At 62.4% G+C, this 57671-nt stretch carries 52 protein-coding genes and 1 pseudogene (1 of these 53 running past the window's edge); 20 read left to right on the forward strand and 33 right to left on the reverse strand.

Features of this window, described 5'->3' with window-relative positions:
* From QCE64_RS20245 to QCE64_RS20325, 17 genes and pseudogenes are all read right to left on the reverse strand, one after another.
* Positions 1-186: pseudogene (locus tag QCE64_RS20245) on the reverse strand (acetyl-CoA C-acetyltransferase); the annotation flags it as partial.
* A 928-nt stretch (positions 187-1114) separates the two neighbouring features.
* Positions 1115-3469 carry a cytochrome P450/oxidoreductase gene (locus QCE64_RS20250; RefSeq protein WP_310005864.1) on the reverse strand — a complete coding sequence of 785 codons (2355 nt, stop codon included), beginning with the start codon at positions 3467-3469 and terminating at the stop codon, positions 1115-1117.
* Positions 3470-3514: 45 nt separating this feature from the next.
* A complete protein-coding gene (locus tag QCE64_RS20255; protein WP_310005867.1) occupies positions 3515-6274 on the reverse strand; it encodes an autotransporter outer membrane beta-barrel domain-containing protein in 2760 nt (919 codons plus the stop codon).
* 165 nt (positions 6275-6439) lie between these two features.
* Positions 6440-7603: a dienelactone hydrolase family protein gene (locus QCE64_RS20260; RefSeq protein WP_310005869.1), complete on the reverse strand. Its 1164-nt coding sequence runs from the start codon at positions 7601-7603 to the stop codon at positions 6440-6442.
* A gap of 30 nt (positions 7604-7633) precedes the next feature.
* Positions 7634-8977, reverse strand: coding sequence for an Nramp family divalent metal transporter (locus tag QCE64_RS20265; RefSeq protein WP_309922944.1), 1344 nt, complete (start codon positions 8975-8977; stop codon positions 7634-7636).
* Between the two features lie 223 nt (positions 8978-9200).
* Positions 9201-9809, reverse strand: a complete 609-nt coding sequence (locus QCE64_RS20270; RefSeq protein ID WP_309932859.1) for a GNAT family N-acetyltransferase — start codon at positions 9807-9809, stop codon at positions 9201-9203.
* A 32-nt stretch (positions 9810-9841) separates the two neighbouring features.
* The gene (locus tag QCE64_RS20275) at positions 9842-10147 is read right to left on the reverse strand and encodes a hypothetical protein (protein WP_310005871.1); all 306 of its coding nucleotides are present in this window, start codon (positions 10145-10147) and stop codon (positions 9842-9844) included.
* Complete coding sequence (locus QCE64_RS20280) at positions 10144-11175, reverse strand: MFS transporter (protein WP_310005872.1); 1032 nt, start codon at positions 11173-11175, stop codon at positions 10144-10146. The genes QCE64_RS20275 and QCE64_RS20280 overlap by 4 nt, the downstream gene beginning before the upstream one ends.
* 11 nt (positions 11176-11186) lie before the next feature.
* Positions 11187-11864, reverse strand: a complete 678-nt coding sequence (locus QCE64_RS20285; RefSeq protein WP_309932863.1) for a TfuA-like protein — start codon at positions 11862-11864, stop codon at positions 11187-11189.
* The gene (locus QCE64_RS20290) at positions 11845-12993 is read right to left on the reverse strand and encodes a YcaO-like family protein (protein WP_310005873.1); all 1149 of its coding nucleotides are present in this window, start codon (positions 12991-12993) and stop codon (positions 11845-11847) included. The genes QCE64_RS20285 and QCE64_RS20290 overlap by 20 nt, the downstream gene beginning before the upstream one ends.
* Positions 12990-16040, reverse strand: a complete 3051-nt coding sequence (locus tag QCE64_RS20295) for a carbamoyltransferase C-terminal domain-containing protein (RefSeq protein WP_310005874.1) — start codon at positions 16038-16040, stop codon at positions 12990-12992. Before QCE64_RS20295 ends, QCE64_RS20290 begins: the two co-directional genes overlap by 4 nt.
* Positions 16037-16882, reverse strand: a complete 846-nt coding sequence (locus tag QCE64_RS20300) for a DUF692 family multinuclear iron-containing protein (RefSeq protein ID WP_310005876.1) — start codon at positions 16880-16882, stop codon at positions 16037-16039. Before QCE64_RS20300 ends, QCE64_RS20295 begins: the two co-directional genes overlap by 4 nt.
* On the reverse strand, positions 16879-17466 hold the full coding sequence (locus QCE64_RS20305; RefSeq protein WP_310005879.1) for a hypothetical protein: 588 nt from the start codon (positions 17464-17466) through the stop codon (positions 16879-16881). Before QCE64_RS20305 ends, QCE64_RS20300 begins: the two co-directional genes overlap by 4 nt.
* A gap of 2 nt (positions 17467-17468) precedes the next feature.
* Positions 17469-17735: a MoaD/ThiS family protein gene (locus tag QCE64_RS20310; protein ID WP_309932873.1), complete on the reverse strand. Its 267-nt coding sequence runs from the start codon at positions 17733-17735 to the stop codon at positions 17469-17471.
* Positions 17735-18364 carry a DUF6445 family protein gene (locus QCE64_RS20315; protein ID WP_310005881.1) on the reverse strand — a complete coding sequence of 210 codons (630 nt, stop codon included), beginning with the start codon at positions 18362-18364 and terminating at the stop codon, positions 17735-17737. The genes QCE64_RS20310 and QCE64_RS20315 overlap by 1 nt, the downstream gene beginning before the upstream one ends.
* Positions 18361-19521, reverse strand: coding sequence for a ThiF family adenylyltransferase (locus QCE64_RS20320; RefSeq protein WP_310005883.1), 1161 nt, complete (start codon positions 19519-19521; stop codon positions 18361-18363). Before QCE64_RS20320 ends, QCE64_RS20315 begins: the two co-directional genes overlap by 4 nt.
* Positions 19522-19662: 141 nt before the next feature.
* On the reverse strand, positions 19663-19788 hold the full coding sequence (locus tag QCE64_RS20325) for a hypothetical protein (protein ID WP_310005885.1): 126 nt from the start codon (positions 19786-19788) through the stop codon (positions 19663-19665).
* 3305 nt (positions 19789-23093) lie between these two features.
* Here QCE64_RS20325 and QCE64_RS20330 point away from each other — a divergent pair.
* From QCE64_RS20330 to rpoD, 4 genes are all read left to right on the forward strand, one after another.
* Entirely contained in the window at positions 23094-24272 is a 1179-nt protein-coding gene (locus tag QCE64_RS20330) for an AAA family ATPase (RefSeq protein WP_309925244.1), read from the forward strand.
* Positions 24273-25247 (forward strand): ParB/RepB/Spo0J family partition protein, encoded by a 975-nt coding sequence (locus QCE64_RS20335; RefSeq protein ID WP_310005887.1) that lies wholly within the window; start codon positions 24273-24275, stop codon positions 25245-25247. It abuts the gene before it with no gap.
* A gap of 301 nt (positions 25248-25548) precedes the next feature.
* Complete coding sequence (locus tag QCE64_RS20340; RefSeq protein WP_310005890.1) at positions 25549-26874, forward strand: replication protein O; 1326 nt, start codon at positions 25549-25551, stop codon at positions 26872-26874.
* Positions 26875-27185: 311 nt separating this feature from the next.
* Positions 27186-29189, forward strand: coding sequence for an RNA polymerase sigma factor RpoD (gene rpoD, locus QCE64_RS20345; RefSeq protein ID WP_309922952.1), 2004 nt, complete (start codon positions 27186-27188; stop codon positions 29187-29189).
* A 97-nt stretch (positions 29190-29286) separates the two neighbouring features.
* Here the strand turns inward: rpoD and QCE64_RS20350 are convergent, their stop codons facing one another.
* Positions 29287-29634, reverse strand: coding sequence for a hypothetical protein (locus QCE64_RS20350; RefSeq protein ID WP_310005892.1), 348 nt, complete (start codon positions 29632-29634; stop codon positions 29287-29289).
* 252 nt (positions 29635-29886) lie between these two features.
* Complete coding sequence (locus QCE64_RS20355; RefSeq protein ID WP_310005894.1) at positions 29887-30591, reverse strand: glutathione S-transferase N-terminal domain-containing protein; 705 nt, start codon at positions 30589-30591, stop codon at positions 29887-29889.
* A gap of 379 nt (positions 30592-30970) precedes the next feature.
* On the opposite strand from QCE64_RS20355, the gene QCE64_RS20360 reads away from it, so the two are divergent.
* Together QCE64_RS20360 and QCE64_RS20365 are read left to right on the forward strand one after the other, a co-directional pair.
* Complete coding sequence (locus tag QCE64_RS20360) at positions 30971-31474, forward strand: hypothetical protein (RefSeq protein WP_310005897.1); 504 nt, start codon at positions 30971-30973, stop codon at positions 31472-31474.
* 88 nt (positions 31475-31562) lie between these two features.
* Entirely contained in the window at positions 31563-32330 is a 768-nt protein-coding gene (locus QCE64_RS20365) for an SDR family oxidoreductase (RefSeq protein WP_309932885.1), read from the forward strand.
* Positions 32331-32333: 3 nt separating this feature from the next.
* Here the strand turns inward: QCE64_RS20365 and QCE64_RS20370 are convergent, their stop codons facing one another.
* Positions 32334-32564: a hypothetical protein gene (locus tag QCE64_RS20370; RefSeq protein ID WP_309818124.1), complete on the reverse strand. Its 231-nt coding sequence runs from the start codon at positions 32562-32564 to the stop codon at positions 32334-32336.
* Between the two features lie 263 nt (positions 32565-32827).
* On the opposite strand from QCE64_RS20370, the gene QCE64_RS20375 reads away from it, so the two are divergent.
* The 7 genes from QCE64_RS20375 to QCE64_RS20405 all read left to right on the forward strand — a co-directional run bounded on the left by QCE64_RS20375 (position 32828) and on the right by QCE64_RS20405 (position 40942).
* Positions 32828-34813, forward strand: a complete 1986-nt coding sequence (locus QCE64_RS20375) for a sigma-54-dependent Fis family transcriptional regulator (protein ID WP_310005900.1) — start codon at positions 32828-32830, stop codon at positions 34811-34813.
* Positions 34814-34993: 180 nt separating this feature from the next.
* Positions 34994-36058: an NAD(+)/NADH kinase gene (locus QCE64_RS20380; RefSeq protein ID WP_310005902.1), complete on the forward strand. Its 1065-nt coding sequence runs from the start codon at positions 34994-34996 to the stop codon at positions 36056-36058.
* Between the two features lie 22 nt (positions 36059-36080).
* Positions 36081-37076, forward strand: a complete 996-nt coding sequence (locus QCE64_RS20385) for a thiamine pyrophosphate-dependent dehydrogenase E1 component subunit alpha (RefSeq protein WP_309818129.1) — start codon at positions 36081-36083, stop codon at positions 37074-37076.
* Positions 37077-37094: 18 nt separating this feature from the next.
* A complete protein-coding gene (locus QCE64_RS20390) occupies positions 37095-38111 on the forward strand; it encodes an alpha-ketoacid dehydrogenase subunit beta (RefSeq protein ID WP_309818131.1) in 1017 nt (338 codons plus the stop codon).
* Positions 38111-39235, forward strand: a complete 1125-nt coding sequence (locus QCE64_RS20395; RefSeq protein WP_310005904.1) for an acetoin dehydrogenase dihydrolipoyllysine-residue acetyltransferase subunit — start codon at positions 38111-38113, stop codon at positions 39233-39235. Before QCE64_RS20390 ends, QCE64_RS20395 begins: the two co-directional genes overlap by 1 nt.
* Before the next feature lie 109 nt (positions 39236-39344).
* Positions 39345-40094, forward strand: a complete 750-nt coding sequence (locus tag QCE64_RS20400) for a lipoyl protein ligase domain-containing protein (protein ID WP_310005907.1) — start codon at positions 39345-39347, stop codon at positions 40092-40094.
* A 17-nt stretch (positions 40095-40111) separates the two neighbouring features.
* Positions 40112-40942: a hypothetical protein gene (locus tag QCE64_RS20405; protein WP_310005908.1), complete on the forward strand. Its 831-nt coding sequence runs from the start codon at positions 40112-40114 to the stop codon at positions 40940-40942.
* Positions 40943-40960: 18 nt separating this feature from the next.
* Here the strand turns inward: QCE64_RS20405 and QCE64_RS20410 are convergent, their stop codons facing one another.
* The 3 genes from QCE64_RS20410 to QCE64_RS20420 all read right to left on the reverse strand — a co-directional run bounded on the left by QCE64_RS20410 (position 40961) and on the right by QCE64_RS20420 (position 42841).
* Positions 40961-41488, reverse strand: coding sequence for a hypothetical protein (locus QCE64_RS20410; RefSeq protein ID WP_309922973.1), 528 nt, complete (start codon positions 41486-41488; stop codon positions 40961-40963).
* 51 nt (positions 41489-41539) lie between these two features.
* Entirely contained in the window at positions 41540-41899 is a 360-nt protein-coding gene (locus QCE64_RS20415) for a hypothetical protein (protein ID WP_309922975.1), read from the reverse strand.
* Positions 41900-42085: 186 nt separating this feature from the next.
* On the reverse strand, positions 42086-42841 hold the full coding sequence (locus tag QCE64_RS20420) for a DeoR/GlpR family DNA-binding transcription regulator (RefSeq protein ID WP_309922977.1): 756 nt from the start codon (positions 42839-42841) through the stop codon (positions 42086-42088).
* 79 nt (positions 42842-42920) lie between these two features.
* On the opposite strand from QCE64_RS20420, the gene QCE64_RS20425 reads away from it, so the two are divergent.
* Complete coding sequence (locus tag QCE64_RS20425; RefSeq protein ID WP_310005910.1) at positions 42921-43517, forward strand: NUDIX domain-containing protein; 597 nt, start codon at positions 42921-42923, stop codon at positions 43515-43517.
* On the opposite strand, the gene modC is transcribed toward QCE64_RS20425, so the two are convergent.
* The 3 genes from modC to modA are packed head-to-tail and all read right to left on the reverse strand — an operon-like array spanning position 43506 to position 46058.
* Positions 43506-44609 carry a molybdenum ABC transporter ATP-binding protein gene (modC, locus tag QCE64_RS20430; RefSeq protein ID WP_309922981.1) on the reverse strand — a complete coding sequence of 368 codons (1104 nt, stop codon included), beginning with the start codon at positions 44607-44609 and terminating at the stop codon, positions 43506-43508. The genes QCE64_RS20425 and modC overlap by 12 nt on opposite strands.
* Positions 44602-45282, reverse strand: a complete 681-nt coding sequence (gene modB / locus QCE64_RS20435) for a molybdate ABC transporter permease subunit (RefSeq protein ID WP_310005912.1) — start codon at positions 45280-45282, stop codon at positions 44602-44604. The genes modC and modB overlap by 8 nt, the downstream gene beginning before the upstream one ends.
* 8 nt (positions 45283-45290) lie before the next feature.
* On the reverse strand, positions 45291-46058 hold the full coding sequence (gene modA, locus QCE64_RS20440) for a molybdate ABC transporter substrate-binding protein (RefSeq protein WP_309818153.1): 768 nt from the start codon (positions 46056-46058) through the stop codon (positions 45291-45293).
* 318 nt (positions 46059-46376) lie between these two features.
* Between modA and QCE64_RS20445 the strand changes: the two genes are divergently transcribed.
* From QCE64_RS20445 to QCE64_RS20455, 3 genes are all read left to right on the forward strand, one after another.
* The gene (locus tag QCE64_RS20445; protein ID WP_310005914.1) at positions 46377-47174 is read left to right on the forward strand and encodes an enoyl-CoA hydratase/isomerase family protein; all 798 of its coding nucleotides are present in this window, start codon (positions 46377-46379) and stop codon (positions 47172-47174) included.
* 15 nt (positions 47175-47189) lie between these two features.
* A complete protein-coding gene (locus tag QCE64_RS20450) occupies positions 47190-47858 on the forward strand; it encodes a glutathione S-transferase family protein (protein ID WP_310005915.1) in 669 nt (222 codons plus the stop codon).
* A 146-nt stretch (positions 47859-48004) separates the two neighbouring features.
* Positions 48005-48160 (forward strand): hypothetical protein, encoded by a 156-nt coding sequence (locus QCE64_RS20455; protein ID WP_310005917.1) that lies wholly within the window; start codon positions 48005-48007, stop codon positions 48158-48160.
* 279 nt (positions 48161-48439) lie between these two features.
* On the opposite strand, the gene QCE64_RS20460 is transcribed toward QCE64_RS20455, so the two are convergent.
* The 5 genes from QCE64_RS20460 to QCE64_RS20480 all read right to left on the reverse strand — a co-directional run bounded on the left by QCE64_RS20460 (position 48440) and on the right by QCE64_RS20480 (position 53787).
* Positions 48440-48712, reverse strand: coding sequence for a hypothetical protein (locus QCE64_RS20460; RefSeq protein WP_309932903.1), 273 nt, complete (start codon positions 48710-48712; stop codon positions 48440-48442).
* A gap of 67 nt (positions 48713-48779) precedes the next feature.
* Complete coding sequence (locus QCE64_RS20465; RefSeq protein WP_310005919.1) at positions 48780-50660, reverse strand: hypothetical protein; 1881 nt, start codon at positions 50658-50660, stop codon at positions 48780-48782.
* Positions 50661-51223: 563 nt separating this feature from the next.
* Positions 51224-51499: a cytochrome c gene (locus QCE64_RS20470; protein WP_309925246.1), complete on the reverse strand. Its 276-nt coding sequence runs from the start codon at positions 51497-51499 to the stop codon at positions 51224-51226.
* A 38-nt stretch (positions 51500-51537) separates the two neighbouring features.
* Complete coding sequence (locus QCE64_RS20475; RefSeq protein WP_309922994.1) at positions 51538-52806, reverse strand: PQQ-dependent sugar dehydrogenase; 1269 nt, start codon at positions 52804-52806, stop codon at positions 51538-51540.
* A gap of 225 nt (positions 52807-53031) precedes the next feature.
* Complete coding sequence (locus QCE64_RS20480) at positions 53032-53787, reverse strand: hypothetical protein (RefSeq protein ID WP_309932906.1); 756 nt, start codon at positions 53785-53787, stop codon at positions 53032-53034.
* Positions 53788-53965: 178 nt separating this feature from the next.
* Here QCE64_RS20480 and QCE64_RS20485 point away from each other — a divergent pair, with 178 nt between their 5' ends.
* The gene (locus tag QCE64_RS20485) at positions 53966-54442 is read left to right on the forward strand and encodes a glycine zipper 2TM domain-containing protein (RefSeq protein ID WP_309932908.1); all 477 of its coding nucleotides are present in this window, start codon (positions 53966-53968) and stop codon (positions 54440-54442) included.
* A 139-nt stretch (positions 54443-54581) separates the two neighbouring features.
* Here the strand turns inward: QCE64_RS20485 and QCE64_RS20490 are convergent, their stop codons facing one another.
* On the reverse strand, positions 54582-54749 hold the full coding sequence (locus tag QCE64_RS20490) for a hypothetical protein (protein ID WP_310005921.1): 168 nt from the start codon (positions 54747-54749) through the stop codon (positions 54582-54584).
* A 97-nt stretch (positions 54750-54846) separates the two neighbouring features.
* Between QCE64_RS20490 and QCE64_RS20495 the strand changes: the two genes are divergently transcribed.
* A complete protein-coding gene (locus QCE64_RS20495; RefSeq protein ID WP_310005923.1) occupies positions 54847-56037 on the forward strand; it encodes a polysaccharide pyruvyl transferase family protein in 1191 nt (396 codons plus the stop codon).
* 9 nt (positions 56038-56046) lie between these two features.
* Here QCE64_RS20495 and QCE64_RS20500 read toward each other — a convergent pair whose 3' ends face one another.
* Positions 56047-56919, reverse strand: coding sequence for a LysR family transcriptional regulator (locus tag QCE64_RS20500; protein ID WP_309932912.1), 873 nt, complete (start codon positions 56917-56919; stop codon positions 56047-56049).
* A gap of 103 nt (positions 56920-57022) precedes the next feature.
* Between QCE64_RS20500 and QCE64_RS20505 the strand changes: the two genes are divergently transcribed.
* Positions 57023-57671 carry the beginning of an MFS transporter gene (locus tag QCE64_RS20505; protein WP_310005925.1) on the forward strand. 914 nt of this gene lie beyond the right edge of the window, so only the first 649 of its 1563 coding nucleotides appear in the window; the start codon lies at positions 57023-57025; its stop codon lies beyond the right edge, outside the window.

Genomic DNA, 57671 nt, shown 5'->3' on the forward strand with positions numbered 1-57671 from the left:
TCCCGAGCCCGCGGCCAGCACCTGGCCGAGAATGACTTCGCTCACCTGATCCGGCTTCACGCCTGCGCGTTCGAGCACGGCCTTGATGACCGTTGCGCCCAGTTCCGGCGCCGCGATCTTCGCGAGCGAGCCGCCGAATTTGCCCACCGCCGTACGCGCGGCCGATACGATCACTACGTCAGTCATTTTTTATCCTCGTCAAACAGTAAAAGCGTGGGTGCTTCGCCGGCCCGTGGTGAAACGAGCGGAATAAGCGTCAGGCGGTCGAGCCAGATGAATGAAGCGGGTTCGGCCCGGACGCGTCAGGTTGATAAGCCGTGTTTAGTGCAAAGCAATCAACTGACGTTTCGTCGAATGATTACGTGTTCGACATGCACTGCGCCGATGACACGGCGTGATTCGGCTTATGACTCGATCCCGGCATGGGGACTGTTGCAACCGTTGCCAGTTTCGAAAGACTGACAGGTGGCGAGATGCGTCGATCTCGAAGTGAGCAGCGTGGTCCATTTATATGGGCCTATTGGATAATCTCTCAGGTTCAGCAACGACCTTCTCTACAACCGACACCGTGAAACAGCACGCATGCGTGTTTCGGCCGCGCGAGACTCGCGCGTGCGGACATCAGGACTTGTGGAAGTTATTTGATCAGGTACGGCTTGTGCGTCGCACCAATTAGGACTGATTTTAAACGCAAAACATGCGTAAAAAATCTCATATTAGTAGGTAATAACCCTGATTTTGGTAAAAAAGGTGCTATTGAAGATGCAAGAAAGCGCAGCTTTGCTCGAACGGACGTTCAATAATCATCCCATATGACGACGAAAATTGCGCGTTCAGCCTGATGAAAGGGACATCAGGAAAATTTCATCCCGCCCGAAAGTGTTGATTCGTTCAATCAACGTGGCAGGCCCACGAATATCCCACCATGCTGTTTGTGATCACAGATGGCAAAAACACTGTCTCAATATATTGAAAGTAACCACCGGGTATAACCAATCAATATTTGAGAAATAATCTTTCTGTTATTCTCCGAAGATGACGCCGTTATGAAGGGACGATGATTTAAATCAACGCCGGTAATCCGCGGCAAAATGCCACCGGCGTCTGGAATCGTTCAAAGCGCCAATACCAGCTTGCCGCATCGGGCGCGCGAACAGCACGCCATCATTCGCTGATTCGACTGCCGCTCGCCTTTGGTCAGCACCACGTCGCGATGGTCGATCTCGCCTTCCAGCACGCGCACTTCGCACGATCCGCACAGGCCTTCCTCACAGTCGCTCTGCACATCGATATTCGCGCGCCGCAGGGTCGTGAGCAGCGTCTGGTCGGCGGGCACGTCGAGCACCAGCCCGGAATCCTTCAATTCCACCTGGAACGCTCGTTCCTTCGAAGGATCGAGCGTGCCGAGCGTCGACGTGAAGTGCTCGATCCTCAGCGCATCCTCGGGCCATGATCCGCTCGCTTCTCCCAGCGCATCGAGCAGGCGCGCGGGACCGCATGCATAGACCTGAGTGCCTTCGCCGACCACGAGTTTCGCCGGATCGACGCGCGTGCCCTCGTCCGACACATACACGCGCAACCGTCCGCCATGCAGCGCCTGCATCTCGTCGAGGAGCGCCATCGAAGCACGTGAACGACCGCTGTAATGGACCTCGTAGTCGAGCCCGAGCGTGTGCGCGCGCCGCGCCATCGCGCTGATCGGCGTCACGCCGATGCCGCCCGCAATCAACACGAGCCGCCGCGCGGTTTCGTCGAGACGAAAGTGATTGCGCGGGCCGCGAATGCGCCAACGCGCGCCGCGCCTGACGTTCTCATGGACCCATGCTGAGCCGCCGCGTCCCGCGCTTTCGCGCAGCACCGCGATCTCGAAAGTAAGCGCATCGGCGGGGTCGCCGCACAGCGAATACTGGCGCGAAAGGCCGGTGTCGCCGCAAAGCACGTCGATGTGCGAGCCCGCCGTCCAGCGCGGCAAGGCGCGTCCGTCCGCCGATGCCAGCCGCACGCGCACGATGCCGTCGGCGCAGGCATCGGCCGACTGGACGATCACCGTCCGGCTGACCGCATGCGACGACGGCTCGCCGATGCGCACCGCCGCGCGCGGTTCGCGCACGGCGCGATTGATGCGTTCGGGGTTGAGCGCCGGCTCCCATTCCACATGCAGATGCTCCGGCCCGCGAAACGACGTGTTCGGCACATAGGTGAAGCGCTGCTCGCTCAAACGCATGTGCGGCAGGCGGCGCGTGAGTTCGTCGAGGAAGATCTGCATCTCCATGCGCGCGAGATTCTTGCCCATGCATTGATGCGCGCCATAGCCGAACGTCAGTTGATCGCTGGCGTTTTCGCGGCGGATATCGAAGAGATCGGCATCGGCGAACTGGTATTGATCGTGATTCGCCGAAGACGTCACGATCAACAGCTTCGATCCCGCCGCAATCGCGACGCCGCCGATCGTCACGTCCTTCGTCGCGAGACGCCGCCATGCCGCGACCGAACCGTTGTGGCGCAAGCACTCTTCGACGGCATTCGGGATCAGCGTGGGATCCTCGCAGATGTCGCGCCAGGCATCCGGATGTTGCAGCAGCAGCTTGAGCGCGTTCGCGGCGGCATTGGCCGTGGTCTCGTGCGCGGCGACAATGCCGGCCATCATCATCGAGTGGAGATACGAGTCGGTGACGACGTCCGGCAGTTCCTTCTGCTTGCGAATGCCGTACTGCATCCAGCCGGGACCGGACGGATCCTCGCGCATCTTGTCCAGCACCTTGCCGGCGAACTGCCAGAACTTGCCGACCGCGTGCGCCACCTCGACCTGCTCTTCGGGCTTCGGCCGTCCCCATGTGTTGACGGTGTGCGCAATCGAATAATGGCGCAGCGTGTCCATGTCTTCCTCGGGCACGCCGAGGAAATGCAGCGCGACCGTGAGCGGCACTTCCCAGAGCATCTGGTCGACGAGATCGGCGCGGCCGTCGTCGATGAAACGGTCCACGTACTCGCGGGCGAGCGCGCGCACCATCGGTTCGTGATGCGCGAGCGCTTCGGGCGTGAACGGATCCATCAGCGCGCGACGGCGCGGCATGTGCGCCGGCTCGTCTTCGTTCACGAGCGTGCGGCTGAGCGCGAAGCCATACGAGGCGAGCACCGCGTTGGCTTCAGGGCCGGTCGGCGTGATCTTTTCCAGCGCAATCGACGGACTGAAGGTCCGGTTGTCGCGGAAGATGGCCTTGATGTCGTCGTAGCGTGTGACGATCCAGTAGCCGAGCCGCGGACTCCAGAACACCGGCTCCTGCTCGCGAGCCCAGCGCACGTATTCCGGCGGGTCCTGGTTGTAGCCGTCGCCGAAGGGATCGAACTCGGCCGCTTGCGGGCTCACCGGACAGCCGTTTGGCGCATGGATGTCATCGTGCGCCTTGTCGTGCGTTTTGTCGTGATAAGGACAGCGGGGCGCGCGATCCGCGCCGGCCACGTCGGTCATGCCTGTCTCCTGGATTTTTTATGTGTGACCGTAGTATGCAACGGCTCACCACTTCCAGCGCATTCCCGCTCCGCCCTCGATGGCACTGCGGTGCCCGCCGCCCACGTTCATCGAATAAGCGAGGTTCGCGAACAGGCTGCCGCGCGCGCTGACCTTGGCCGTGACGCCCGCGCCGAACTGCGCGATGGTCGCCGAGACTTCAGTGGGAATGACCGTCGTGCCGGCGAAGGTCGCGGTGTCGGTCGCGCCGAAATAGCGCCAGAGGTTGGCGCGCAGATAAGGTTCGAACGCAGTGCCGGCGGCATCGAAGCGGCCATAGAAGCGCACGCCGAGACGGCCGGTCAGGCCGCCGGCTTCGCTGAAAGAGACGGTGGAGATGCCGTCGTCGATATCGTTCAGATTGACGTGCTGCCAGATGAGCTGCGCCTGCGGCTCGATGCCCAGTCCGGCGGGCAGCGGAATCGGCAGGCCCGCTTCGAACGAGGCGGTGAACGCGTTGCCGTGCGTCGTCGCGCCGACGCCGCGGTTCGACTGCGGATCGACGGTCAGCGCGCTGCCGAGCACAACGGTATCCGTGTACCAGCCGCCTGGACCGATGTGCGTCCAGTAAAGGCCCGCGCTGTAGGCGTTCATCGACAGGTGCCCGGCATCCGCGTTGGGAAAGCCGAGCGCGAGCCCGCTGATGTCGCCGCTCGCGCGCGCGAAGCCCAGGAAAAAGCCGTAATGGTTGCGATGACCGCCGGTGGTTGTGTCGGCGTAGAGGTCATGGCCGATCTGCACGCCGCCGATGCCGCCGCTGAACTCGGGATCGCCGGCGCCGCTGTTGTGAAGCGTCGCATGGCCGCCCCATGCGCGCGCCCACGCCGCGGGCAGCGCGCCGTTCTCCGTCAGCAAGGCCTGATCGCCCTGGCGCTCGTGGAACGTGCCCACCTGCTGGATGGCGAGTTCGCGCGCGAGCGGCGGAACCTCCGCATAGACCGGCACTTCCATCCGATACAGCGGTGTCGGCGCCGCGCCGGGCGGCGGCGCCGGTGGAAGCGCAGGCGTACCGGGCGCCGCTTGAGGCGCGGGAATGGGTGTGGCGGGTGGCGTTGGAGTGCCGGGGTTTTCCGGTGTCGTGGGCGTTGTCGGTGTGCCCGGCGTCTGTGGCGTCACCGGCGCAGCAGGAATCGACGGCACGGCCGCGACACTCGATCGCAGATACCAGTTCTCCGACGTTCCCGCGCTCGCTCCACCCTTGAACAGATAGTAAGTGAACGCTCCCGCCTCCAGCGGACGCGCCAGCGAGAACGCACCGGCCGACGTCGTTCCCCCGCCGGTCGCCTGCACGACGAGAATGCCGTCGTTGACCGTCGAGCCGCCCTTCCCGCCGACATTCGTCACGCCGATCGACGTCGTGCCGCTTCCCGCACCCTGCGCGATCACGAGTCGGTCGCTGGGCGCGCCGTCCGCGCCGAGCGCGCTCTGCACCAGCAAGCGGCCGTTCGCGCCGATGTAGTTGCCGTTCACCGTGAACGTGTCGCGGGTGCTCGCGCCGCCGTTGGTCAGGTCGATCACGCCCGCGTTGTTCAACGTGACGCGTTGCCCGGCGACCGCCGGTAGCAGCGCCGTGGCGCCGATACCGCCCGCGAACAGCGTGCTCGTCGCGTCGAGATCGAGTGTGCCCGTGCCAGTCACGGCGTCGCCGAGCGTGAGGCCGTTCGCATCGAAGGTCAGTTGCGTGCCGTTGCGCGCGTCGATGCTCTCCCAGCCGGTAAAGCGCGCAAGACCGCTCGCCTGCACGTTGTCGAATGTCAGTGCGTCGGTTCCGGGACCGCCGTCGAAACGCGTGAGCGCGCCGAGCGTCGTGTCGTTCAGATTGCGGATGATCGCGGCATCCGCGCCGGCGCCGAGCGACACTGGTCCCGAAATCGTTCCGCCGCTCCATGTGAGCGTATCCGGGCCGAAGGTCGTCGTGACGCCCATCCCGATGCTTCCGCCCGTGATGGTCAGCGCATTCGTGCCGCTGCCGAGATCGACCCGGCCGCCGATCGTGCCGCCCGACAGCGTGAAGGTGTCGTTGTTCTGCGCGGCGGTGACGTTGCCATCGACTTGTCCGCCCGACATGTCGAAGACGTTGTTGCCGACATTCAGGTCCACGGTGCCGATGCGCCCGCCCGTCATCCGCGCGATGTCGCCGTTCACGAAGACGCCGACGATGCGTCCGCCGGTCATCGTGAAATCGTCGCGCGTGTCGCCCTGATCGAGCGAGTCGACCTGGCCCGCCGTCATCGTGAAGGTGTCAAAGCCGTTGCCCTGGCGGATTTGTCCCGACACGACGCCGCCGTTCATGACGAACGTATCGTTGCCGGTGTCGGTGCTCACGGCGACGCCCGCGCCGCCTGCAATCGTGCCGGTATTGACGATCGACACGTTGATCCGCCCGTTCGCGACGATGCCCGCGCCGCTCGTTCCGCGAATCGTCCCGCTGTTGTCGATCGTGGCCGCGCCGCCCGCGATGGAGACGCCGGTCGCGCCCTGGATCGTGCCGGCGTTGTTGAGCGTGCTCGTGTTGCGCACGCTGATGGCGCTGCCTGACGTGACATTGAGCACCGCGCCGGGCGACACGTTGATCGTCACATTGGCGCTGGCGGGCGCCGTGGCGATGGGCTGCGTCGATGGATTCGGCGCGCGCGTGTCGCACGTCGCGGTCTGGCCCGCGAGCGGAGCGGTGTTGTCACAGGCGCCGTAGGCCGACGCGGCCCTCAGCACGCACGACGCACCGAAAGCAAGACAGAGCGCACGCTCGATCGATGTCGAGCGCATTGATGGCGACGCACGAGGCATACGTCCTCCGGTCGTGCGGATCGCGCCATAGTTTCACTTCGAACCATGATGCAGGGTGATTGGTGCGCGGACCGCAACGCTCCACTCAGAGTAGGCCACGTCACGCGCATGTGCAACGCCTGCTGAAGACTTTGGGTCGAACGTTCAGACAGGCTTGCCTTCGCTCGTTGCCCAGTTCGGCATGAGCGCATTGCTCGTCAAGGTTTCGTCGATGAGCTTTTGCGCCGTCTGCCGCCCCGCCACCGGCAATCCTTCCGGATCGAGTACGCCGATCTGCACCAGCACCGACGCCTGATCCCAGTAGATGTGTTCGTTATAGAGCTTGTCGCCGCGAAAGCGGATCACGGCGAGCATCGGGACTTCGAAGTACTTTCCGGTGGGCGCGAGGCCCGGCAGCAGCCAGTCGATCTCGCGATCATGCGTTGCGCAGAACACGAACTCATCGACGACACGATCCGAACCGATCGTGCGCGACACCGGGATTAGCTTCGTGTCGGCAGGATTCGAGTGCACGAAGTGATGCGTGTAGAAGCGCTTGAGCTCGTCGTGTCCGACGCCGCCCGTCATCGTCGGAACATGATTGACGTAGGGTTCGGCGACCATCGTCGTCATGACGGACTCGACGTCGCGCGTGGCGAACTCGAAATGGCAATGCTGCTCCCACAACTGGTTCAGATCGAATACCGGACCGAGCACCTTGCGCAGCATCGAGAGCGTGCGCGAATAGGCCATCAGGGCAGCGGGCTTGTCGTAGGCCGGATTACCGGTATCGACGAAACCCGGCGCGCAGCCGGGATACACATAGCGTTCGATCGACGGCTTGCCCGCCAGCGCGGCCTCGCTCTCGCGCGGGTCGTATGCGGCCCGCTCGGCGAAGTGGAAAACGATGGGACAGCGGATCGTCGGGATTTCGGCCAGGCACGCCGGGAGGTCGTCAGGGTAGTAGCAGGCGGCGCCATCCACGTCGGCTTGCGCGGCAATGCGCGTCGCGAGCCGCCCGCCGCGCCCGAAGCCGATGACCGCGACCTTGCCCGCGTGCTGCGGCAACGCGCGCAGTCTCTCGACGAACGCCGCCACGTTATCCGCCTCCACGCCGCCCGGCAGCGGTTCGTGCGCGGGCAGGCGCGGCGCGAGCACGACGTAGCCTTCCTCGGCGTAGAGATCGGCGGTATGGCGGATGAAGTCGTCCACGCCGGAAGCATCGTGCAGCAGAACGATACCCGGCCCCGATCCCGTCGCGGGATGCGTGAAGTAGGCGGGCAAGGAAGTACCGTCGCGAAGCGTGATGTCAATGAACGTGCCGCTCATGATCTGCGTTTCCCTCTATATGGAATAGGTTTAGCGCAGGATCGTATCGGCGAGCAGCTTCACATTCAGCACGACGATCACGCCCGCGACGAGCCACGCCAGCGCCCCGGTCCAGCGCGAAATGACGAAGACGCCCATTTTGCGGCGGTCGGAGACGAAACGCACGAGCGGAATCACCGCGAACGGCAGTTGCATCGACAGGATCACCTGGCTCAGCACCAGCAATTGGCCGGTGCCCTTCTCTCCATAAATGGCGGTCACCACGATCACCGGCACGATGGCGAGCGCGCGCGTAATCAGGCGTCGCGCCCAGTTCGGGATGCGCAGGCGCAGGAAACCTTCCATCACGATCTGTCCGGCAAGCGTCGCGGTCACGGTCGAATTCAGGCCGGAGGCAAGCAGCGCGACCGCGAAGAGCGTCGATGCAATGCCCAGGCCGAGCAGCGGCGACAGCAAGCGGAACGCGTCGCCGATTTCCGCGACGTCCTCGTGACCGTTCGCGTGAAAGACGGCCGCCGCCACGATCAGGATCGCCGCGTTGATGAACAGGGCGAGCGTCAGGGCGATCGTGCTGTCGAGGGTCGCCCAGCGGATCGCCTCGCGCCGCGCCTTCACGGATTTGCCGTAGGCGCGTGTCTGCACGATCGACGAATGCAGGTAGAGGTTGTGCGGCATCACCGTCGCGCCGAGGATGCCGATCGCCACGTACAGCATCTCCCGATCGGCGACGATGCGCGGCGTCGGCACGAAACCGCGCAGCACTTCACTGAACGGCGGCGCGGCGGCCGCGATCTGCAACGCGAAACACCCTGCGATCACAACCAGCAACGCGATCACGAATGCTTCGAGCAGCCGGAAACCGCGGTTGATCAGCAGGAGCAGCAGGAAGGCGTCGAGCGCGGTGAGCAGCGCGCCCGCGATCAGCGGAATGCCGAACAGCAATTGCAGCGCGATTGCCGTGCCGATCACCTCGGCCAGATCGCAGGCGATGATCGCGGCCTCGCACGCGATCCACAGCGCGATGTTCACGGGCTTCGGATAGTGTTCGCGGCACGCCTGCGCGAGATCGCGTCCGGTCGCGACGCCCAGACGGACGGCGAGCGCCTGCAACAGGATCGCCATCAGGTTCGACAGGAGGATGACGCTGAGCAGCGTGTAGCCGAAGCGCGAGCCGCCGGCGAGATCCGTGGCCCAGTTGCCCGGATCCATATAGCCGACCGAAATCATGTAGCCGGGACCGGCGAAGGCGAGGAAGCGGCGGATCCATCGGCCGCCCGTCGGCACATGCACGGATGCGTACACTTCGGGCAGGCTGGGGCGCGACTCGGCTTCCTGCTCCGACGGCTTCGGTGTATGGCGGACGGGATCAAGCATCGGCTCGCTTCCTCCCAAGAGGGCGGTAGGGATCTGCTCGAAATATGCGCCGAGGCTCCGGGGCTTGCAAGCGAGGTAACTCGGCGCGCCGGTTCATCGCTCGATCCGGGCACTTCACTTATCCGATCGAGGTATTTTTTCTGCCAGATTCGAATCCGCTCGACGATTTCTATGTAAGCCTCTGAAAATAAGGATTAATTTCTTCCGCGAAGGCGCTCGCTCGTCACAGCGGCACTTCGGCGCTCATATTGACGACGCGATCATGTGAAACTGCATCGTTGATTTTCGATGTCAGCACGTGGTCGGCCCACTCGCCGTTGATCTTGAGATAGGCTCGCGCGCTCCCCTCGATCTCAAATCCGAGGCGCCGCAGCACATGTGCACTGCGCTGGTTTTCCGGTCGGTAGTTGGCCATGACGCGATGAAGGCCGTATTCGTCGAAGACGAAGCGGATGGCAGCCGACAGCGCCTCATGCATCAGCCCGTGCCCCTGCGCGGCAGCGGACAGCGAAAACCCCATGTGACACGCCTGGAATGGCCCGCGCACGATATTGGTGAAATTGCATTCGCCCACGAGCGCACCAGACTCCGCACGCCGCATCAGGAAGTGAATCGCCTTGCCGTCCCTCATCTGCTTGCCCATTTCATCGAGTCGCGCTTCAAGGGCGGCGGCCGTATAAAAGTCATCGGGGCGTAACGGCTCCCACGGCCCCAGATGTGCCCGATTGTCACCGTAATAGGCAAGCAGTTCGGCGGCATCACTTCTGTTTGCACGAGACAGGACGAGACGTTCGGTCCGGAGATCGGATTCTGGAAAAGGATGAATCGGCATGATGACTCCAAAGTTCGGTGGACCTTCCCCGTCTACATATCGTCGACAAGTGCAGCAACGGTCCGGTTGGCGGAAATGAGGTCGAAACCGAGCGCCAGCACCATGCCGAGACCGATCATCGACAGCAGTTGCACGAGAATGTGTTCGGGACGGTCTACACCCACACCGCTCACCGATAGCAACGCCGAATAAGAACCGTAGAGGATCAACACAACGACCTGAACCAGACTGAACATCGTGGCGCGTAGATGCTCCGGGACGTCGGAAAGCAACACGGACTGAAGTGTCATGTGTCCGGGCGAAAACACGGCGCTGAACAGCAGCGCGAACCCGATCACAGCGCCCGCGGGTATCCGAGCCGGATCACGCCGAGCACAATCAGCGCGAGCAGGATCTGGGCGAGCAGCGAACAATAAATGAGGCGCGTTGACTCGAGTCGCTTCGACACAAAAGGCACGATCCATCCCTTCGGATAGTGGGCGAGGTCGAACGCCGCAAGTACCAGGAATCCCATCGCGAGGGTCTCCCAGCCTCCTTCTCGAAGATCGAGTGTGCGCAACTGGGACACCATCAGATACGTGTGCACGTGGATGACAGTCAGGATCGATAGCGTCATGCGCAGCAGCAGGATGACCATGAGCCATTGCCCGGCGCGTCCCCTGCCCTGTACGGCGCGCAAGAACAGCACGAGCTTCCTCGCATAGTCGCGGAAGTGCGATGCCATCGACACCGACGGCGTGGTTCGTTCGCCGGCCGTTCGCATCATGCAGAAAGCAAGCGATAACAATCCGTAGGTCACGACTGGCACAAGCAGCGCCCATTCGCTCCTGCCAGTCAGGTGATAGAGGGCGAATACGCCGGCGAGCACGAGCGTCGGCAGAAAGGCCGAAAAGAAATTGCCGTAAGCTTGCGAAAGCGCAAGGGCCTTCGCGCGAAGTTCGCTGACACAGCCGTCCGTTTCTCCGGAATGCTCCACGTGACGATCGATGTAGTCCTGGATGAATGCCTGCAAGCAGCCTGAGACGAGACATCCCCCGGCGGCGCTCGACACGCTGCTCAATACCAGCATCGGCATCGATACCGGCGTGCCGCTGTAACGACACGACATGAAAAGAAAGAAGCTCGCGAAGGCGCAGATGGCGTAGCCGAAGATCAACGTGCGCCGATGTCCGAGCACATCCGCTACGACGCCGGTTGGCAGTTCGAGCAGTGCGCCAAGATAGAACGCGATGCTGACCCGCGCCGAAACGGCATAGGCGGGCAATCCGGCCAACACGCCGACAATCAGATGCGACATCTGATTCGATATCGACTCGCTACCTTTGGCGATGTTGTAGCAATAGCCCAGCCTCTTGATCCACGTCATGTGCGTCTGTATTACTTTCTGAGGAAGTATCGCGACAGCAGATTGCACGCGTTTGTCGCGTCACGAACTTTGGGGTTGTGGCGTGGATCACGCCAAAGTGAAAGCACTTCCGAGTGCAGCGCGGGTTCTCCGAAACATCGCGCGATGATGTCCGCTGCCAGCGCAGGGCTCCGGTCGTACCACGGCACTTCTCGCAACGCTCTGAGCAGAAAGCGACGCCCGATGTCGTTGATCGGGTACCGCAGAGCGAGTTCGCGGACAAGGTGGTCAGCATGCGCGAGTGACATGCTGATTTCGTTTTGCGTATCAGCCTGATAGAGCACGGCGACATCGGCATCCGACCGGTAGTAGCCCGTGCGATACGCGAAAAAGATGTCGCCAATCCCCACCATCCCAACCTGACTGCAATCGGCTGCACGCAACGCACCCATGCTGGACGCGCCAAAAAGCATCCATCCCGCCTGCAGCAGGTCAATGCATTCGCTGGGCGATACGGCCATGCTCTCGCCGAACACGCCATCGGTCAGGAGCGCGCAACCGCGTCGACCGGGGTTTTCCGCGAGAAGACGATGCAGATCACCTCGACGTGCCGGCGGCCGATAATCGAAGCGATCCGCATGCATGTCGCGCGCGAGACGCAGGGACGGTCCGCCGAACACGACGGGGCATTCACGTCGTTGTAGCAGCATGGTTCAATTTGGTTGGATTGACATGGGTATCGAACATGCCTGGGACGATGATCTTTGCGACCTTGAGCGGAAGCGCCTGATTCGACAGGTCACAGCGATAGACGCGGTTCATGCCGGCATCGCGCAAACGACGTAATACATGCGCGAGCGCGTCGTTGGTGCGTGGGTCAGGTTGCCTCGATGGTTCGGACATCCTTCGTGTTTCGTTCAACTCGGCAAGCAGACGGCGTATCCGGTAGAACGGATTCGTTTGACCGGTCTGCTGTTTCCGATACGAGGCCGACACACGGGCCAGATCCTCTCGCGCGCCCTGAGCGGCGATCACGATGGCCTGGATGGCTTCGAGCAATGCGGCCTCGAGCGCAGCGTGGTCGTCGATATGTGCTGCCACCCCGGCGACCATGAATTTCGGTCCGAGATTCGATGCATCGAGGACCGCGACATAGTAGACCGGCAGCATCGCATCGATTCTGAAGATCAGAGACTCGTATCCGTGGTGCTTCAGGTCGCGTAATCCCGATTCAATCCGCGCATTCCGGATGGCGTCCGGGTCAATCAACACCCCGGTTCGTTCGCGTTGGAAGCGCGCGAAAAAGCGCGATGACGCGTGACGTTCGATCACCTCGAAAAGGCCGAACAGCGTTGCCTCTTCCACGCTCGCTCCACTCGCAAGGCCCGACGTGTGCGGGCGCACAGGCGTCGAATCGAGGTCCGCTCCGTGGTAAGGGAAATGGACGTCCACCGCAGGCAGAAGACACGGCCGGTCGACTTGCAACTCCAGCGCGGGGTAGAGATCTGCGGGCGCGAATCCGTCCGGGTGTCCCCATCCGGCCAGTGGTTCGACGTCGGCTGACGTCCGTCGCCGCCGGGTGAACTCAGGCGGATGAGCCGCGCAATATCGTTCGAACGCCTCGCCGAGCGCGCCGCAGAGCGCCTGCTGCACGTTCCATCCTTTACCGGTGGTTGCCGACACCTGCCCTTTCACAAGGGCAACGCGAACCGCTTGTACGACGCACGCGTTCAATCCGACGAACGGACCGAGATTAGCCAGTCGAGAGATGCCGAGCATCTCGCGCTTCGGCAACAACAGCCTGTTGACCTGTCGAACCGTCAATGCCCGAAGACTCATGACGAAGCACCGCCCACTTCGCCACGAACACGGTTCAACAAGCGCAGGCGCACGAAGCGGCGCAGGGTGTCCAGATGCCTGTCTTCATTCACCGCGCCTGCTTGCGCGATCGCCTCGCCAACGCGGCAGGCCGACGCGATGGCATGCAGAAGACGACTTGTTCCGATGTCGAGCCGTAGCCGCCTGCCCTGGCTGCGTGCATGCAGGGTGCTATGTGCTCCGTCGTCGGCGGCGGACAATTCGAAGCGCGTGCCGGGCGAGAGCACAAGCCGATCCATCATGGATAGCGGCTCTGGCCAGTCCGCCACTTCGACCAGCAGATCGCCGAAAAGCACGCCGGATAACTGTGTGCTCAACAACATCTCCAACGCGTGCCGAGGCTGTTCAATCAGGGGTTGGCCGCGCACGTTGAACGAGGTATTCAGCAGAATCGGGAAGCCGGTGACGTCGGCGAACGCTGTCAGCAATGCGTGGATGTCGGGGTTATCGTCGGAGCAGACGGTCTGCACACGCGCGCTGCCATCGACGTGGGTGATGCCCGCAAGCGACGAACGAAAGGGCTCGTGCACGTTGACGATCTCGAGCATGTGCGGATAGTGGCCCTTGGCATCGAAGTAATCTGACAGCGCTTCGGCCGCCACCATAGGGGCGAATGGCCGGAATTCCTCACGATACTTCACCCACTTGTTGATGAAGTTCCAGACCGCGCGTTTGCGTGGATCCGCCAGGATTGATCGGGCACCGAGCGCGCGTGGCCCGAACTCGCTGCCCTTGTTCAGCGAGAAGTATCCGAACACTGCGCCGTTCGCGATGCGTTCAGCGATGTCCGCCGGCGTCACGCGCTGGACGTCGAGGCGCTCGGCGAAATGGTTGATGGCGATTGCGACGTCCCGCTCCGTGTAGCGATAGCCGAGGAAATCGTCACGGAACAGCCTGTTTGACAGATGGCCGGACAGCCGCTGCACGGCCGCCGCCGCAGCGCCGATAGCCACCCCGGCGTCGTGCTGTGCGGGAAGCAGGTAGAGCGACCGTGGGCGTAGGGCCGCGTGGATGCGCTGGTTTGCCACTGAATTCAATGCGATGCCGCCCGTAAAGACGACGTTGGAATTCCCGCCGACATGCCGTTCGAACCTGTCGAGGAGGGCGGCTTCGAGATCCGACTGCACGCGCGCAGCGAGATCGGCGTACTGCATGACACCCGATCCCGCCGGCGTCGGACAGACCGACGTTTTCCACTGATGGCCGAAGTTCAGTTCGCCGGTGGTGTCACGTCGCAGGAAGGATCCGTATGTCCCGGTACTGCCGTAAGGCGCGAGTCCCATCAGTTTCCCGGACGCTTGCCACGAATTGAACACAAACTGGCTGACCGCTGCATAGGTCTCGCCCAAGGACTCGCTGCCACTGCGGACATTGAACGATCGAGCGTATTCGCGATGCCGGAGGCGATATACGCCGGCTGCGATGTCATAGACCGAAAAGGTGTGCAGTTTCAACGGATCGTCGCCCTTGTCGCGATCCAGATAGTCGCGCAACTGCGTGCCGTCCAGTACCAGGTCGTCGGCTCCGACCGTCACGCCCCCCGAGCCATCGGCAACGACCACCGTTGCCGCATCGACGCCGCTGCCACTGTAGCCGGCGAGTGCATGACACAGGTGATGACTGACAAACAGAGATTGATGCCCAAACGGATCGAACAGCGTGAAATCGCGGCTCGCGAGCGGCTGGCTCAATCCGACATAGCCCGGTGTCAGTGCCTGCACGTTGAAAGCAAACAGATCGACGTCGCCGGCTGCGAATCCGGACATATCGAGGCAATACCGGATCGCCGCCTCGTTATTCAGCGACGATTGCCCGTCGTGCTTGACGCGTGTGATCCGCTCAAGCTGAATTCCTGCGACGAGCTTCCCGTTCAAAGCAAGCACGGCAGATGCGTCATGGCTGGCGGAGACGCCCACCACAACCGTATCGCCTGGGGCCTTGACCGGCACGATGACATCGGAGATCACCTCGGTCTGCGCGCCCATCGAGACGAGCGAGCCTGTCTCGATGAAGCCGTTGATCCGCAGCGTGATATCCCGTTGTGCGCCCACGGGCAGATCGTCGAGTTGCAGCAACAACCGATGATCGTCCGATCGGGCGACCCACTCGTCACCGATACGCGCCTCGATCGTGACAGGAAACCGGTGCTGTTCGCCTAAGGACTCGGCACGCGTTACATGCACGACGATTGCGATACGGCATAGCGCCTCTTCCCCTCTGCGCAGACGCAGCGTCACGGAGCGCTCGCGTCCACGACCGGTGGCGATTGGTATCGAGCTTATCGACTGACGTACACCCTCTATCCGGTCCAGCAGATACGTTCCGGAATGCGGACTGGACAGGAGCAAGAGGGCTGCATGCAGCATCGACGGGTTGCTGTTGCCCTCGAGTTTCTCGTAGAACAATGCGGCGATGCCAGCAACGAAAGTCACTGCCGGTGAGGTTCCGCGAACACCGACGATCTTTCCATCGGTGTCGAGAGCGGGAAACAATCTGTCGCTGATCAGCAAAGCCGGCTTCAGCAACGATCCGAGACCTGCTCCGACAAGGGAGCCATCGCCGCGCAACAGGCCGACCGTCAGCGCGGCACTGGATGTAGCGGGAAATCTCACTCGGTACGTGTCGTGTCCTGGCGAACACAGCATCAGGCGCTGCGACGCGCGCGCAATGTCCCGTTCGTGGCGAGCCGTCGCGCAGCTGGCAGGCGCCGAATAGGCATGCACTTCGATATGAACGGGACCGAACGCTTCCTCGATACGGGCTCGGACCGTTTCATAGCCGTGCTCAAAGCAATCTTGTGCACTCACGGAGAGCCATTCGCTTTCACTGGCGAAGCCGCCCAACGTTGCGTCGGCGACGAAACCCGTAATCCGGCGGACATGCTCGCCAGCGTCGGCGACTTGCCCGAGACGACGTATTTCGCCGCGCACGGCTTGGTCGAAGACGGCAATGCGACAGCCCGAACCCTTGATCGACAGATGGCGGCACGGAAACGGATGGTCGATCATGAGCCATGTCCCGCAAGAATGCCCGGCGTAAAGCCATGGCGACCGGCAACCCGTCGGAGCCGTTTGATTTCCTGATCGACGAGCTCAGGCGAGATCCCTAGCCCGATCTCATAGGTGATCGCCTGAAGATGACGGCATCCGACGATTGCAGCGTCCAGAATGGCCACGACTTCGTCAAGAATCGGTTCAACGTGCGTATCGCGGTAACGCCAACTGTGCTGCGGATGGACGCTTCCGCCGGCCACATGGATCTCGACCACACTGTCGAGCGGGAAGGCAGCGAGGAGTTCAAGCGGCTCGCGATCGCAATAGATCGCGTAGGAGAAGACGTGACTGACATCGAGCACCATGCCGCAACCGGTTCGCTCGATGAGGCCGCGAAAAAATGCGTCCAGACTCATGTCTCCGGCGACGAAGCTGCATGACGGCAGCTCTGCGAGGAATGGGACGGTGCTTTGTCGCTGTATTGTCAATACGCCGTCTATGGTCTGCTCGAGCACGTCCTGGCACAGCACAGGTGACGCAAAGTAAGGAATATCGTACGGTCCGATATTCCAGATGCCGATGTCCTCAAGACACCATTTCGCGCCCAGTTGCGTGGTGATCGCGGTTTGCCGGCGCAGCACGTCCATATTGATTCCGCCGATTCCGGCCGGCGCGACGCCGGTAAAATGATGCAGGACCGGTAGCGACGTCATGGACTTGAAGGACCGCACATCGTCGTCAGTCACAAGACCGACGATAGACACGTGGGACAGGTGGTCGGACAAGGAATCGAATAGCTCGACCAACGGCGTTCCGTAGCTGTAGCGGTGCTGGAAATCGAGACCCAAACCGATCATTCGCATATCGATACGCTATGAAATTTCACCTGGATCCGATGCGGGCTTCTTCGGATCACGCAATCGACCTCGCGCAACTCGGGTTCGTAACCGGATGAGTCGGCAAACATCTTCCGGAACGACAGCGCAAACGGCGAACGGAAACGCTCAACGACCTCGTCTTCTTCGCGCCATTTCACGTGTGCCGACCATGGCGTGTTTGCGCCAACGGATGCAGACAACCCGGAGTGCACGCCTTCAATCCTGGCAAGAACCTTGATAGCTGCGGGTGCCGGCGTGCGTTCAATCAGAAAGAGGCTGAAGTCTTCAATCAGCGTCCGCCCGCGATGCATCCAGAAACATTCGGATTCCGTATAGCGTTCGACGTACGGAAGCAGTCGTGTCTTATCGAGTACGCGTGGTAGCAAGCGCATGTCGTCATGCAGCACGGTTCTCAGGTTTCTAGTGCGAGCCGCCCGTTCGATGGCTGCGCGTTCTTCCGAGTGATGCCTGGCGACAAAGACCTCCTCCTCCAACCCGGTTGGCTCCGGCAAGCCGCTGTATATCGCGCGCAAATAGAGTTGTTGAATCGTCCTTGCGTCCACAATCAACCTCCGGCAATCGCGGTCGCGAATACGACGGTATCGCCGTCGGATAACGCGTGGTGAACGTCGAATCGCTGCTCGTCGTTCACGAACAGGGCAACGTAGGGCTTCGGCCGAATCCAGGAATCTGTTTCGCGGAAAATTGCGGCGAATGCATGAGGGTCGAGCTCCTGGATCTGCCGGAACAATTGCTGACAGTCGCGCGCTTCCAGCGTGAGCGTTCCGCTATTCGACAGGGTGCGCGGCAATGCCACTGTGATCTGAGCCATTACAGGTAGATCTCGAAATGTTGAGTCAGACGTCCGCTGGCCGGATTGCCACCGAAGATTCCGGTCGAGGCATGAAAACAATGGGCCATCAGCACGATCAGCCGGTTGAATCGCATAGGCAATTCGCCGATCTGCAGCCAGTTCGACCAGTCGGCACAATACCGCCGTACGAGATCGGGAAACCCTGGATCATTGACGGCGATGTTGAAGTGCTTGCTCAACGCGTTAGCCCACTGGCGGTTCATCGCGGTCTGTCCACTCAGACGGCATTTGTAAAAACCAATGCCGCCGGAACAATGTTGATCTTGTGACAGGTAGACGATTGCCGAGTAACGTTGCGCATCCTGATGAACGGCGTCGGGGCGTGACGTTGCATGCTGCTCGAGCGCAAGACGAAACTTTCCCTGTTTGAAATCCTTTCCGGCGATCGAAGTCTCCTGAGTTCCCATCCCCAATTCGCCGATGATGTCTTGCCGAACCGGCTCCCAATCCATCGCGTCGGACCATGCTTCGCCGCCCGGATACATCGCGCCGTTTTTCGGGCGAAAGTCGAGACGCAATGCGAGCGCGCGAATGGCGTTCGGATCTTCATAGAAGTTGTCGACGATCAGAGTCGATCGGGCTCTCATCTTGACTCCCGTCCGAATTGCGGAGAGGTTGACATCGGGAAACATGTTTCGCGATGCATGGCGCACATGCAGCCGTCGCGTTTGCGCAGCTTGCGCCGGCTGAATCCGTCATCGAGACCGTGATAGACGGTGGCCGAAGCGTTGTCGATCTCGAGCCCCAAAATGAGCTTGATCACCACCGTCGCTTGCAGCACGCCGATCAAACCGGGTACCACGCCGAGCACGCCTGCTTCGGAACAGGATGGCGCCACCTCCGGGGGAGGAGGCTCGGGAAACAGGCATCGATAGCACGGGCCGTTTCGGTAATTCAGCAACGCGACCTGGCCTTCGAATTGAAAAACTGATCCGTGGACGACGGGTAGACCCAACTCCAGCGCGGTGTCGTTGATCAAGTAGCGCGCGGAGAAGTTGTCGGTACAGTCGACCACGACATCGAAATCAGACAGGATGCGGTGCGCGCTCGACTCATCAAGCTTGACGCGGAATTCGCTCACCTTTACCTGTGGATTCATTTCAAGGAGCGTATTCCGGGAAGCGCTTGCCTTGAACTCGCCTACGTCAGCGGTGCGATAGATAATTTGCCGATGCAGATTGCCAAGGTCGACCGAGTCATGATCGACGACGCCGATGTGCCCCACGCCAGCGGCTGCGAGATACATCAGGGACGGCGCTCCCAAACCGCCTGCGCCGATCACGACGACTCTCGCTTCCCTCAGCTTCGCCTGCCCTTGCGGGCCGACTTGTGGAAGGATGATCTGTCGGCCATAGCGCTTGCGCTCCTCAGAGCTGAGCAGTGATCGTTTCTCGACCGGATAGCCGGCGGCTTTCCACGCCGCCAACCCGCCGGTTATGGACATGACATTGACGTAGCCCAATGCGCTGAGCGAAGCGCCGGCGACTAAAGACCGCGTACCGCTTGCGCAATACAGCACGATGGGCATGTCGAACTGCGGAATTCTCTCGGTGATTGCTGATTCGAGGAAACTGCGCCCTGGAGTATGCGCGTCCCGAATCTGACCTTGTTCGATTTCACTTTCTTCGCGGACATCAAAAAAGGGCGTTAGCTTGTCGAGCAGAAATTTTGCTTCCTCGACTTGAACCTCTTTTACGAGCGCACGCGCCTGCTTTAAATATTCATCGAATATTTTTGAAGACATTGCACTTCCTGATGACCGTTTCGACCAATCTTGTAGATCAGAGACCTTGAATCTGGCTGAATCCAATGCACCGACGGATTTGAAGGAGCAGGCGCGCTCGAAATCGACCGCGCCCGCCTTCAGCCGGTCATGTCACCCAGCTTATTCCTGCCACTCCTTGTTCGAAACGACGTGGCTAAGCGCCAACGTCAGTTCGTCGTCCGCTACCTGCTCCACGTCAATCTGTCTAACATCATTTTCAAGCACTGCCTGATTTTGTTCGTTCATGATCATTTATCGAGACAGAAGGGTTGAGGGTATTGTCACCGCAAAATCAGTTCACATATTTCGTGATGACGTCTTGAGAATAGCACTCGATTTTTGACGAGACAATGCGCGAACCCGTCTGCTGGTTGCGATTTTTCCTATTTTCGATGGCCTAGATTTTTCTTAGGAATTTCGTATCTTTTTGGTATTGGTCTTTATGAATTCGCCACGTCGCGATTTATCGGGGTATGGCATATTTCGCGATTAACAAGGAATGAGATTATTCTGAGATTGCTGCTTCACAGGAGTAAGTGAAGGGCTACTTGCGGTTTGGCACTCACCCCGAATCGATGGCTTCGTTCACCAGCGGCGCTTGCAGTGAGCCAATCACCACACGACTCCGTGCTGAGCTTGCGGCAGCGGATATAACGGAATCGCCGCGCATCGGGCGAGCCAGTTCCCGCGCGTGGCCTGATCAGCACTGTGTTGGATGCTTGCATCAAATTCCGTCGCGTGAACGTGTGACAGGCGCACGGCCGAAAGTTGAAATGGCAGGGAACGTCCTCGTAAGGGTAAGAGTTTTCGACATGTTGTCGCGCTCCGTTCCCCCGCCATCGCACTCGCGTCAAACGCAATACATGAGCTAGTCAACGCGCGCGTCTCGCTCGTGCACGCAGGGGTCATCGATCTGCAAGGGTGGTATGGCATCAGTGTCAACCGCGGCGCCTGGGCTGCGTCGTCCCTGTCGGACCCGCCACAATTTCGGAAAAGCGGAATCCGGATGCTGTGCAGCACCGGAAAGGTATCGGACCATAGGGACATCGATTCACAGGGTCAACTGAGTGCCCTATTGGCGCCATCGAATTCGAGGACTTCGTACGGGCAGGCGATGTCGGGCTGCCACGCGTTGCTGATCTTCTGTGCACCAAGCGCTCGTTCCACAGCGGCAAACCGTGGCCCGCAAAAGTCTTGACGCAAAGGCCGACGATCGCTCGCCAAGGTGTTTTTGTTCGAACGGATATCGGTGCGCCGGCATAGATGTCTGCCGGCACTTGCGCAAAAAGACACACATTCAGGCGCAGCCGTTTCGCGCGTGGTATGCGGCTGACTATCCTTGACGCCCTTCCCTTCGATTGATCGTGCTGTGTCGAATAGCGCTGAAGCAGTGGAGCAAAGGCGTCATTTTCACTTCGGGCGACGGAAGCCTCTACGGTAGCGCTGCGTCCGTACGCGTGGTTGTGCAAGTACAGAAATCGTGCCGGGTAGTCGCGGATGCGGTTCGTCATCGTAAGGGGTGACGCGAAATGCGAACAGGCGGTCCGCTTCATGAACAGGCAGCCGGATTTCGCGGCCTGTCGCCCGCAGTGAAGTGCTCTTATCGACCCAAAGCGACGTCGCCTGATTGCGGCTCGCAAACACGACCGTGCGTCTTGCTCCCGCTCACTAATATAGGTATCGAGCCAGTGCCCGATGTCAGCCCGTTTCACAAGAATCAAGCGACGGTCGAAGCCTGGAGCTTTAAAGGATCGCTCTCATCGCGTCGCCAGACGGCTATGGTCGTAACGCTCATTTCGCGATGAATCGCTACTCGAGTTCGACCAGCGCCTCGACAGAGTCGCGCGCGATCAGAAGCGCAGACAGGATTTCGCTGTCGGGCGAACTGCCCCTGTCGCCTGACGATGCAACCGTTTGAGTCCGGGCTGACTCGATGTCTCGAAATCGTCGAACTCGCGCGGTTTCATCAAGCTCGCCCGGTTGCACGGCACGACCCAGACAGCGCTCGCGAGTGTCCAGCTCACGTCTGATGACCGTTTAGGAATATACAACCGCGGCCGTCACTGAGAGACGGCGAGCGTTCGCAATGAGTAAAGAACTGTGGATCCCACTCCGAGTCGTGACCAGAACTGCCTTGCAGGTTGACCGAACAAGGTCATGCGACGCTCCGCATTTCGAACCGTACGCGCTCGAGCGGTATGTTCCATGTGGACTCGCATCGTTTTGCGGCTTCTGTAATGGCAATAAACGCATCGCGTGCCCTGATGCAAGCGACCCCACCATCTCAGAACGAGCGCGCGAAAGCGAAGCTGAGCTCTGGCTGCTATGGCGAGCTTTGATGTGAGTTTGCCAATACTACGAAAACCGTATCTTTCAATACACCCAGCCGACAAACCGCAATGCAGCGCGGTTTTTTACCAAATTGATGGCGGATTCCGTCCTCAAAATCGCTCCTCTGCCTCGAGCCTCGTGAAACATCTTTCGTTTTAATTGGAAAAACGTAATCGAGACAATGATTTAGTCAAAATTCAGTCGTCCACTGGATGTTTCACGGTGCCGAAGCTCAAATCGATTACCGCGGCTCGCGGTTCCGATCATCTTCTGTCCGTCGACACAATTTCAACATTCGCTTCTAACCGCGTAGGTGAAGAGCTTGACAACAAACATCTTTGCACTGATTTGTGCTGCGTCGTTCATATACGTTTTTCCGACCACCACGGCCAAAGGCGCGGAAGGCACACTCGATCGGAGGCAATGACGCGACGAGGTCAAGTCCACGATACGCAAAACGTTGCGACCGGCTCGCCCTGCTGCCGACGTAAACAGCGGCTTGCGACAGGCAAAATGGGCCGATGCCGGGTCCATACGCTCGGCGTCGGACGTCTCGACAGTCCGAACGGTTCCGAATGGTCGCTCGCTGACGAATTGAAGCGCGGAGCGAGTTGCGCAGGCGGGCGTCGTCGAGACGCTGTGTGACAATCTCGCCCTCGGCGCTCTGCTTGAACCTCTTGAACCGCTTGACTGCACAACCCGTGCGCCGCTGCCCGCTCAGGCTCATGGCCGTCTGCCCATCGCGCCGGGCGGCGTCGGCAATCTGCTCGAGAGTATTTTTTATCGCGGAAGACCGCGTCGGTCGAAGCGCTCGCCCCTGGAAGCGACCGCGCATTGCAGCGCGCAAGCACGCACTTCTTTCGCCACACTTTCTTTCCTGTCCACTCGATCACGGCGTCGACCGGCCAAGATCGGCGGCGGACTGGGCCGTGTGCGACATTCGACCAAGGCGCTTTTTGTCGAAAACGAGGGTCTCCGTCGTTCGAGTGTCTCAAAACACCCTTTCGCTGCGTCTTGATCGACCGATAAACCCTGCCGCCATCGAAATTTTGCGTTTACTCAAGCGACGGACGTTGTAAAAATGTCCGCTGCGGGCGCTCAAGTTCTTCAGAGTTTACTTGAGGTTTACCGGTTCGCCGTTTATTCTTCGGTTTGCAGCTTGTTTTCCACAAACCGAAGAATTACTTGCCTACCCAAGCCCGCCAGTGACTGCGAATTCCATGCTAAGCGCTCGGCTTCCCGAAGTCGATCAATCCGTTTCGATCGAAACGCTCTTGGGAGTGGCCGCCCAAGCCACTGACATCCTCAATCAGATCCGCGATGCAATGTTGGAGCCGTATCCACGCAAGAGCGCGCCGACATTCACCAGCTCGCAGGTTGCGTCGCTGTGCGGTATCGACAAGCAACGCTTCCAGTACCTGACGACCAAGGGCGACTTGCCCGCGGGTACGTCGAAGGGCGCCGGACGAAGCAAGGAGTTCACGCTCGAGGAAGCCCTCACCTGGATCCGGTCGACGCGGGAACGCGTCCGGCGGCCTGAAGGGAAGCGCGGGCGCATCGTGACGGTGGCAAATTTCAAGGGCGGCGTTGCCAAGACCACGACCGCGGTATCGGCAGCGCAGGCGCTGACGCTGCTCGGGCGCAAGGTGCTGGTCATCGACTGCGATCCGCAGGGGACCACCACACAATTGTGCGGCTGGGCGCCCGACGCCGAAATTTCCGATGACCAGACGCTGCTGCCGCTCATTTATGGCGATCAGCAGACGCTGCACTACGCGGTGCAGGAGACGTATTGGCACAACCTGGATCTGATCCCGGCTTCTTCGTCATTGTTCGACGCCGAGTTCGAGATCCCGGCAAAGGTGCTGAACGACAGCACGTTCGAATTTTGGGAGATCGTGCACAAGGGCCTGATGCCGCTGACCGAGGAGTACGACGCGGTCATCATCGACACGCCGCCTGCGCTCAGTTATCTCACGATCAACGCGCTGCTGGCGTCGGATGCGATCCTGCTGCCCTGCCCGCCCGAAGCCCTCGATTTCGCCAGTTCGACCCAGTTCTGGCATCTCTTCGCGGACATCGCGAAGAAGCTGCCGGGCGTGCTCGAGCAGAAGCGTTTCGACTTCGTCAATGTGATCCTGACCAAGGCAAAGTCGGACGACGTTTCGCGCGTCGTGCGTGGCTGGCTGCAAAAAGCGTATGGCGACCGCGTATTGCCGTTCGAGATCCCCGAGTCGACCGTTCCGAAGGGTGCATCGGCTCAATTGTCCACGGTGTATGACCTGTCGAAACCGGATGGCAGCACGGCTGCCTACAACCGGTTCAAGGAACCGCTCGACAGACTCGCGGAACACCTCGACGCGCAGTTCGTTCGCGCCTGGAATCAGACGGAGGTTTAAATGGGTATCGGGGACAGACTCCTCGCGAAGACCGCAAATATCGGCAGCAAACCGGCGGAGACTTCGCATCAGCAGCGGCCAGTCAGCGCGGAGGCGCGCACGTCGCCCGGCAGATTGATGGACGCGCAGAATCGCATCAATTCGGCGCAGGCGCGAATCAAGGAACTCGAAACTCAACTCGAGGAACGAGCGGCGCTGGAAGTGCCGCTCGACTCGCTTGTGGAGATCGACGGCAGACGGCGCAAGCTGACGGCCGAGCAGTTTCAGGAGCTGAAAAGCAACCTGGCGCAACATGCGCTCGCGACGCCCATTCTGGTGCGGGCCCTGCCTGACGCACGCTACGAGATTGTTGCGGGTCACAATCGGGTCGCCGCTTACCGCGAACTGGGCCGCGCGACGATCCGGGCGAACGTGGCGTCGATTGAAGAAGGTGAGATCGAGTTCGCTGCGTTCTTTTCGAACTTGCTGTCGCCGTCGCTTACCGACTTTGAGAAGTATTGGAACTTCAAACGGCTGCAGGAATTGAGCGGGCTGACGCGCACTGAGATTTCAGAGAGCGCCGGACTGAGCAAGAGTCACGTCACACGGATCTTTTCTTTCGACGCCCTTCCGGATGCAGCCAAGGTGGCGCTCGCCGAGCGGCCTGAACGACTCGGAAGCAATGCTGCTCAGAAACTGGCAGCACTGACAGAAGCGGGCAAAGCGGAAAAGGTAATCGAAGCAGTACGCCGTCTGGTTGACGACGAAGCGTTCACGCAAGACAAAGCCGTGTCGTTCGTGGCTGAAAAACCGCGCGTTGCGACACCTAGCGCGACTGTAGTTCGCACGGGAAAAAGAAAGGTATGCGAGGTGTCGACGCGCAATGGTGTTGTGGGCGTCCGCTTCTTCGAAAAGGATGCGACGGAGGCGGAACAGTGGGGGCAGCGCATCGCGGAATTCATCAACCAGACGCTGCGTGAATCAGAACAAGATTGAGCTCTAGTAGGTTTTCTTTTGAAATCAATCGCTTAGCTGATTCACAAAGATCCAAGGTAGTTGACTCTAGTAGAAACTCCTTAGAAATCAATAGCTTGAAACTTCAGAAATAAGAGGTCGCTATGTAAATAGCACACGCTAGAAAGACAAAAGCCTTCGGCGCCAACCGAAGGCTTTTGAATATTGGGCTTTACTGCAAGTCGCCCGGTCCGCTTCCCGACGCCAATCGGGTCACGAGTACGCACCTCGAAGTTTAGCGGAACGCGATAAGCAGTCAAGCGTTTGTCTTCCATTTTTCGAAATGGACGTTCTTGATATGCGTATCGCGCAACATTCCGTTGCAGGCGAGGTGGATGTTCGCCCGCAGAATTCCGAACTGCCTACCTTGGAGGAAGATCAGCGCGCTCTCGACGAGTACGCGTGCGATCGCTCCAACCTTCCTTGGGTGATTTTTCGTGCAGCACATCGGGCCACGCATACGTCTGCGCTCCCGGCTCGTGCGCGTGCGCTGTTCGCCGCCCTCGCTCGCACCGTCGATGCCAGGAAACCCTACGCGGCGATCTTTGCCCGTCGCGAACTGCTGACTGGCCGCGCGATGCAATCCATGCGGACGTTCTATCGCAGTCTCGACGATCTCGAATCAGCTGGTTTCATCACCAGGCCGCCCCAGACGCGCTACGGTTCCGCCGGGCTCTTCGGCAGGGCTTATCTGCACCTGACGTCCAAGGCAGCGACCCTGCTCGGCCTGGTGGAGTCTGATGTCTGCTCCGAATCGACGTCGGCCGAAGCGCGGACGCCGTCTGCCGGCACCGCACCTGAGCTTTCTTTGGCGCGGCCGTGTGCCACGCTGGCAGACGGCGCTATATATAAGGATCAAAACCCTACTCATCAAAAGAGACAACCAGGACGCCTCCCCGCGGACCTTCAACGCCTCCTGCCACTGGGATTTCGTGAATTTCTGATTTTCAAACTCATGAGCGAGGCGAAGCGCGCCGGGAAGCTGCTCTCGGATGTCGTCGAAGCCAGCTGGCAGCACCTCCGCCGCGCGACGCACCCGATCAGCTACCTGCGCACTCTGCTGCGTGCTCCCGTTGATTTCGCGTATCGGCTGCGCGTTCAGCGCATCGCCGTTGAAGCCGACCGACAGCAGCAGGAGCGCGAGACGCACGTCGAACGCACAGTCGTTCATCTCGCCGGACAGGCCTTCGCCAGTCGCGATGGATTGCGTACGTACCATGTCTCGACCGACGCAACCTCGGTCACGATCCATCATCGTGACGAAGCTCGTCCCCGTGTCCACGCCGGGAATTGGGCCCAGGATTTCGTGGCTGCGATGGAAGCAGGACAGATCGTCGGGATAGACGCGGCTCGTTCACTCGGCGCTCAGCCGCGGACACTGACCACTCCGGAGTCGAAGGCAGCCTCGTCTGGATCGGAGCAACGTATGCGCGAACTCAGACAATTCCTCCGCTTGAAGCAAGCCGGAATCACCCCAACTAGGTCTGCGAGGGCAGTCGAGGCACCCGTTGCATCGCCTGCATTGCCCGAAGTCGCTCGCAAGCCGTTGGGCGAGTTTTTGCGAAAGCTATCCAGTGTCGCAGTACAACTCGATCCAACCCCATTTTGAACGCCCATGGGGTTGACTCCTGCTGATCTATAGCCACTCGCTTGCAAGGTTGTGCCGAGAGACCAGCCGAGCGCCGCCAACAAAAGTTTTCAGAATATGTGCTGCGACGCAGCAGGACCTGATAAACTCTAAGGTTGCGTCTGAGAGGGCGTTTGAAAAGCGCGGCCGCGCGTGAATGCGGTCTGCGTGTTTTGCTCGATGCGATTTTCAGCAAGCCGTCCGTGGTCGAAGCTGTCATCGAAATCATTGCGAGCCGTTACGCTCGCTACCGGGGATCTGTCGTCGCCGAGCAAACCTGTCAAGGAGAAAGTATGGCAAGTTTTGATCGGGAAGATTCGGAGCTGGACATCGTCGCACCGGCGCGCAAGTCGCCGGGACGGCGGTCGAACAAAGGCAAGGGCCAGGCCGGCACGACGCAGCCCGATGTCGCAATGACCGCAGAGCAGAATGAAGAGCGTCAGCGCCAGATGCGCGCGCTCATCCAGTTGGGCAAGGAACGCGGTTATCTCACGCACGCTGAAATCAGCGACCACCTGCCGGACAACTTCGCTGAAACCGCAGCGATGGAAACCATCGTCAGCACGTTCAATGACATGGGCGTCGCGGTTTACGAGCAGGCTCCGGACGCCGAAACGCTGTTGCTGAACGACACCGCGCCGAGCGTCGTTACTGACGAGCAATCGGACGAAGAAGCGGAAAACGCGCTTTCCACCGTCGATTCCGAATTCGGCCGCACCACCGACCCCGTCCGCATGTACATGCGCGAAATGGGCGCCACCGAGCTGCTCACGCGCGCGGGCGAAATCGCCATCGCGAAGCGCATCGAAGACGGTCTGCATGAAATGATTCAGGCCATCGCCGCCTGTCCGTCGACGGTCGCAAGCATTCTCGCGGACGCGGCCCAGGTCGAAGCCGGTGAGCTGAAGATCGACGACCTCGTCGACGGCCTGAAGGAAGAAGACACGGAAGACGCGGACATGTCCGCATCCGACACCGCCGATTCAGCCGATATCGATACGGATACCGATGAATCCGACGAAGATTCGGATGACGAAGATGATCTCGACGGCGACGATGCCGGCGCATCGAACGAAGCGCGCCTGAAGCAGTTGAAGGCCGATTGCCTCGCCATCTTCGCACGCGTCAGCGAACTCGCCGAACAGGCAAGTCATCCGAAGGGTTCGGGCGTGATCGCGTCGAAGGGTGTGGAAAAGGCGCGTGCCGAAATCCAGCGCGAGCTCGGTTCCATCCGCTTCACGGCCAAGACCATCGACCGCCTCTGTGCCGACGTGCATCAGCAGGTCGCGCAAGTGCGTGAGATCGAACGTCGTGTCCTGGCTATCGCGGTCGACCGTTGCGGCATGCCGCGCGAGAAGTTCGTCGAGTCGTTCCCGGGCCACGAGACCGACCTCGAGTGGACCGCGCGTACGGCGGCGTCGTCGAAGCACTATGGCGCATCGCTCGAGCGCAGCTTGCCGGCCATTCAGGCTGAACAGCAAAAGCTCATCGACATCGAAGGCGTCGTGCAAATGCCGCTCAAGCAACTGAAGCAGATCAACCGTCAGATGACGGCTGCCGAGCTGAAGATGCGTCAGGCCAAGCGCGAGATGATCGAAGCCAACCTGCGTCTCGTGATCTCGATTGCCAAGAAGTACGTCAATCGCGGCATGCAGTTCCTGGATCTGATCCAGGAAGGCAACATCGGTCTGATGAAGGCGGTGGACAAGTTCGAATATCGCCGTGGCTGGAAGTTCTCGACCTACGCAACGTGGTGGGTGCGTCAGGCCGTGACGCGTTCGCTGGCCGATCAGGCGCGCACGATCCGCGTGCCGGTTCACATGATCGAAACGATCAACAAGCTGAACCGCATCTCGCGCGAGATCCTGCAGCAGACCGGTCAGGAAGCGCATCCGTCGGTGCTCGCCGAGCGCATGGAAATGCCGGAAGAAAAGATCCGCGGCATTCTCAAGATCGCGAAGCAGCCGGTGTCGCTCGAAACGCCGGTCGGCGAAGATGCCGATGCAACGCTGGGCGACATGATCGAAGATCAAGGCGCGACGTCGCCGGCCGAGGCCGCGGTGCATGCGAACATGCGCGCTGCCATCGACGACGCGTTGAACGCACTCTCGCCGCGTGAAGCGAAGGTGCTGCGTATGCGTTTCGGTATCGATACGGCGTCGGACTACACGCTCGAAGAACTGGGCAAGCAGTTCGATGTCACGCGCGAGCGTATTCGCCAGATCGAGAGCAAGGCCATGCGCAAGCTCATGCATCCGAGCCGCGCTGACAAGCTGCGTCCTTTCCTGGACCGCTAAGCGCTCGAGCCGCCCGGACTTCGGTCCGGGCAAGCCGAGACTGAACGCGTGCCGCCTTATCGGGCGGCACGCGTTTTTTTATACGCGCGCAAACTCATCAGCCGTGCGCCGAGCCTTTCGCACCGCCCGGCGGCGAGCATGCTTCGAGCGCGACGATCGCCTTGTGCGCCAGAGTCAGCGTCTCTTCACACGCGTGCTGGTCGCGAAACTTCGAACAGCCGCCGCCCGCATCGACCTTGGCCACCGCGTCACGCAACTTGCCCAGCGCGGATTGCGGAGAGCCGGCGTCCCGGATGATCGAAGCGAGATCGAAGGCGCCGCCGGAATCCGTTTCGACATAGCCCGGACAGGGCGCCTCCGCATGCGCAGCGACACCAATCAATCCGATGGCCGATAGCAGCATGAATCGGCGCAAACGGCGTAGGGGCGAAAACGTAGCATTCATGGGGGTCTCCACCTCGACTTCGGAACAGGATCAACGACTTGCAGCGAGCGAGAAGACTTATCCCCAGAACCGGAGCACAAGGGTGTGGATATCCTGGGCATCCGTCGCGCAAGACGTTGACGCGCAACACTATTCTTGCGACGTTTGAAATTCGCGCAGCTGACGTCTGCCGATTGTGAACCCATTGCCCGAACCGTGTCATCCGATCGAAAAGCGCCGCTTTCGACACAGCCCCGCACGCTCGAAATCCGATTACCCCCGCTTCGGAATGTCGAGACCGCGTATCACGGCCGGCCGCTGCAGGAATGCGTCGAGGGCGCGCTCGACGTTCTTGAACTCGTGAAAGTCAACGAGCTCGCGAGCCTCGTAGAATCCGACCAGATTGCGCACCCACGGGAAGATGGAAATATCGGCGATCGTGTATTCGTCGCCGATGATCCACTCGCGCTCGTCGAGTTGCCGATCGAGCACCGTAAGCAGCCGCTTCGACTCCGCGACATACCGCGCGCGCGGCCGCTTGTCCTCGAATTCCTTGCCAGCAAACTTGTTGAAGAATCCCACCTGCCCGAACATCGGCCCGATGCCGCCCATCTGGAACATCAGCCATTGCAGCGTCTCATAACGCTTCGCGATGTCCTCGGGCATCAGCTGCCCGCTCTTCGCCGCCAGATAAACCAGGATCGCGCCGGATTCGAACAGCGGAAGGGGCGTGCCATTCGGTCCGTTCGGATCGATGATCGCGGGAATCTTGTTGTTCGGATTCAGCGAAACGAATTCCGGCGACATCTGGTCGTTCGCATCGAAACGCACCAGATGGGGTTCGTACGACAGGCCGGTTTCCTCGAGCATGATGGAAACCTTGACGCCATTCGGCGTCGGCAGCGAGTAGAGCTGAATGCGCTCCGGATGCTGGGCGGGCCATTTTTGGGTGATCGGGAAGTCGGTGAGCGCGGTCATTGGAAGTCCTCTGAGGGTCGAATCGCAGAATATAACCAAGTCGCCGAATTTCCGTTTCGCTTCACTGTCGCGCGCAGGGTCATCGAAACGACATCGCTCCGCGGGAAAATTGAGGGATCTCGAACAGACTGGCTCGGTCGAAACGCAGATTCTGTCCTTACCTCGACTACAAAAACGATTGTAGGATTCACTACACGAGCACGAGGATTAAGCGAAGCGCCCGACAAAGAATTCAAACCACCTACAAGAAGCCATGCCCCTTGCGGGAAGCATGCAGCGCTGCGCAACGTGCGAACCGATTCACTGGCTCGCTTATTGCATCGATGCGGATGCCCGTGCATCTGTGTTGGCCTACAAACCGACAGGTTTTATCGCTGCCATGAAAACCGCTCCTCTCGCAATGCTCACCGCATTCGCTGCCGTGGTCGGGGGACTGCTGCCCAGCCTGTGCGAAGCCACCCCGCTCGAAAGTCAGCTCGACTGCAAGTCCAGCGCGCACCGCTTCATTGCGCCGCTGGTCGCCGACAAATCCATTGACGCCCGGCCGATGCGCGTCGAATCCAACTCCGTCAACGCCTTCAAGCCGATGCAAGGCAGTCAGCTCACGGCTTACGGTTTCCGCGTCTATGCGGTGCTGGGCTACGAGCAGGGCGACGACATGTTCAAGCGCGGCAGCGGCCAGCCGATCAGCGAATCCTCCTATGGCGTCGTGGTCCTTGCGGCTGCGGAAACGGTCGAAGCGAAAGTGCGGGAGTCCGGCAGCACGGCCGTGGTGAAGCAGATCGTGCCGATGCTGATGACCGCGGTCTTCTGCGACGGACGCGACGCGCGCAACACGACGACGGCCGGCCCGGTCACGACGGAAGCCTCGCGTAATCGCTGAAGTCGCAGGAACCGCACGAACACGGCGATAATGTTCTCCCGAATTCAGCGCGCAGCTGTTGCGCGCCCAACAACAGGAGAACGCCGATATGTCCGACGCAGCCAATCAGTCTCAACGAATTGCCATCGTCACCGGAGCGGGTAGCGGAATTGGCCGGGCGGCGGCGTTGGCGCTCCTCGGCGACGGCTGGTCGGTCGTACTGGCGGGACGTCGGCCGGCGCCGCTGCAAGCGGTCATCGACGAAGCCGACGCAGCCGGTCGCGCGCTCGCCGTGCCGACGGACGTGTCGGATCCGGAATCCGTGGCGCAGTGCTTCAGGACCGCGGTCGAACATTTCGGCCGCGTCGACCTGCTGTTCAATAACGCCGGCGTGACGAACCCGCCCGGGCCGTTCGAGGACTGGACACCGGAGCAATGGCGGAATGTCGTCGACATCAATCTGAACGGCATGTTCTATTGCCTCCAGCAGGCGTTCCGCACGATGAAGGCGCAAACGCCGATGGGCGGCCGCATCATCAACAACGGTTCGATTTCCGCCAGCGCCCCGCGCCCGAATTCGGCCGCCTATACGGCGACGAAGCACGCGGTTCAAGGCCTGACGAAAACCGCCTCGCTCGATGGCCGCAAGTACGACATCGCGGTGGGTCAGATCGACGTCGGCAATGCGATGACGGAGCTTTCGGAGCGCATGTCGAAAGGCGTGCCGCAGGCGAACGGCGAGATCGCGGTGGAGGCGATGATGGACGTGAAGATCGTCGGCCAGTCGGTGCTTTACATGGCGAACCTGCCGCTCGAAGCCAACGTCCTGTTCCACACGGTGATGGCGACGAAGATGCCGTTCGTCGGCCGCGGCTGACCGTTACCCGACCCGATACCAGACGCGAATGCCTGAATACCAGTGGCTCACGCTGGTATCGTCGCCGGCGCCGAACGTCGAGAGGCTCTCGACGTTCAATACATCCACCGCGTTTTCCGCAATCCACTGATTCGCGCGCTCGACGAGCGCCGCGCCGTTCTCGTACACGTTGCCCTTGATGAGGTGATGCTGCACGACCTGTCGCTCGAAATCTTCGTAGGCGATCTTCGTCATCCTGAGTCTCCGTAGTGGTCCAGCTTGTTTCGACGTCATGCTGCGGCGCAGCGCTCCTGCCGCATGACGCGTCCTGCCGATTCGAGCATCATATGGCCTGAGACACGCTCGTGCGAATCGGTGAAATCCGCGTACGAGCGGCCCAGCACGACACACAGCACAGCACAGCACAACACAACACGACTGACCCGAGGCGATCAAAACGAAAGCGCGCCGCGTGCGCCCACCAATGCCCGACGCTGGAGACACCAAGGAGAGCACGCATGGACATGCGGCAACGCGAGCACATCGAGGCAGTCGTCGCGGCCACCACGCGGACGCAATCGCTTGCGCCACAGCGCCTGCACGAAAGCATCATCGAATCGTCCTGGCGGCGTTGCGTGCATCAATACGGACTGGACCCGTCGCGCATGCAGGAGGCGCGCATCCTGCCGCAGACGCGGCTGCGCGAGCATCAGCAGCGCATCGACGACTTCGCGCGCATCGCCCGTCACGGTCTCGAGACGCTGTACGAGCAAGTCGCCGGCATGGGCTACGTCGTCTTGCTGACGGATGCGCTGGGCGTGACCGTCGATTACATCGGCGACGCCAATACCGATGCCGCATTGCGCCGCGCGGGCCTCTATCTCGGCGCGGAGTGGAGCGAAGCGGGCGCGGGCACCTGTGCGGTGGGCACCGCGCTGACCACCGGCCAGGCGCTGACCGTCCATCAGCTCGATCATTTCGACGCCACGCACATTCCGCTCACCTGCACGGCGGCGCCGCTCTACGATTCGCGCGGCGCGCTTTCCGCGATCCTCGATATCTCCGCGCTCGTTTCGCCGCAGGCGCGCGACAGTCAGAACCTCGCGCTGCAACTCGTGCGCATCTACGCGGGGCATATCGAGAACGCCAACTTCCTGCGCACGCATCGGCAGGACTGGATCCTGAAGCTGAACGCGTCGCCGGAATTCGTCGACGTCGATCCTGAATACCTGATTGCGCTCGATGCGGGCGGACGCATCGTCGGCCATAACCGGCGCGCGCATACGATGCTGGCGGCGGAAATCGGCCGGCCGGTCGCGCCGGGCGAACCGGCGGCGTCGCTCATCGGCGTGCCGTTCGACACGCTCTTCGACGCGCGTCTCGAAGAGCTCGGCCGCTTCGTCTATTCACGGCCGAGCGAACTGCGCGCGGTGCCGCTCGCGAAATCCGGCGCGTTCCTTTACCTGAGCGTGATGCCGCCCGCGCCGTGCATCGCGCCGGCGACGAGCGCCAAGCGGCCGCGCACGGTGGACGTGCCCGCGCCGCTTGCGGCGCTATGCGGCGGCGATGCCGCCTTGACGCGTCAGCTGGAACGCGCGGCCAAACTCGCCGATGCGCCGATCAACCTGCTCGTCAACGGCGAAACCGGCAGCGGCAAGGAGTTCTTCGCGAAGGCGCTGCATCGTGCGAGCGCGCGCCGCGCGGGTCCGTTCGTCGCGGTGAATTGCGCGGCGATTCCGGAGACGCTGATCGAAAGCGAACTGTTCGGCCATCTGCCGAACAGCTTTTCCGGAGCGGGCGCGAAGGCGAAGCGCGGGCTGATCCAGGAAGCCGATGGCGGCACGCTGTTCCTCGATGAAATCGGCGACATGCCGCGCGAACTGCAATCGCGTCTGTTGCGCGTGCTGGCGGAGGGCGAGGTGCTGGCGATCGGCGCATCGCGGCCCGTGTCCGTCGATGTGCGCGTGATCTCGGCGACGCATCAGTCGCTCGACGCGCTCATGCAGGACGGACGTTTCCGCGAAGACCTGTATTACCGGTTGAACGGCGCGCGCTTCACGTTGCCGCCGCTGCGCGAGCGCACCGACCTCGACTGGCTGATCCGCAGGTTTCTCGAAGAAGGCGACGACACCGCGCGCCCCACGGTGACGCTCTCAGCCGGCGCGCGTGAGCGGCTGCATCGGCATGACTGGCCGGGGAATCTGCGCGAATTGTGCAATGCGCTGCGCTATGCGCGGGCGGTGTGTTCGAACGGCGTGATCGAGATCGACGATCTGCCGGAAGGCCTGAGCCATGTCGCGCTGCCGGATGACGCGCCGCGCGCCGTCGAGGCGTTCGATCCGCATCGCCTGCCGCCCGAAGGCATGCTGCTGATGCAGTATCTGCGCGCGGCGAGCTGGAATCTGAGCGCGGTTGCGCGACAGATCGGCGTGAGCCGCATGACGCTGTACCGGCGCATGGCGCGCTATGGCATCCAGTCGCCCAATCAGCGCGACGGCCACTGAACGCGCGATACGCCTGTCCACCGTGAGACACCTGCCGCTGTGACACCTGTCACGGCGGCGCCCGTTACACCCGCGATTTCCGCGGGTATTCCCGCGCTTTTTCCCCGCTGAACGGCTCCGTTCGATTGGCATAACGCTTGCCTTTATCCGCCGCACAAAACACAGAACGGAGACACAGGCATGCGTGCAAACGCAACGCCGCTCGTCGGCATCATCGCCAATCCGGTTTCGGCGCGGGACATCCGGCGCGTCATCGCCAACGCCAATAGTCTGCAACTCGCCGACCGCGTGAACATCGTGTTGCGGCTGCTCTCCTCGCTGGCGGCGAGCGGCGTGCCGCGCGTGCTGATGATGCCCGACCGCGAAGGCCTCAAGGTCATGCTCCAACGGCATCTCGCGCGCAAGCAGGGTCCGGATGCCGGACTCGCCGCCGTCGAGTTCCTCGACATGCCCGTCACCGCACGCGTCGACGACACCTTCCGCGCCGCGCGCATGATGCGCGAAGCGGGCGTCGATGCGCTGCTCGTGCTCGGCGGCGACGGCACGCATCGCGCGGTCGTGCGCGAGTGCGGAGAAGTGCCGCTCGCCGGGTTGTCGACCGGGACGAACAACGCCTATCCGGAAATGCGCGAGCCCACCATCTCCGGTCTCGCGACCGGCCTTTATGCCAGCGCGCGCGTGCCCGCCGACGAAGCGCTGGCGTCGAACAAACGGCTCGACATCGAGATTCGCGCGCGCGACGGCAGCGTGCGCCACGACATCGCGCTGGTCGACGCCGTGATCTCGCACGAGCACTTCATCGGCGCGCGGGCGCTGTGGAAGATCGAGACGCTCGCCGCCGTCTATGTGTCCTATGCCGATCCGCAGGCGATCGGCATGTCGGCTATCGCGGGCCTGCTCGAACCGCTCGGCCGTCACGATCGCGGCGGCCTTGCGGTGCAACTCGCCGCGCCCGGCGAAGGCGAGTTCGATCTGTGCGCGCCGATCGCGCCCGGGCTGATGGAGTCCGTGCCGATTGCAAGCTGGACGCGTCTCGCCGATGGCGTGCCGCATCGCGTGCGACAGCGCACCGGCATCGTCGCGCTCGACGGCGAACGCGAGCTGGCCTTCGGTCCCGATGACGAAGTAACCGTCACGCTCAGGGAGAACGCTTTTCGCAGTATCGACGTGGCCGCGTGCATGCGTTACGCGGCGGCGTCCGGGCTGATGCGCCAGCCCATGCGCAGCACCGGCACGATTCGCTAGACCCACCCCAAAGGAGACAGAGATGACAGCAACGCAGCATGCGGGCGGCTTGCCGCTCTCGAAAGACGAACTGTTGAGCGTCTATCGCAAGATGCGCACGATCCGCGATTTCGAGGAGCGTCTGCACGTCGATTTCGGCCGCGGCGACATTCCCGGCTTCGTGCATCTGTATGCGGGCGAGGAAGCCGCAGGCGTCGGCATCATGAGCCATCTGAACGACGGCGACCGCATCGCCAGCACGCATCGCGGACACGGGCACTGCATTGCGAAGGGCGTGGACCCGGTCGCGATGATGAAGGAGATCTACGGCAAGAAGGGCGGTTCGTGCAACGGCAAGGGCGGCTCGATGCACATCGCGGATCTGTCGAAGGGGATGATGGGCGCGAACGGCATTCTCGGCGCGGGCGCGCCGCTGATCTGCGGCGCGGCGCTCGCGGCGAAGTTTCGCGGCAAGGGCGAGGTCGGCATCACCTTCGCGGGTGACGGCGCGTCGAACCAGGGCACCTTCCTCGAAAGCCTGAATCTCGCGGCCGTGTGGAATCTGCCGGTTATCTTCGTGATCGAGAACAACGGCTATGCGGAATCGACGGCGCGCGACTACGGCACGGCCGTGGACAGCTACGTGGACCGCGCGGCGGGCTTCGGCATTCCCGGCGTGACGGTGGACGGCACCGATTTCTTCGCGGTCCATGAAGCGGCGGGCGAAGTGATCCGGCGCGCGCGCGAAGGCGGCGGCCCGGCGTTGCTCGAATGCAAGATGATCCGCTTCTATGGCCATTTCGAAGGCGATGCGCAGACCTATCGCGCGCCGGGCGAGCTCGACGAGATCCGCTCGAACCGCGACTGCCTGAAGAAGTTCGCGCAGGCCGTGACGCAGGCCGATGTGATCCAGCCGGCGGAACTCGACGCGATCGACAAGGAAGTCGCCGCGCTGATCGACCGCGCGGTGCAGGAAGCGAAGGACGCGCCGTTGCCGACCGCCGCCGATCTGCTCACCGATGTCTACGTCAAATATTGATTCCTGGAGACGACAATCATGGCCCGCAAACTGAGCATGAAGATGGCGATCAACGAAGCGCTCGATCAGGAAATGCAGCGCGATCCGAGTGTGATCGTGCTGGGTGAGGATATCGTCGGCGGCGCCGGCGCGGATGGCGAGAAGGACGCGTGGGGCGGCGTGCTCGGCGTGACGAAGGGACTCTATGCGAAACACGGCGACCGCCTGCTCGACACGCCGCTGTCCGAGTCCGCTTACGTGGGCGCGGCGATCGGCGCGGCGGCGTGCGGCATGCGTCCGGTCGCCGAACTGATGTTCATCGACTTCATGGGCGTGTGCTTCGACCAGATCTTCAATCAGGCCGCCAAGTTCCGCTACATGTTCGGCGGCAAGGCGGAAACGCCTGTCGTGATTCGCGCGATGGTCGGCGCGGGATTCCGTGCGGCGGCCCAGCACAGCCAGATGCTGACATCGCTGTTCACGCATATTCCGGGGCTCAAGGTCGTGTGCCCGTCGACGCCTTATGACACCAAGGGACTGCTGATCCAGGCGATCCGCGACAACGATCCGGTCATCTTCTGCGAGCACAAGAATCTCTACGGCTTCGAAGGCGAAGTGCCCGAGAACTCGTACGCGATTCCGTTCGGCGAAGCCAACGTGGTGCGCGACGGCAAGGACGTGTCCATCGTCACCTACGGACTGATGGTGCATCGCGCGCTCGAAGCCGCCGCGACGCTCGCGAAGGAAGGCATCGAAGCGGAAGTGGTGGATCTGCGCACGCTGTCGCCGCTCGATATCGACACCGTGCTGGAAACGGTGGAGAACACCGGGCGGCTGGTCGTCGTCGATGAAGCGAATCCGCGCTGCAACATTGCCACGGATATTTCCGCGCAGGTCGCGCAGCAGGCGTTCGGCGCATTGAAGGCGGGCATCGAGATGGTGTGCGCGCCGCATACGCCGGTGCCGTTCTCGCCGACGCTCGAGGATCTCTACATTCCGAACGCCGCGCAGATCGCCGACGCCGCCCGAAAAACCATGAAGGGAGGAAAGCACTGATGGCCGCAATCACACCGATCGTCATGCCCAAGTGGGGTCTGTCGATGAAGGAAGGCACGGTCAACGAATGGCTCGTGGAGGAGGGCACGGAGATCACCGTCGGCATGCCGATTCTCGATGTCGAAACCGACAAGATCGCCAACGCGGTCGAGGCCCCGGACGCCGGTTTGCTGCGGCGGCGGGTGGCGTCGGCGGGCGATACGCTGCCGGTGAAGGCGCTGCTCGGCGTGCTCGCGCCCGCCGACGTCAGCGACGCCGATATCGACGCGTATGTGTCCTCGTACGTGACGCCCGCCGACGACGAGGAAGAGGGCGAGGAAGTGTCGGCCTATCATTTCGTCGATGTCGACGGCATCCGCGTGCGCTATGCCTCGCGTGGCGGCGACGATGCGAGCCGGCCGGCGGTGCTGTTCATCCACGGCTTCGGCGGCGATCTCGACAACTGGCTCTTCAATCTCGATGCGCTCGCCGACAAGAACCGCGTGTTCGCGCTCGATCTGCCGGGCCACGGGCAATCGACGCCGAAGGTGCCGGGCACGACGCTCGCGGACCTCGCGGGGTTCGTCGGCAAGTTCATGGACGCGGTGCAACTCGACCGCGCGCATCTCGTCGGCCATTCGATGGGCGGCGGCATCGCGGCGCAGATGGCGGTGGATCAGCCGGAGCGGGTGGAATCGGTGGCGCTGATTTCGTCGTCCGGTTTCGGCGATGAGATCAACAACGCCTACACCGAAGGCTTCGTCACGGCCGAGTCGCGGCGCGAACTGAAACCGGTGGTCGAGTTGCTGTTCGCCAATCCGGAACTGGTGAGCCGCCAGATGCTCGACGACCTGCTGAAATACAAGCGGCTCGATGGCGTCAGCGAAGCGCTGACGTCGCTCAATGCCGGCTTGTTCGCGAACGGCAGGCAGACGGCGCAGCCCGGCGGCAAGCTGGCATCGGCGGCCAAGCCGGTGCTGGTGATCTGGGGCGAGCGGGACCAGATCATTCCCGCCGCGCATGCGAAGAACGCGCCGGAAGGCGCGACCGTCCGCGTGTTCGAGGACGCCGGACACATGAGCCAGATGGAGAAGGCCAACGAAGTGAATGCGTTGTTGAAGGAGCATGTCGGCAAGCGCGGCTGACGCGCCCGCCCCGCCGGAGCAGGCTGCCGGCGGGGCGGCGCCGTGTCGCGCGGTTATTGGCTACCATGCCGGGATGGCGTCGCTCGCGGCGCATTCCGAGATCGATTCCATGTCCTTCGAACTGATCGATTCCACCGGCGCTGCTCCTTCCGACGATCCGCTGCACGCCGAAGAAGCGCTGCTCGCGCGCGCGGCCGCGGGCGACGCCGTCGCGCATGTGTGGGAGGCGCCCGTTTCGCTGATCGTGCCGCGCAGTTATCAGCGCTATCCGGCGCTCGCCGATGCGCGCGAGGCTTTTGCCCGGCGCGGCTGTCCCGTGTGGCTGCGCCTGTCGGGCGGCGGACTGGTGCCGCAGGGACCGGGCATTCTCAACCTGAGTCTCGCGTATCCGGTGCGCTTGCCGATGGGTGCGCTCTCCGAAGGCATATACGAACACCTGTGCCGCCTGCTCGCCGACGCGCTCACGCCGCTCGGCGTGCTGACGCACTGGCAGGCCGTGGAAGGGTCGTTCTGCGACGGCCGCTTCAATCTCGCGTGGGGCCCCGGCGACGATGCGCGCAAGATCGCCGGCACCGCGCAATACTGGCGCCGCGTGCCGCAAAGCAGTCACGACACGCCGCTCTATGCCGTGCTGGCTCACGCCGTCCTGCTGGTCGACGCCGATCCGATCGAGATCAACGCGCGCGCCAACGCGTTCGAGGCGATGATCGAGAGCCGGCGGCATTACGAAGACATGAAGATCGTGACCGTGGCGCAGGCGCTCGCTTACGAATGTTTTTCGATTCCCGTGGATCTGCGCCAGCGTGTGCGCGCCGCGCTGATCCAGCGCGTGAAGGACGCTTCCCCGCCAGCGCAGTAAGACGCATCGAGGTGGCCATGCCGCTCAGACGTGTTTCGAACGGGTTCTTCTTCGCGCTATGGGTCGCCGTCTGCGCCGCCGCGCCCGAATTCCTGTGGCAAGGGTTGTTCTCGCTCTTCGGCCATTTTTCGCTGACCGATGCCGCCGCCGCGCTGCTGATCGGCGCAATCCTGGCCTTTTTCGTCGAGCCCGTGCTGGAGAGGCTGCGCAGTCTCGGCGACGAGCCGAAGCACGCGGAGAAATCGCCGGCATTCGCCGCGTGCGAGGCGCTCGGCTTTGCGGTCGTCGCGGTGTGCGTGCACGAGGCGATCACCGTGTACGTCGCGGCGAGTCACGGCAACGCGCAGGCGGGGGAGAACCTGGCCAAGGCCGTCGCGCAGGCCGTGCAATGGGCGGTCACGCCGTTCTTCATCACCGTCGCGTGGCTGGTCGGGCGCGAGCCGTCGTGGTTCGCGTGGCCGGTGGCGGCAATCGCGGTGGTGGTCAGCGGGATCGTGGGCGTGGTGTGCGGATGGGATATGCACGTGCTCGTGACGAGCCTCATCCCGGCGATTTTCGTGTTGATCGCAGGGTGCGTCATCGTGCGGGAGCAATGGGACGCGACCACCTTCCGACGCTGCGCGCGGGCGACCGGCGTGATCGCCGTCACCTGGCTCGTGTTGAGCGGCGTGCTGCAACTCGTGCTGTGGCTTGCGCACGTGCAGGCGTTTCGGGTCTACGACTGGCTGGAGTTCTGGAGCGACGCGCGGTTCTACGTCGGCTGGGTGACGGGGCTGCTGGTCGCGCCGGGTTTTGTGCCCGACACGCCGCTCAGTGCCGGCGGCAAGGGTTGGCGCTGGCGGCGGTGAAACGGGATGGTCGACAGTCTAGTAAGACCCCGGCGGCGGCTGCCATCCCGGCGGGGGCGGCGGCGGAGGTGGCGTTGTGTAGGCCGCGCCCGCAGGCTGCTGTTGCTGGATCGTGCTGATGGCGCCGCGCACGGGAACCCGGTCGCCCGCTGCATACATGCATTGCAGATAGGAATAGTCGTAGCGTTGCTGCACGTTGTAGCCGGATGTCTGCGATGCTCCCAGGCCGAAGGCGCTGCCCGTCAGCAGACCCGCACCGGCGCCGATGGCCGCGCCCCCGCCGCCGCCGAACGCCGCGCCCGCCGCCGCGCCGATCGCGGTGCCGACAACTGCGCTGCCTATCGCGCTGGTGGTCGCCGCCTGATTGGCGTCCACGCCGCCGGTTTGCTGGAGCGCGAACTGACGGCACGAGGCGTCATCGGCGCGGAACTGGTCGAAGGTCTTGTTGCTGCCCGGCAGCGCCATCACGCTGGGACCGGTGGGCATCACGGTGCAGGCCGAAAGGCCGAGTGCCGCGGAGAGCAGGGCGAGCCTGGTGATGTTCATGGATGCTTGCAGATTCCTGAGATTGACGATGTCAGCAGCACGCGCGCCGCATCAGTTCGCAGATGACGGCGTGGCCGGAACCGGATGCCACGGTGCGGAGCAGCGCTTGACGTAGGGGTAGTACGCCTTCGCCGGGTCGCAGTAGTACCACATGCCGGGCTGCTGGGCGGGCGCGCCCGGGTCGGCGGCGGGCTGGCCCTGTTCGACATACTGCACCGGTGCGGGAGGCGCGACCGGCGCAACGTAGACGGGCGGAGGCGGATAGTAGTAATACGGCGCGGGCGCCACCGGGTACGGGTAATAAGCGGGACCGCCAATCCACACGCCGACGCGGCCCCACGCATGAGCATTGGCGGCAACGCCGGCACTCGCCACGAGCGACAACGCGATAAAAGCCTTGAGGCGATTCACGACCTTCTCCAGGAAAAATGTTCGCTGATCTGCCAGGTACAACGGATATCGACGTCTGGCTGTTGACCGCGTGCAGCGCATCTTTCTACGCTATTCCCTTTATCGCGAAAACTCAATTACACGGCCACGAACGTATTTTTCGGCTTGTTACGCTGTAACGCGGCCGAGAAGCAATGCCCTGCGATATCAGGCGCGCAGCACGGTGACGCCGGCCTGTTCGATGGGTTCCGTCAGCTTCGCTTCAGCCGCGCTTTCCACGATGAGGGTCTGCGCAAGCTCGATGCCGCCGATCCGGTAAGCCGATGCCGCGTTCAATTTCGCCGCCGACGCCAGCACCACCGTTTCCGCCGCTCGCGCCGCGAGCGCGCGCTTGATGTGGGCTTCCTCGAAATCTCCGGTCGTGAGGCCGGCCGTGGGATGGACGCCGGTGACGCCCATGAAGTAGAGGTCGGCGTGAATATGCGACATGGCTTCGACAGCCGCCGCGCCGACGGTGACGATGGAATGCTTGTAAAGCCTGCCGCCGATCAACACGACTTCCACCGCCGGATGTTCGGCGAGCGCCACCGCGACGCTCGGGCTATGCGTGACGATGGTTGCGTTGAGCGTGTCCGGAAGCTGGCGCACGAGCAGCGCGGAGGTCGTGCCGCCGTCGATGATGACGACCTGTCCCGGCGCGATCATCTCCGCGGCCCGGCGCGCGATGCGCCGTTTGGCATCGGACTCCATGTTCTCCCGCCGTGCGAACGAAGCAACGGCCGGCGACGCCGGCAGCGCGCCGCCGTGTACGCGCTGCAGCAGTCCTTCCGTGGCGAGTTCGCGCAAGTCGCGCCGCACGGTGTCCTCGGAGACGCCGAAGCTCGCGCTCAGTTCGGTGGCGAGCACCTGGCCGTCGCGTTTCAGGGCGTCGAGAATGGCTTTCTTGCGTTGGCTGGTCAACATCGGTTGCGTGAATTTTCTTGATATTGCACGAAACTGCACGATACCATGCGCTGACTCAATCGTCGAATGGGAGAGCCGAATGGAAGCAATCGAAACGAAAGACCGCGTCCGCATCGTGAATACCGCTGTCCTGTCGGACGACTGGTATGTGCTCAGGAAAGTCACCTTCGATTTCCTGCGCCGCGACGGCACGTGGCAGCGCCAGAACCGCGAAACCTACGATCGCGGCAACGGCGCCACGATTCTTCTCCACGACCCCCAGACCGGCAACGTGCTGCTGACGCGCCAGTTCCGCATGCCCGCGTTCGTCAACGGACACGACGGCATGCTGATCGAGACGCCGGGCGGGCTGCTCGACGATGCATCGCCGGAAGAGCGCATCCGCGCCGAAGTGGAGGAGGAGACGGGCTATCGCGTGCGGCACGTCGAAAAGGTCTTCGAGGCATTCATGAGCCCGGGATCGGTGACCGAGAAGCTGTACTTCTATCTCGGCGATTACGACAGTTCGATGCGCGTGTCGGCGGGCGGCGGCGTCGAGGAAGAGGGCGAGGAAATCGAGACGATCGAGGTGCCGCTGGCGAAGGCGCTGGAGATGATCGCGAGCGGGGAAATCATGGATGGCAAGACCATCATGCTGTTGCAGTACGCGGCGCTGAACGCGCGTTCAGGCAAGTAGCGAGACCGCCTTCACCTGCGCCCACACGCGCATGCCCGTGACGATACCCAGCCGGTCCAGCGAATAGCGCGTCACGCGCGCGAGCAGCGGCGAGCCGTCCACATCGAGACGCACGACGGCCTGCGAGGGATGCGCGTCGTCCGCGATGCCGAAGACCGTCGCGGGCAGCACGTTCAGCACGCTGCTGCGCGACTCGTCATGCGGGCCGGTGACGAGGCTTACGTCGCGCGCCTTTACGGTGATGCGCATCGGCTTGCCGTCGGGCAGCGGCGCATGCACCACGGTCAGCTTCGCGGTTGAAGCCGGCAGCGCGATCGTCAGCAGGCCATATGCGCTGTCATGACCGGCGACGACGCCTTCGAGCACGACCGATGCGTCGTCGGCGAGCGCGAGCGGCAAGTCCAGGCGCGCGAGCGTTTGCGCAATCGGTCCGCTCGCCACCGCGCGTCCCGCTTCCAGCAGCACGAGATGATCGGCGAGCCGCGCCACTTCTTCCGGCGCGTGACTGACGTAGAGCATCGGGATATCGAGCTCGTCGTGCAGACGTTCGAGATACGGCAGGATTTCGAGCTTGCGCTTCTGGTCGAGCGACGCGAGCGGTTCGTCGAGCAGCAGCAGGCGCGGACTCGTCAGCAACGCGCGCGCGATGCCCACGCGCTGGCGTTCGCCGCCCGACAATCCCGACGGCATCCGTTCCAGCAAATGCCCGATGCCCAGCAGTTCGGCGGCCTGCGCGAGATCGACGCGCCGTTCGGCCGGTTTCACCCGATCAAGTCCATAACGCAGATTCTTGGTTACGCTCAGATGCGGAAAGAGGCTCGCTTCCTGGAACACGTAGCCAAGCGGACGCTTGTGGGTGGGCAGGAAAACATTGCGATCGGTGTCGAGCCAGACTTCGCCGTTGACGACCAGCTTGCCCGTGCGCGGACGCGCCAGTCCCGCGAGACAGCGCAGCAAGGTGGTCTTGCCGGAGCCGGAATGGCCGAAGATCGCGGTGACGCCGCGGCCGGGCAGTGCGAGATCGAGGTCGAGCGTGAAGCCGCTCTGTTCAACGAGAAAGCGCGCCTCGATGGCGGAAGTGAGTTCAGACATGCGCCGCGAAGGACCGTCGGCCGAAATAGAGCAGCAGAAGAACGACGAACGAGAATACCACCATGCCGCCCGCCAGCCAGTTCGCCTGGGCGTACTCGAGCGCTTCGACGTGGTCGAAGATCTGCACGGACACCACGCGCGTCTGCCCCGGAATGTTGCCGCCGATCATCAGCACGACGCCGAATTCGCCGACCGTATGCGCGAAGCCGAGGATCGTCGCCGTGACGATGCCTGGACGCGCGAGCGGCAACGCCACCGTGAAGAAGCTGTCCCACGGGCCGGCGCGCAGGGTCGCGGCGGCATCGAGCGGACGGCGGCCCATGGCTTCGAACGCGTTCTGCAGCGGCTGCACGACGAAGGGCAGCGAATAGATCACCGAGCCGACCACCAGCCCCGCGAACGTGAACGGCAGCAAGCCGATGCCGAGCGCCTGCGTCAGCTTGCCGACCGTGCCGTGCGGGCCCATCACCAGCAGCAGATAGAAGCCGATGACCGTCGGCGGCAACACCAGCGGCAGCGCCACCACGGCGCCCACGATGCCCTTCAGCCGCGAGCGCGTTCGCGTGAGCCACCACGCGATCGGCGTGCCGACGACGAGCAGCAGCGCCGTCGTCAGCGACGCCAGTTCGAGCGTCAGCGTGATGGCCTGGAGGTCGCTGCTGTCGAGCGGCATCGGCGGAATTACAGCTGGTAGCCGAAGGACTTGATCACTTCAGCGGCCTTCGGTCCCTTCAGGTATTCGATGAACTGCTTCGCGACCGGATTGTCCTTGCCCTTCTCGAGGATCACGGCGTCCTGCTTGATCGGCTCATGCAGGTTCGCGGGCACGATCCACGCCGAGCCGCTGGTGATCTTGCCGTTCTTGTAGATCTGCGACAGCGCGACGAAACCCAGTTCCGCGTTGCCGCTCGCAACGAACTGCTGCGTCTGCGAAATGTTCTGACCTTCGACGACCTTCGGCTTGAGTTCGGCCGTCAGGCCGAGCTTGTCGAGCGTCTGATAGGCAGCGAGGCCGTAGGGCGCGGCCTTCGGATTGGCAATCGCGATGTGCGTGAAGGCGTTCTTCTTCAGCACGTCGCCCTTGTCGTCCACGTAGCCGTCTTTCGCGGACCACAGCGCGAGCGCGCCCGTCGCATAGGTGAAACGGCTGCCGGGCACGGTCGCGCCTTCGGTTTCGAGCTTGGCGGGCGTGGAGTCGTCGGCGGCGAGGAACACTTCGAAGGGCGCGCCGTTCTTGATCTGCGCATAGAACTGACCCGTCGCGCCGAACGACGCCACCACCTTGTTGCCCGTATCCTTTTCGAAGTCCGCGGCGATGGCCTGCACCGGCGCCGTGAAGTTGGCCGCGACCGCGACCTTCACTTCACCCGCCAGCGCTGACGTAGCAGCGATACCGGCAGCGAGCGGAACGAACGCACCAATGAGGGCGCGGAGAATTCGAATCTTCACGTGAGACTCCTTGAATCGAGTTGAAATTCTGGTTATGGATCGACTGTGGACGGCGCGTGCAAGGCCGCGAAGCGTGTGGCCGCGTGGTTCGGCGAGCACCGTAATATATACGACTATATTGCGTAGGCGCATGTTGGCTTCATGACATGACGCGCATGGGTGCCGGCGCATGCCCGATGTCGCGCCGCTTTGTGAGTGTCGCTCAAAGATATGAGTTGACCGTTTCAACTGTTTTGGCCGACACTGAATCAGGTGCAACGAAAGCAACCCGGTAAAAATTGAGCAAAGCTCAATTCAAGCGAAGCAGGGAGACGAGATATGACCGATGCAGCGAATCTTCAGCGTCTGAAGCTGGGAGTCGAAGGACACGTGGCGCGTGTGACACTGGATCGCCCGGACGTGCGCAATGCCTTCGATGACGCCACCATCGTCGAACTGACGGCGGCCTTCCGCGCGCTCGGCGACGATCCGAACGTGCGCGTCATCGTGCTCGCGGCGAATGGTCCGGCCTTCTGCGCGGGCGCCGATCTCAACTGGATGAAGCGCATGGCAGGCTATTCGGAGGCGGAAAATCGCGCCGATGCACTGGGCCTCGCCACCATGCTCAACACGGTCTACGCGTGCCCAAAGCCCGTCATCGCGCGCGTACAGGGCGATGCCTACGCCGGCGGCATGGGACTCGTCGCGGTGTGCGATATCGCGATTGCGGCGAGCACGGCGCAGTTCTGCCTTTCGGAAGCCAGGCTCGGCCTGATGCCCGCGACCATCGCGCCGTACGTGATCCGTGCGATGGGCGCGCGCGCGGCGCATCGCTACTTCGTGACGGCGGAGCGCTTCGACGCCGCCGAAGCACTGCGGCTCGGGTTCGTGCATGAAGCGGTCGAAGCCGAACAACTCGATGCTCGCGTCGAGGCCATTGCGTCAGCCATCGTCGCGAACAGCCCGAACGCCGTGCGCGAATGCAAGCAACTCGTCACCGATCTCGCGAGCACGGAGATCGACGACGCGCTGATCGGCGAGACGGCCGAACGCATCGCGCGCATCCGCGCATCCGACGAAGGACGCGAAGGCGTGCGCAGCTTCCTGGAGAAACGCAAGCCGTCGTGGCTGGGCTGAACCGATGGAGCGCACATGATCAAGCTGCATCATTGCGTGAGCGCGCGGTCGTTCCGGCCGCTGTGGGCGCTGGAAGAAATCGGCGTGCCCTACGAACTGAAGATGTTGCCGTTTCCGCCGCGCGTGCTGGCGCGCGCATTTATGGAAGTGAATCCGCTCGGCACGATTCCGGCGCTCGAAGACGAGGGCGTTTTCATGACCGAGTCGGCGGCGATCTGCCAGTATCTGGCCGCGCGTCATTCGCCTGGCGTGCTGGATGTCGCTTCTTATGAGCGCGACTTCGGCCGCTATCTCAACTTCCTGCATTTCGGTGAGGCCACGCTGACGTTTCCCCAGACGCTCGTCTTGCGCTATACGCATCTGGAGCCGCCGGAGCGCAGGCAGCCGCAGATCGTCGAGGATTACGCGCGCTGGTTCCACGCGCGCCTTCGCACGCTGGCGCCGTTGCTGGAAAAGCAGCCCTGGCTGTGCGCCGGGCGTTTCACGGCCGCCGATATCTCCGTGGGTTACGCGCTGATGCTGGCCGAGCTCATCGGCTTGAGCGAGCGCTTTGGTCCGCCCATCGCGGACTACTGGAAGCGTTTGAGCGAACGCGAAGGCTTTGTCCGCGCGATGCGCGCGCAGGAAGCCGCTGCGCAGGCTCAGGACGTATCGACCGTTGCCTCGCCGAAGCTTCGCCCGTAAACCCTCCTTCAAGTCCCCTCGTCCGTGGGGTCGTGCGCCGCGCCCCATGACCGTACTCTTCACATCACGCGCTGACCTGCAAGCGCGGATTCGAAGAGACTCATCTGACGAGGTGCGCAATGGCCGCTTTCTTCTGGTTACTGTCGATGATCGTCGCGCTCGTCGCGACGGCCACCATCGCGACGGCATTGCCGCGCTCCGCCTCCGACGAATTGAACGCCTTTACGCCGCAATCGCTTTTCAGCATGGAGGCGAAGCGGATCGACGCGATGCTTGCGTCGTGTCTGCCTGCCGCTGACTGAGTCCGGCGCGTGCACGGGGCGCGTTTGCCGGGCGTCGCTTGTAAGTAGTTTGGAATCAACGGGTTGAGGAAGTAATAACAACGATATCCAACGAGTTGTCCACCCGATCTGTGGATAAGCCGCGACCGGGGCCAGTCGCGGTGCAGGAACCCCAAAACCGCCGTGAAGGACGCGCTGGGGAGACCAACAAGCAACTATCAAGAATCGAGGCCGGAGAGCCTGGGAGTTTCCAAGCCGCCTCGGCAGCCTGTTGGGTGCCGAGGCAGGCGCTTTTTGCGATCAGCGCTGAAGCACCGAACTGCCGTACTTGGCTACCAGCGCGCTTTTGAAATCGGCGGCGGCCTGATCGGCGAGTCTGGACTTGGCCTCTTCGGAACGCTCTTCTGCGGACGGGTTCGGGATGACGGCTTCCCTGACCTGGCCTGTCGAGGTTTGCGGCTGGATCGGGACCGCAGCCTGGCTCGGCGCCGATTGATGGGCGTTCCTGATCACAAAGACAGCAACCGCCAATAGACAGGCGATTGAAACGAGAGCGAAAAGTCTGTAGCGCATCGAAAACCTTCTTCGAGAAAGCGGCCTCGACAACGAGTGTTGATCGAGGCCACGGATTTCATGGAAATCAGTTTGCGGAATAGAACGCGTCGAGTTGCGCCTTCATCGCGGTTCCAACGGAAGGCGTCGAATAAAGCATGTGTCCGGAAGCGAAATTCTGGAACGTTACTCGTTGCAGAAGCGCCTGACCTTGGGTATCGGCGAAGTTCTGCGCATACGTCAGCGTGGTGGAGTAAAAGGGCGTGACTGAATCGAAATAGCCATTCCCCTGATACACACGGAGATTCGGCTTGATCGTCATTGCGGAGCGGAGATCCTTGATGGCATCGGAAGTCTCCTCGGAATAGGTGATCTGACTATCAGGCTGTACATGAGTCCAATCCCACAGAGGAAAGATGGCGCTGTTCGAAAGGCTTGTGGTATTAAGCGCGTTCGGGTTGTATCCGCCCAGCGTATTGAGGTTGGACCAACTCCAGCTGACGATTGGGTCGATCATCCGAATGGTCGGATCGTCGTTGCCAAATTGGGTCTGATCAGGTGCCGTTGTCGACGTGACGCGGCCATCGTACTGGCCGAGATACACGACCTGACCGAGACTATTGTGATACGCGGAACCCGTCACAGCGCTCCTGGCGCTGGATGTTGATGAGACCATCGACGGGTCGATTCCCGCATACGCTGCGACACTGGACTTGATGTTATCGGGATACGTGAGATTCGTACGCGTCGAATGAGCGAGGTTGAGCTGGGCAATCAGATTTTGATAGTCAGAGATGGCTCCAGCCACATTGACTGGCGCCTTGTTTTGCAATGCGACGATCTGATTCGCAAGCTCCGCCGTATTCAGAACGCCGTTCGTCGAAAAAGCGCCGGAAGTCATGTTGGCGAGCAGGGATTGCTGGGCGGTGGTAAGGTTTACCCAATTAATCACGCCCAGATCGACGCCAAGCAGAGAATAAAAGTACGAGAGAACCTGCGGCAGACGAGTCGCCGTTTCGAATGGCAGAATCGTTGAATTCGCATAGGCCTCGACTTGAGCGAGATAATCCGTAAGCGAGGGTGGCGATGCGGGATTGACCCCGAGTGCCGACCAGTTGACCCTGTTATTGGCATAGGCGTCGGCCGCGAGGGTCGGAAGCATGCCGGTCATGGAGAAGAGAGCGTTCGTTCCACTCAGAATGGCACTGAGAAGCACAACACCTTTCAGATCGATCTGAGGGTACTGATTCACGAGAATGTTCGCGGTAATCGCGGAGCGAGCTGTTCCGTATGATTCCCCCATCAGATAAACCGGTGCATTCGTTCTGCCGGTCGCAGTCAGATAAGAGCTGATAAATGCCGCGATGGATCTGCCGTCGACATCGGAATTCCAGAAATTCTGATTTTGTGCAGGCGCAATGGCTGTCGAATAGGTGGTTCCTACTGGGTCGATGAATACCAGATCCGTGTCATTGATGATGCTGTTCGGGTTGTTGTCGTACCAGTTATTTGCCACCGAAAAAGGACCGGTGCTCTGATTCGGCATGGTCAGAACCGGTGCTTGAGGCGCATACGCTGACTGAAGATAAGCAAAGGCACTGCCGGGGCCGCCATTATAAACAAACGTCACTGGGCGATTGGCGGGAATGCTTGGGCCGGACTGCGTATAGGCGCGATACGCCATGGCCGCCGAAATGTTGTTGGTCTTGCCTGCCACCGTAACAAGCTGATGACCGGTCGTCATCGCGTAGCTGATGGTTTTCGAATTGTCCGCGGACGTCCACGAATAATTATTGGTGACAGCGGGCACGCCACTATAAGCAGACAGATTATCGAATGCCCCGCCGCCGTAAAACCAGGGATCGTTCTCGACATTCAACACGGGTACGCTGCCACTGGCAGTCAGATTGAGCGTAATCAGACCGAATAGCGATGCAGCTTTTATGATTTGAGGAAGCAGGTTCTTCATTGGTTTCCAAAACTCCAGAGCAATGCCGAGAGTGAATTACATGCCGACATGACTTGTGGTCACCGTATTTACGGATTATGCGGCAAGACGTTTTGCGCAAGCAGAAGTGTCTGTCACGCGCATGACAAGCATAAAGACGGAACTTTTTCTTCCGCAAGCGGAGTTTCAGCGTGCGTTGAACGGCGTATGCGCAAATGTGGAGTTCGATCGGGAAATACGAGACTCGATTTTCGAATTACCGAACGATCGATATCATTGCTCTTGACCGTCCGGCGTACATCTCATCCCTGAAACCATGAAATGCTTAACTATCTCAATATGTCAAATCGTTCGATTTTGCGGAATGAGTGTTTCGCGAGGGGATCGCGTGGATCTGGATCAAGGCGCCGAGGCGATGTACGAGGCCCCCGACGCGCAGGCCAAACGCAGGCGAAAAAAAAGCCCGCTTCAGTGAGCGGGCTTGAATCCACATCGGTTGAGACATGGAGGAGACAGGGGTAAGTATAAACCCTTAAGTACTCACGTCAACCCCCAAGCGAGAAAAATTTCGGCGGAAGCGGCCGTCAGGGCTTTCCGAGACTGTGGTAATAGGCCGCGAGATTGGCCACGTCCGCGTCGGACAAGGGCTTGGCCATCATCGTCATCATCTCGTTCTTGCGCTCGCCTGACCGAAAGTCATTGAGCGCCTTCACGAGATATTCCTCGGTCTGGCCCGCGAGGTTCGGCGCCTCGGGCAGCTTCGACATGCCGTCGATCCCATGGCACGCCGCGCACTGCGCCGCCTTCGCGCGTCCCGCCTTGATGTCGCCAGCGGCGAACGACGGATGCGAAAGCGCCATCAGTACGCCTGCCAGCAACGCGGCCCTCGGCGCCCGGTTCACTTCGCACCCGTGTAGGAGATGCGGTAGATCGCGCCCGCATAGTCGTCCGACACGAGCAGCGAGCCGTCCTGCAGCGTTTGCACGTCGACCGGACGGCCCATGTACTCGCCGCTCGGCGTGAGCCAGCCTTCCGCGAAGACTTCCGCCTCGCCCGCCGTGCCGTCGTCCTTGATCGGAACGAACATGATGCGCGCGCCGATCGGCTTGGTGCGGTTCCAGGAGCCGTGCTCGGCATCGAAGATGCCGCCCTGGTACTTCTGCGGGAACATCTTGCCGTTGTAGAACGACATGCCGAGGTCGGCGGCATGCGCCGCGAACTCGACCTGCGGAAACACGACGCCCGCCGGCGGATTCTGATCCTTGTACTCCACCGTGCGGACCTTGCCGCCGCCATACCACGGGAAACCGAAGGTTTCGCCCGCCTTGGTCGCGTGATTGAGTTCGCCGGGCGGAATGTCGTCGCCCATGCCATCGACCTGGTTGTCCGTGAACCATAGCGTCTTGTCCTTCGGGTTGAAGTCAAGACCGACCGAATTCCGCACGCCATGCGCATAGGTTTCGCGGTTCTTGCCGTCCTGATCCAGGCGGATGATGCCGGCCAGTCCGTTGCGGTCGAGGTCGGCGAGCTTGTCCTTCGGCGGCACGTTCCACGGCTGGCCGAGCGCGATGTACAGCTTCTTGTCAGGGCCCACGCGGCAGTAGCGGGCGCCGTGATTGAAGCTTTCGAACTGCGTCGGGATGAGCTTGCCTTGCGGGACGACCACCGCCGCCGCGACGTCCGGTCCGCCTTCGCCGAAGAACTGCGCCGCGGGAAAGCCAAGCACCCGGTTCTGCTCGACCACGTAAAGCACGCCGTCGGGCGAGAAACACACGCCGTTGGGCACCTTGAACGTCACCGATGACGCGAACTGGGCGACATCGCTGGCCACGCGCTGATGCGTCCGGTCAGTGACCTGCCACACGCGGTTCTTGCGCGTGCCGACGAACACAACGCCCGTCGACGGCTCGATCGCCATCGCGCGCGCTTCCGGCACCACCGCGTACAGCTCGATCTTGAAGCCGGGCGGCAGCTTGATCTGTTCGAGGTTCTTGCGCAGCGCGTCGGCGGTCTGGCCGGACTGGGGAATGGTTTCCGCCGGCGCCGACGTGCCGGTCTGACGGAAATTGGACAGCGCATTGACGTTGTCCTGCGCCGCGTGCGCGAGCGGCAGGCAGGCGAACAGGGCGGCGACGGCGGACGGCACGAGCTTGAGCGTTGCGTTCATCGGGTTGTCTCCTGGATGTTGTCGACCGGCTTCGGCGTCCTGCGCCATCGGCCGGATCCATGCAAAGCGAAAACAGCTTTTGGATGGTGCCTTGAACATCACGACTACTCTCGCCGGAGCGCGCAGCCTGGAAGCAACTGGACGCGAACGCCACGACGCTGCCTGCGGTGAAACTCACTGCTGAAACCCATCGCTCGTTCGAACGGTGAGCGACGCCTGCGGCCTCTATTTCCGGCCGTCGAAGAGAAACACGTCCGAGCGGTCCGGGCTCGGCAACGCGACCAGCAGCCGCGCGCCGTCGAGAATCGCATTGCCGGTCACGGTGGCGTCCGGCAACGGGCAGGGCGCGGGGCCGAAGGTCACCGAGACGTCATAGGCATTCGCGCCCTCATGGGGTGCGGTCGTGCCTCGGAAGATGCAGCCGCTGGTGGTCGTGCCGGCGAGATAGCCGTCGCCGGCGACGGTGATGCGGGTCTGCGTCGCTCCGCCGAGCGACATGCCGCGCCCGCTGTAGAGGCCGCCCGCGTTGGCGCGGGTCGGGGCGACATCGAGGATCGGTATGGCGCGCGCCGCGTAGACAAGGCTTGCGCTGCCGTCACGGTTCACTACGTTGCCGTTGACCGAGGGCGCATGCGCGAAATCCGCGTTGAAGGTGACGGGCGACGCCGCCTGCGTGCCCAGCCGATAGTCGAACGCCGAGGAACTGGTGAAACGTCCGTCGCTGGTCTGGGTGCCGTGCGCGGCCACCGCGACGCCGGCGAGACCCGTGCCGCCCGCGCCGCCGTAGAAAAGATACGCGGTGCCGTCGAAGAGCATCAGGAGCGTGGCCTCGGCGGCGCTGCCCGCCAGCGAGCCCTTGTAGACGCCGCCGGAGGAGAAGGTGGTGGTGACGGTGCCGGGCGGCGGCGGCGCGGCGCTGTCGGTGGAGCAGGCGGCGAGGGCCGCTGCGCAAAGCACGAGGGGAATCGCGGTTCTTTTCATTAAAGACTCCGGTCGCGGGCAATGAGTGTCCTGTATAAGCGCTTCAATCAAGCAGGTCAAGCGCGGCGCGTGGCCTCATTTGCAACTCATTCAGCGTCCTTAGGATATCTTCCATGGCACCGGGGCTTCACGACACGGGCCGATCCCAACAAGACATTGCCTGAGTGAGGAGTGGGAAATGAACAAGTCGACTATCGCAGTGTGTGCAATGGCGCTGGTGTGCACCGTGGGGATGAGCGGTTGCGCCTCGATGGGCAGTTCCGCCGATATCTACGACAGCATGCAGACCCAGCGCGAACAGACAGTGCGGATGGCGACCGTGGAAAGCGTGCGCGGCGTGACCATCGACAATAACGATGGCCACACGGGCTTGCTCGGCGCGCTCGGCGGCGGCGCGCTCGGCGCGGTGGCGGGCAGCGCGATCGGCGAAGGGCACGGGTCGCTGCTGGCGGGGGTGATCGGCGGCATTGCGGGCGCGGTCGCGGGCGACAAGGTCGAGAACCGCGTGGAACAGGAGAAGGGGCTGGAAATCACCGTGCGTCTGGATAACGGCGAGCTGCGCGCGATCACGCAGGCGGCCGATGGCCAGACGTTCTATGCCGGAGAACGGGTCCGGCTGTTGTCGAGCGGCGGGATCACGCGCGTGACGAGCTGACGCCGGCTGGAGCGGGCGAATGAGAGAAGCCAGGCGGGGCGTCGGTGAGACGCTCCGCCTGGCTTTTTGCGTCATTCGTGCGCGACGGTGTTCGTGGGGGGAGTTGGCAGGCAGCGCCATCGTGTATGAAGCGAGCGCTTCAGTATGCACCGGCCATCGGCAGGAGCAGCCAGGGCAGCAGGTCTTCGTAGCGCATCGCACCCGCCGGAGGGGAAGTTTCGCGCGTCGTTTCATCGGGCTGGACTTCGCGATTCGACGGTTCGGCGAGCAAGGATCCCGCGGCGACGGCTGTCGGTTCGATCTTCATGATTCCCTCTGTCATGCAACGTGTGAGGGCAGTGTGCGTGTCGAGAGTTAGGCGTACGTGAGCGCCTGGCATCCGGGATGCTCCCATCGACAGGACCATGAAACGAGCCATTCTGTTCGGCGCCTTCGATCGTCACAACGCCGGCGACATGCTGTTCGCCCATGTCGTCGCGCGGCTGCTGACGCAGCGCATGCCCGCAATGGAACTCGTGTTCGCCGGACTCGCACAGCGCGATCTGCGTGACTGCGGCGGTCACAGCGTGACGGCGCTCGCCGAGGTAGCCGCGCGCTGGCGCGACGAGCCCGTGACCGTGATTCACGCCGGCGGCGAGCTGCTCACCTGCGACGCCTGGCAGGCCGCCGTCATGCTGACGGAGGCGGGCGACACGCAGCGCTGCATCGCGCGCTTCGAAGCGCGGGACGACGAGCGTCGCGCGTGGGTGCGCTCCATGCTCGGCATCGACGCTTGCGCGCCCTACGTGGTCGGGCGCGAGACGTTTCCGCACGCCGCGTCGATCGTCTGCAATGCAGTCGGCGGCGTGAAGCTCGATGCGCTCGCGCCCGCCCTGCGCGTTGAAGTGCTCGACAAGCTCCGCAGCGCCGATGCGCTCGCCGTGCGCGACGCGCAGACGCAAGCCGCCTTGCGCCAGGCGGGCATCGAGGCGCGCCTCATTCCGGATCCGGTTTCGTTGCTCGCGGCGCTTTTTGACGAGCGCATTCAGGCGCACGCGAAGCGCGGCGAGGTGGCCGCGCTGCGGGGCGCGTTGCCGCAGGGTTATCTCACCGTGCAGTTCAGCGCGGATTTCGGCGACGACGCCACGCTGGCCCGCATCGCCCGGCAACTGGACCGGCTGGCCGAGGCGTGCGGCAGGGGCATCGTGTTGTTCCGCGCGGGCGCGGCGCCTTGGCACGACGAACTCGCGGTCTATGAGCGGACCGTGCGCCATATGAACTGCCGGACGGTGAAAATCTTCGCGTCGCTGGATGTGTGGGATATCTGCGCGCTGATCGCGCTGAGCGAAGGCTACGCGGGCAGCAGCCTGCATGGCCGCATCATCGCGATGGCGTATGGCTTGCCGCGCATGAACATCCGTCACGGAGAAGCCGAAAAGCAGCAGGCGTACGCGTCCGCGTGGGACGAAGCCAACGTGGGCGTCGAGCCTGTCGAAGACCTGTGCGACGCGATGCTGGAAGCCCTGAAGTCCGACCGCGAGGCCCTCGCCCAACACGCGGCGACCCTCGCGCGAGCCTACCAACAGGCGTTCGACGACCTCATGCCGCGCATCTGAAGCAAGCCGCTACGGCTGAGCGGTGAAGTCCAGATACGCCTTGACGGCGGGCGCCCGTTCAAAGCGCCTGTACATCATCGCGACTTCGGAAGGTACCGGCTTGCCCGCGATCTCCCGATACTCGACACCCGGCACCACCATGCATTGCGCCAGCGAGCGCGGCACGACCGCGACGTCGCCGCCGAGCGACACGTGCGCGAGCACGGCCGCGAGCGTACCCGGCTGGGCGACGACGCGTGCCGTGAAGCGTCCGCGCCGCGCCACGTCGAGCGTGCCGGACTCCTGTTCCGGCACGACGAACGACTGATCCTTCAACTGCGCGGGCGCAATGACGGAAAAGGCGGCGAGCGGCGAATCGGCGGGCAGGGCGACGAGGAAGGTATCGCGATGCACCGTGCGCAGATCCACGCCTTCGGGCCAGGGCACGGGCGGGCGCACATAGGCGACGTCGATGCGTCCTTCGAGCAGCAGCGCGCCCGCCTCGCGCATGACGATCTCCTCGATGCCGATCTCCACGAGCGGAAAGCGCTCGCGAAACCCGCGCACGGCGGCGGGCAGCACGCCTGCGTAGACGGCCGAGCCCACGTACCCGACGACGATCCGCCCCAGTTCGCCGCGTTCCGCGAGCGCGGCCCGTTCGGCGCCGCGCGCGAGATGCGCCAGCGCACTCTCGGCTTCGCCGAGATAAGCCTCGCCGGCGGCCGTCAGCGCGACCGAACGCTTGGTGCGGTGAAACAGCCTCGCGCCGAGCAGGCGCTCGGCTTCCTGGATCTGCTTGGTGAGCGCGGGCGGCGCGATGCCGAGTTCCTCGGCGGCGCGCGCAAAGTGCAGATGCCGGGCAACACTCAGGAAACAGCGCACGTGACGCAATTCGACAGCCATGTTTCTATTTAACAATTCAGTAATTAAGTCGAGATTCTATGTCAATGACAGGAAACACTGCCGCCTTTAGCATCGTCGGGAATCTGGCCTCACTGCACCGTCCATGTCCGACACGATCCGTAATCCCCGTTTCGTCCTGCTGACCGCATCGGCGACCTGTGCGCTCATTACGCTCGATACCAACGTCGTCGCGGTGGCGCTGCCTTCCATTGCGCGCGATTTCCACGCCGGTTTCGCCGACATCGAATGGGTCGTGAGCGCCTATATGGTCGCGTTCGCCGCCTGCCTGCTGCCGGCCGGCGCGCTGGCCGACCGCGTCGGCCGCAAGACCATGCTGATTGCCGGGCTGGGCGTCTTCATGCTCGCGTCGCTTGGCTGCGGGCTCGCGCCCTCGGCGGCGGCGCTGAATCTCGCCCGCGCGGCGAAGGGCGTCGGCGCCGCGATGCTGCTGACCTCGGCGCTCGCGATCATCGCCAACACGTTCCACGAAGGCGCGGCGCGCGCCCGCGCCTGGGCCGTGTGGGGCACCTGCATGGGCGTGTCGACGACGATTGCGCCGCTGGTCGGCGGCGTCATCACGCAATGGGCGGGGTGGCGCTGGATTTTCCTGATGAACCTGCCGATCTGCGCGGTGCTGGCGGCCTGCGCGTGGCGTGGTATCCGCGAGTCGCGCAACCCGCACGCCGGGCCGCTCGATCTGGCGGGAAGCGCGCTGTTCGCCGCCGCGCTGGCGCTCGGCATCTGGGCGCTGA

Origin of the sequence: Caballeronia sp. LZ043 (assembly GCF_031451075.1) — a bacterium.
Taxonomy (GTDB): domain Bacteria; phylum Pseudomonadota; class Gammaproteobacteria; order Burkholderiales; family Burkholderiaceae; genus Caballeronia.

Bases quoted from the DNA above. Each gene is read 5' to 3' on its own strand.
- QCE64_RS20250 (WP_310005864.1), bottom strand. From the start codon at position 3,469: ATGACCGACGTGGCCGGCGCGGATCGCGCGCCCCGCTGTCCTTATCAC.
- QCE64_RS20255 (WP_310005867.1), bottom strand. From the start codon at position 6,274: ATGCGCTCGACATCGATCGAGCGTGCGCTCTGTCTTGCTTTCGGTGCG.
- QCE64_RS20260 (WP_310005869.1), bottom strand. From the start codon at position 7,603: ATGAGCGGCACGTTCATTGACATCACGCTTCGCGACGGTACTTCCTTG.
- QCE64_RS20265 (WP_309922944.1), bottom strand. From the start codon at position 8,977: ATGCTTGATCCCGTCCGCCATACACCGAAGCCGTCGGAGCAGGAAGCC.
- QCE64_RS20270 (WP_309932859.1), bottom strand. From the start codon at position 9,809: ATGCCGATTCATCCTTTTCCAGAATCCGATCTCCGGACCGAACGTCTC.
- QCE64_RS20280 (WP_310005872.1), bottom strand. From the start codon at position 11,175: ATGACGTGGATCAAGAGGCTGGGCTATTGCTACAACATCGCCAAAGGT.
- QCE64_RS20285 (WP_309932863.1), bottom strand. From the start codon at position 11,864: ATGCTGCTACAACGACGTGAATGCCCCGTCGTGTTCGGCGGACCGTCC.
- QCE64_RS20290 (WP_310005873.1), bottom strand. From the start codon at position 12,993: ATGAGTCTTCGGGCATTGACGGTTCGACAGGTCAACAGGCTGTTGTTG.
- QCE64_RS20295 (WP_310005874.1), bottom strand. From the start codon at position 16,040: ATGATCGACCATCCGTTTCCGTGCCGCCATCTGTCGATCAAGGGTTCG.
- QCE64_RS20300 (WP_310005876.1), bottom strand. From the start codon at position 16,882: ATGATCGGTTTGGGTCTCGATTTCCAGCACCGCTACAGCTACGGAACG.
- QCE64_RS20310 (WP_309932873.1), bottom strand. From the start codon at position 17,735: ATGGCTCAGATCACAGTGGCATTGCCGCGCACCCTGTCGAATAGCGGA.
- QCE64_RS20315 (WP_310005881.1), bottom strand. From the start codon at position 18,364: ATGAGAGCCCGATCGACTCTGATCGTCGACAACTTCTATGAAGATCCG.
- QCE64_RS20320 (WP_310005883.1), bottom strand. From the start codon at position 19,521: ATGTCTTCAAAAATATTCGATGAATATTTAAAGCAGGCGCGTGCGCTC.
- QCE64_RS20325 (WP_310005885.1), bottom strand. From the start codon at position 19,788: ATGAACGAACAAAATCAGGCAGTGCTTGAAAATGATGTTAGACAGATT.
- QCE64_RS20330 (WP_309925244.1), top strand. From the start codon at position 23,094: ATGCTAAGCGCTCGGCTTCCCGAAGTCGATCAATCCGTTTCGATCGAA.
- QCE64_RS20335 (WP_310005887.1), top strand. From the start codon at position 24,273: ATGGGTATCGGGGACAGACTCCTCGCGAAGACCGCAAATATCGGCAGC.
- QCE64_RS20340 (WP_310005890.1), top strand. From the start codon at position 25,549: ATGGACGTTCTTGATATGCGTATCGCGCAACATTCCGTTGCAGGCGAG.
- rpoD (WP_309922952.1), top strand. From the start codon at position 27,186: ATGGCAAGTTTTGATCGGGAAGATTCGGAGCTGGACATCGTCGCACCG.
- QCE64_RS20350 (WP_310005892.1), bottom strand. From the start codon at position 29,634: ATGAATGCTACGTTTTCGCCCCTACGCCGTTTGCGCCGATTCATGCTG.
- QCE64_RS20355 (WP_310005894.1), bottom strand. From the start codon at position 30,591: ATGACCGCGCTCACCGACTTCCCGATCACCCAAAAATGGCCCGCCCAG.
- QCE64_RS20360 (WP_310005897.1), top strand. From the start codon at position 30,971: ATGAAAACCGCTCCTCTCGCAATGCTCACCGCATTCGCTGCCGTGGTC.
- QCE64_RS20365 (WP_309932885.1), top strand. From the start codon at position 31,563: ATGTCCGACGCAGCCAATCAGTCTCAACGAATTGCCATCGTCACCGGA.
- QCE64_RS20370 (WP_309818124.1), bottom strand. From the start codon at position 32,564: ATGACGAAGATCGCCTACGAAGATTTCGAGCGACAGGTCGTGCAGCAT.
- QCE64_RS20375 (WP_310005900.1), top strand. From the start codon at position 32,828: ATGGACATGCGGCAACGCGAGCACATCGAGGCAGTCGTCGCGGCCACC.
- QCE64_RS20380 (WP_310005902.1), top strand. From the start codon at position 34,994: ATGCGTGCAAACGCAACGCCGCTCGTCGGCATCATCGCCAATCCGGTT.
- QCE64_RS20385 (WP_309818129.1), top strand. From the start codon at position 36,081: ATGACAGCAACGCAGCATGCGGGCGGCTTGCCGCTCTCGAAAGACGAA.
- QCE64_RS20390 (WP_309818131.1), top strand. From the start codon at position 37,095: ATGGCCCGCAAACTGAGCATGAAGATGGCGATCAACGAAGCGCTCGAT.
- QCE64_RS20395 (WP_310005904.1), top strand. From the start codon at position 38,111: ATGGCCGCAATCACACCGATCGTCATGCCCAAGTGGGGTCTGTCGATG.
- QCE64_RS20400 (WP_310005907.1), top strand. From the start codon at position 39,345: ATGTCCTTCGAACTGATCGATTCCACCGGCGCTGCTCCTTCCGACGAT.
- QCE64_RS20405 (WP_310005908.1), top strand. From the start codon at position 40,112: ATGCCGCTCAGACGTGTTTCGAACGGGTTCTTCTTCGCGCTATGGGTC.
- QCE64_RS20410 (WP_309922973.1), bottom strand. From the start codon at position 41,488: ATGAACATCACCAGGCTCGCCCTGCTCTCCGCGGCACTCGGCCTTTCG.
- QCE64_RS20420 (WP_309922977.1), bottom strand. From the start codon at position 42,841: ATGTTGACCAGCCAACGCAAGAAAGCCATTCTCGACGCCCTGAAACGC.
- QCE64_RS20425 (WP_310005910.1), top strand. From the start codon at position 42,921: ATGGAAGCAATCGAAACGAAAGACCGCGTCCGCATCGTGAATACCGCT.
- modC (WP_309922981.1), bottom strand. From the start codon at position 44,609: ATGTCTGAACTCACTTCCGCCATCGAGGCGCGCTTTCTCGTTGAACAG.
- modB (WP_310005912.1), bottom strand. From the start codon at position 45,282: ATGCCGCTCGACAGCAGCGACCTCCAGGCCATCACGCTGACGCTCGAA.
- QCE64_RS20445 (WP_310005914.1), top strand. From the start codon at position 46,377: ATGACCGATGCAGCGAATCTTCAGCGTCTGAAGCTGGGAGTCGAAGGA.
- QCE64_RS20450 (WP_310005915.1), top strand. From the start codon at position 47,190: ATGATCAAGCTGCATCATTGCGTGAGCGCGCGGTCGTTCCGGCCGCTG.
- QCE64_RS20455 (WP_310005917.1), top strand. From the start codon at position 48,005: ATGATCGTCGCGCTCGTCGCGACGGCCACCATCGCGACGGCATTGCCG.
- QCE64_RS20460 (WP_309932903.1), bottom strand. From the start codon at position 48,712: ATGCGCTACAGACTTTTCGCTCTCGTTTCAATCGCCTGTCTATTGGCG.
- QCE64_RS20465 (WP_310005919.1), bottom strand. From the start codon at position 50,660: ATGAAGAACCTGCTTCCTCAAATCATAAAAGCTGCATCGCTATTCGGT.
- QCE64_RS20470 (WP_309925246.1), bottom strand. From the start codon at position 51,499: ATGGCGCTTTCGCATCCGTCGTTCGCCGCTGGCGACATCAAGGCGGGA.
- QCE64_RS20475 (WP_309922994.1), bottom strand. From the start codon at position 52,806: ATGAACGCAACGCTCAAGCTCGTGCCGTCCGCCGTCGCCGCCCTGTTC.
- QCE64_RS20480 (WP_309932906.1), bottom strand. From the start codon at position 53,787: ATGAAAAGAACCGCGATTCCCCTCGTGCTTTGCGCAGCGGCCCTCGCC.
- QCE64_RS20485 (WP_309932908.1), top strand. From the start codon at position 53,966: ATGAACAAGTCGACTATCGCAGTGTGTGCAATGGCGCTGGTGTGCACC.
- QCE64_RS20490 (WP_310005921.1), bottom strand. From the start codon at position 54,749: ATGAAGATCGAACCGACAGCCGTCGCCGCGGGATCCTTGCTCGCCGAA.
- QCE64_RS20495 (WP_310005923.1), top strand. From the start codon at position 54,847: ATGAAACGAGCCATTCTGTTCGGCGCCTTCGATCGTCACAACGCCGGC.
- QCE64_RS20500 (WP_309932912.1), bottom strand. From the start codon at position 56,919: ATGGCTGTCGAATTGCGTCACGTGCGCTGTTTCCTGAGTGTTGCCCGG.